The organism is Arsukibacterium ikkense, assembly GCF_000987775.1.
Lineage (GTDB): Bacteria > Pseudomonadota > Gammaproteobacteria > Enterobacterales > Alteromonadaceae > Alishewanella > Alishewanella ikkense.
Window position 1 is genome coordinate 113,422 of the sequence record NZ_LAHO01000004.1, and the last position, 56,590, is coordinate 170,011.

Consider the following 56,590-nt stretch of genomic DNA (forward strand, 5'->3'; position numbering starts at 1 on the left):
TTTGATCAACCTTGGTGCCCGGCTGCTGAGTACCCACCTGTCGCCAGGTGCCACCGCCCAGGCTGTGCGAGACTCTTACAACCAGGCAATGAACGGTTTTTATCAGGATTTAAAACAGTTTATTGTGCTGCACTATTGCCTGACCGACCGCGATGATACGGCGTTCTGGCGCCAGGCCAGAGCAACTGCTGTTCAATGTGCCGGTTTGCCAGAAAAGCTGGCACTGTGGCGACACAAAATCTGTGAGTATCACGATTTAGCCGGTGGCTATGCCACCACCTTTACTGACGAAAATTACCGCTATATTTTGTATGGTATGCAGCATTATCCGCAGTTGCAGCTGGCGACTGGCGAAGCGCTGCAGCAGCCATTTGTTCTGCTGCAACAACGGGTGCAGCAAGCGCTGCAGCGCACTATGTCTCATAGCGAGTACCTGCAACAACTCATGCCCTGTCGCTAAGGGCGGTTTAACGGGGGGGCAGCTGTTGCTGGTATTGCCGGATGTCTTCAGCCAGCAATGTTGCCAGTCCGGCCAGTTGCGGTTGATAATGTTGCCAGAAACCCAGGCTGCTGCTGAATAATGGCTGGCGCACCTGTGTGCTGCTAACGGTATATACAGCGCGTGGGTTCTGATGAAATGTCAGACAGCTTTCTGCCCAGTCTAAGCCAATAAATGCCAGCAAGCGGGCTGTCTCAGCCTGTTGTTGCCGGATCAACCTTTCATAGCGCAGCTGATAAATACGCCCGGGTAGCAGCTGCTGCCATTGTTGCATCAGGGTCTGGTGCGCCTGATAGATTTCTGCCAGTTCGGTCAAATCATAGCTAAAGGCGATACCATCGGCAAACAGCTGTTTGTAGCAGCTGAATAGCGTATCCATCGGATGGCGCTGGCAATGAATAATTTTGGCTTGTGGCAGGGCTTTGGCAATAATGCCAATAGCTTTGTAGTTCAGCGGCATTTTGTCAGTGAAGTAGCCATTGCTGTGTAAATGACGGGTTCGCTCCAGATAACGCTGGCCAAGTTGATGCCACTGCTCATCGCTCATGCTGGCCGCCCACAATGGAAAGGGTTGTTGTTGTTGCGCGTTGCTCAGCACATCCCGGGTGGCCTGAGCTAAGTCAAACAGCTCATCACCGGCTCTTACCGCCGGATGGCTTGATAAAATGTGCTCTGCCAGGGTGCTGCCAGAGCGCGGCAGGCCGCAAATAAAGATGGGGGTAACGTCACTGTTACAGGCTGTCGCAAAGCGTTGCTGACCAAAAGGCGCACTGCTGCGCCGGTGCTCGGCAAGCTCTGCTGCATGATCATAATGTAAGCTGCGGCGCTTGGCTGCGGCGCCAGCAGTTAGCTCAGCAAAGCTGGCAGCATAGTTGTGCTGAAATTCCAACGCCCGGGCCAGGGCATAATGCAATTGCGCCCTGGCGTCGTCGGTAAGCTCTGGTCTGGTAAGCTGCTGCCGCAGCTGGCTTATCTCTGCTGCAGTAGGTTGTTTTAACATGTCAGCTCTTAACCAGTAGGCTTCGTGCAGCGAGGGGGCAAGGGCTATGGCCTGGTTAAATGCAGCCAATGCCGCGCTGAAATCACCGGTTTCTTTATAGAGCAGGCCAAGCTGCAGCTGTAATTCAGCCCAGGCAGGGTATTGTTTAATCGCATCCTGTAGCAGCTTAATCGCTTGCTGATGTTGCTGTAATTGACGTAACGCCATGCAGGCTGCCTGAATGGCAGCTGGAAACTCAGGCAAACGTTGTATGGCTTGCAGGCTGCACTGAGCCAGTAGCTGATAGTTGCCCGTCAGACGATAAAGCTCAAATAACATTCGCCAGGCATTAATGTTGTCCGGTTGCAGCTGCAAAACCTGTTGGCAGAGGGGGATGGCCAGCTGGTGTTCATGGCAGCGCAGCATTCTGGCTGCTTCTGCCAGTTGTTGGTCGGGGCTCAGTGTCATTATGTAACGCCGGGGTAATACGTTTGGCTATCTAAACTCAGCTTGACAGCGTTGTCAATTGCAGCGACTGAGGCAGGCTTGCTGCTTTTTCCGGCAAGTCGTAAACCAATGTCAAATTTGGCAGGCAAATAGCGGTTTTTGTATCAGCCAATTTGCATTCAGCTGTTGATTCGGGGCCTTACTTCCCGCAAGATAAGGCTGGTACGCCAGTAAAGCAGACGGTGGCAGCGCACAATTGGCGCTGAGAATATGAACACCGCAACCCGCTGGTATCTTAAAATCCCATAACAATGAGTTATCTATGGAACAGAATAAAGTAGTCGCGCTTAGTAAAGAGCAACACGCCAAAACCAAAATCAGCAGTATTAATGCATTAAGCCATATTGCCGATCAGCACATGTTACCTGTAGTGGTGCAGGAATTTGTGGTGGCCGGTGCCGAATTCCCGGTGGTATTTGTTAAGGATGGCCAGAATGACAGTTATCAGCCGGTGGTATTGCTGGGCTTAGCGGCAAATCAGAATCTGGTGATTGAAGACGGTAAATGGCAGGCGTTGTATGTGCCACGGGTTGCCCGTAACTACCCATTAGTACTGGTTCAGCCTGAGCCAAACAGCGACCGTTTAGTGGTGGCAGTTGATGAGTCTTCAGAGCGGGTGAACGAAGAAGAGGGTTTGCCATTATTTAAAGAAGATGGCAGCGAAACAGACTATCTGGCCGATCGGAAAAAACAAATGGGTGAGTTTGTTGAATTCAGCCGGATGACCCGTGGCTTTACTGACAAGCTGAAAAGCCTGGATCTGATTAAAGAACAGGTATTAACTATTACCGTCGACGGTGAACCGCGCAACATCAACGGCATTCATATGATCGACGAGAAAAAATTAAATGAGCTGGACAATGAGGTGTTTCTGGAACTGCGCAAATTAGGTTTCCTGACCGCTATTTATGCCCATCTTATGTCATTGCAGCACACCCAAAAGTTGGTGCAAAAGCTGGTTAAGCCTGTTTAAGGCTTCGACAAAGCACGAAAAATGGCACCCTCGGGTGCCATTTTTTGTGCGGCATAGTGAACACTGTACGCTGGTTCAGAGTTTAATCAGCCGGCTGTGCACGGCGCCTTGCCGGGTGCGCAGCCATAAGTCGGCCTGCGACACCGCGAGCGGCTGCTGATACTGCTGCCAGTTTTGCCCCTGATCAAGGCTGTATTCTATAGCTAAACCCGGCCAGGCGGCGTTAGCCTTGACGACACCGTTGTCAAGCAAGGCACCTGGTGGTGGTAAATAATGGCCGCTACCACTTTGTTGCAATCGCAGCAACTCCACCATGCCTAAGCGCTGGCTGAATTGCTGCCAATCAGTGCGGGCAGCTGTGCTGGCCTTATCTGGCTCCCAGCCCGCTTTATGCCAGGCTCGTTCGGCCAGTGCAATGACTCTTGGATATAGCATTTGCTCCAGTTGTGCGGCGGTGCGTATTGTTTCACTCCATACCTGGCCCTGAATACCCAGCATATGCTTAGGCTTCTCCAGCTGTGGTAGCGACCGGCCTAATAAGGCGGCCAGATCGGTTATCGGCGTGCCATCGCGGGTAAACTCGGCATTGTGATACAAATGATCTGGCCGGTAGAAAAACACTTTTTCGGTGTCGGTAAAGCGGGTAGCCCAGTAGTAGCCGCGCTCTGCCGGGTGTGCTTCCTGTGGGTGATCGAAGTACAGGTTAGTGCCAGGGGATTGCACCACGTCATAACCGGCATTGGCAAACAGATAGGCCCGATCGCCGTAGCCCCACTCCCAGATATTATCCCAGGCATTGACCACCACTTGTGGATTTTGAAATTGCTCTCTGGCAAAAGGCTGCTGCGGGCTGGCCATGAGGCCATCTTCCCAGGCGGCCAACGCCAGGCCGCGCTTTGCTGTTAGCTGCGCCACCCGCTTGATAAAATAAGGCTTTAAATCGGCAACACTGTTCACGTTGTTGTCAGGCTGGGCGATTAACTGCTGACAGGCTGGCGAGCCCTGCCAGGAGCCTGCTGCCACTTCATCGCCTCCCATATGAAACAGTCGCAGCTCAGCGCCTGCATCCCGGTACATCTGTTGCAGTTCGCTGATCACTCTATCGATAAACTGATAACTGGAATCGAGGCAGACATTGACTGAGTTATCGTTGTAGTTTTGCACGGTCAGATAGTCCGATGTATCTGCTGCTTCTGACAGTAAATACTGGCTGGCCAGCTGTGGCTGCTCGGCCAGACTCAAGCGCTGATAGCGGGCCTCCATCGCTTTAATGGCCGCTCTGGCGTGGCCTGGCAAATCTATTTCCGGAATGACTTCGATATGATGCGCCCTGGCATGGCGCAACAGCTGAATAAATTGCTCCCGGCTGAAGTAGCCATTACCCGAACCACTGCGCTGCGGCCCGGTGCCCAGCTGGGTTAGCAGGCAGTGCTGTTCGGTTAAATCAAAGCAGCGAAAAGCACCGAGCTCAGTCAGCTCAGGCAGGCCAGGGATTTGCAGGCGCCAGCCTTCATCTTCCGTCAGGTGCAAATGCAGTTTATTTAATTTATAGCGTGCCATGTGCTCAATCAGCCGCAGTGTCACGTCCAGGCCGTGAAAATTGCGCGCCATATCATAGTGCATGCCGCGCCAGCGGTAACGGGGCTGATCGCTGATACTCAGCTGTGGCAGCTCCACCACTGGTGCTGGGCTGACCGGCAACAATGCCAGCAAGGACTGGATGCCGTAAAATACCCCGGCCGCATCGGCGCCGGTGATGGTGATCCGCTGTTCGCTGATGGTTAACTGGTAGCTTTCCGGTTGCAATGCTGCAGCGGTACTGGCCAGCGCTAAGCGCAGTTGTGGCGCTGCGCTATTCAGGCTGTCAGGCTGGCGCAGCGTAAAATAGGGCGCCAGTTGCTGCTGTAAATACTGACCTTCGTGCAATAATGCCGCCGGCGCGCTGAGCTGCCATTGCTGGTGTAATTGGGTCTGGCCACTGTGCTGTTGCAGCTGCTGCGGCATTGGAATAATGCGCTGCTGTAATGCCTGTGGGCTTAGCGCTGGCATGGCTTGCTGCTGTTGGCGATAGCGCCTGGCATCGGTCATACTGGCAAATTTATCACCATCGGCAATATTACGCAGCTGCTGGCGGGGTTCGGTCAGTGGCCGGACAAATTGATTAAAGTCTTCGGTATCGGTATTGGCAAACAGCTCTGGCTCAAGGCCCGCTACTGTAATAAATGCCCGTGGCATAAAGTCACTGTAACTGATGATCCAGGGCGCAGAGCTATAGGTTAGCTGCAGTTGCTGGCCTGCTGTCAGGCCTTTAAAGGCTGCAGTAGCAGTGATTCGGTGCAGGTCGCCCTGGATATGTTCAAGCAGCAGGCCGTGCTGCTCAGTGCGCTCAATCCGGCGGATCAGATGAAAGTAAATCTGCCAGTCGGCGATACCGGCCGGCAGCACCGCAGCCGATTGATTGAGCAAACTGATACTGCCTGTGAAGCGGGACGGCTGATCCAGCAGATTCGATTCCACCCCAAACCACAGTTCAGTGTTCGCAGCAAAATCAGCCAGTTGTTGCTGGCTACTGATGATCTGCTGCTCACGGCTGACAGGGGTATGGCAGGCGGCTAACAGGGCCACTATTAGCATGACGTATAACAGGCGCATTCGGACTCTCCCGGTACCAGTGGAAAAAAAAGGCTGAAATTTAAACAAGCCTCTTGTTATTTGTCAGATTTATTATATGCTGAAAACAAAATGACAACGCTGTCAATTTGGCAAAGAGTTATGTTAAAGTCAAGTATTAGCCGATTAAACTGCCATTAAGGCAAGGCGGCAAACAGTGTAAAGCGTGCCAAAGCAGGCGTGAGGACATGGGATGAAGACAACAGTGGTAGAGCAACAACCCTTGTATTTAGGTATAGATGGCGGTGGCAGCAAGTGTCAGGTGGTGCTGATGTCTGCTGAAAATGAAGTGCTGGCTGAGGGGTTGTCCGGGCCGGCCAATCCGCTGCGTGGCATGCAACTGGCTACTGAGTCAATTGTTGACGCCACGACACAAGCTTTAACGCGTGCCGGTTTGCCGCCAGCTACTATGGCGCAACTGGTGGTGGGCGCCGGTTTGGCCGGCGTCAATCTGCCTGAGTATTACCAGCTATTCTCTGCCTGGCAACATCCGTTTGCCAGCCTGCATCTGACCAGCGATCTGCATATTGCCTGCATCGGTGCCCATCAGGGCCGGGATGGTGCAGTGCTTATTTGTGGTACTGGCTCCTGTGGCCTGGCGGCGGTTAACGGCCAGTTGCTGGAGGTTGGAGGGCACGGTTTTCCTTATGGTGATAACGGCAGTGGCGCCTGGTTTGGTTTGCAACTGTTAAAGCAGGTATTACGCAGTAAAGACCAACTAATTGCCACGACCCTGATGACAGAATTACTGCAGGCTGAGTTGCAGTGCAGTGATACATTACAATTGGTCAGCCATTTTATGCATGTCAGCCCGACCGACTATGCCCGGTTAGCGCCGTTGGTTTTTACGGCCGCAGAGCATGGCGATGGCATCGCGCAACAAATAGTGATGCAGGGTGCTGGCCATATTAATGCCATCGCCGAGCGACTATTGACTATTCAGCCTGCTGCCTTGTGTTTAATTGGCGGTCTGGCATATAAAGTAGAGCCTTATCTTGCGCCGGCGGTTCGGCAGTTAGTGGTACCCGCCGCCGCACCACCAGAGCAGGGCGCTGTATGGTTTGCCAGACAAGCCAGTGCCAACGCTCGCCCAATGGGAACTACAGCATGAATACATCGCTACCAGGCCACCACCCCACCGCCAGCATCGCCGTCGCCCGGCTGTTTGACGGTAAGCACTGGCATAATAATGCAGAGCTTAGCTGGCAAAACGGCGTGATCACCGCCATTAAACCGGCCAGTGGTGCTGTGCAGGCCGGTACGCTGGTACCGGGCTTTATTGATTTACAAGTGAATGGCGGCGGTGGGGTGTTGTTTAATACGCAGCCCACTGTAATGAGCTTAAGCACGATGGCACAGGCACATGCCCGTTTTGGCACCACGGCGTTGCTGCCGACGGTGATCACCGATTCATTAGCCAGTATGCAACAAGCCGCCGACGCCGTGGCAAGCGCCCTGGCAAACAAGCTGCCCGGCATAATCGGCGTGCATTTTGAAGGGCCGCATTTAGCGCTACCTAAAAAAGGCGTGCATCCGGCCGAGCATATTCGTGAGCTTAGTGCAGCTGAATTAGCTATCTACAGCCGACAGGATATCGGCATTAAACTGGTTACGGTGGCACCGGAAAACGTCAGCCCTGCGCAAATACGTCAGTTGGTCGGCCTTAATGTGATTGTCTGCCTGGGGCACTCTAATGCCGACGCAGCGACAGTACAAGCGGCATTGGCTGCCGGTGCCACCGGTTTTACGCACTTGTACAATGCGATGTCGCCGCTGACCTCCCGTGAGCCGGGTATGGTTGGTGTCGCGCTGGCCGACGCCGCTAGCTGGTGTGGGGTGATTTTTGACGGCCATCATATGCATCCGCTGGCGGCTAAAGTGGCCTTGGCTGCCAAGCCCGCCGGGAAATTATTGCTGGTAACTGATGCGATGGCGCCGGTGGGAACCACAGAGACAGAGTTTGCTTTTTTTGGCGGTAAAGTGCTGCGTGACGGTTCTAAACTTACCGACGAGGCAGGCCGGCTGGCCGGTTCCGTGCTGGATATGGCCAGCGCGGTGCGTTATGCCATTGAAGTGCTGGCCGTGGCGCCGGACGAAGCACTGCGGATGGCGGCATGCTATCCGGCGCAAGCCTTAGGTTGTGCAGCGCAACGCGGCAGCCTTATTGGTGGCATGCAGGCTGATATGGTGCTGCTGGACGAGCACTATCAGGTGCGACAGAGCTGGATTGCGGGCAGCAGTGTTTATCGGGCACAACCGGGCTAACTATTGTAATAACGATAAAAAGAGGAGTGAACAAGATGGATACATCCGTGGCGCGGCCGGTAAGCACAAGCAGTGTGTTGCCAATGACCATTATCGGTATTCTGTTTTTTATTTTTGGTTTTGTAACCTGGTTAAATGGATCCCTGATCCCTTTTTTAAAGATTGTTTGCGACCTGAATGAGTTTCAGGCGTTGTTTGTTACAGGTGCTTTCTACATTGCCTATGTGGTGATGGCGCTACCCATGTCATTTGTGCTTAACCGGGTGGGCTATAAAAATGGCATGGTTGTTGGCCTGCTGATTATGGCCATTGGCGCCGTAATGTTTATTCCGGCGGCGCAAACGTCGCATTATGCCCTGTTTCTGATTGCATTATTTGTGCTCGGTACCGGCCTGACGATTCTGCAAACGGCCTCTAACCCTTATATTGTTTGTATTGGGCCGCGGGAAAGCGCAGCCATGCGGATTAGTATTATGGGCCTGGTGAATAAAGGTGCTGGCTTTATTGTGCCGATTGTTTTTACTGCCTGGGTACTAACTGGCATGGACCAGTTTGCGGAAGAGGCATTGGCGGTTTTAACGGAGGCAGAACGTAGTATCCAACTGGCTGAACTGTCGAACCGTCTGGTAACCCCTTATATTTATATGACCGTTGCCTTATTGCTGCTGGCGGCTTTTATAAAGTTTTCGCCACTGCCAGAGCTGAATTTAAATGGCAGTGAGGATACTGGTGCCGCGTCGTCCTCCTGGACGACGATATTCAGCTACCCGCAGTTGGTGCTGGGCGTGGTGGCGTTATTTGTTTATGTTGGCGTAGAGGTGATCGCCGGTGACACTATCGGCTTGTATGGCCAGGGCCTGGGGGTGGCGCACTTTGGCGCGCTTACATCCTATACCATGGCTTTTATGGTGCTGGGTTACCTGGTCGGGGTCTTCTGCATTCCTAAATACTTGTCGCAGGAGCGGGCCTTACAGGGATCTGCGGTGGTGGGCTTGCTGTTTACCCTGGGCGTGATGTTTGGCAGCAACGACAGCAGCCTGATCGCAAACCTGTTATTTGGCTGGAGTGGTATTCCGGTGGTACCTGATACCGTGATGTTTTTAGCCCTGCTGGGTTTTGCCAATGCCCTGGTTTGGCCGGCAGTATGGCCGCTGGCATTACAAGGGCTGGGTAAACTGACCAGCACCGGTTCAGCGTTGCTGATTATGGGCATTGCCGGTGGCGCTATATTGCCGATGGTGTACGGTTATCTGGCACATAGCTCGGGCAACAGTCAGTTTGCTTACTGGATGATGCTGCCCTGTTATGCCTTTATCCTGTTTTATGCCTTTAAAGGGCATGCCCTGCGCCGCTGGCGCTGATTACAGACATAAAACACGAAGGTTAACGGGCGTATGACGTCACGCTTTTATGCTTTGGATGCGCTGCGCGGTTTGGCGATAGCACTGATGGTGCTGGTAAATACGCCGGGCTCCTGGAGCCACGTCTACCCGGCATTATTGCACGCCGACTGGCATGGCTTTACCCCGGCAGATTTGGTATTCCCGCTGTTCTTGTTTGCAGTGGGCGCTGCGATGGCCTTTTCGATGCAAGGGCAGGTGATAAGTCGCAGCAGTATCCTGAAAATAGCCAGAAGAACTCTGTTGCTATTGAGCTGTGGCCTGCTACTGCATTGGTTTGCTGTGCTATCACTCAGTGAGTTGCGTTTGCCTGGTGTATTGCAACGCATTGCGTTGTGTTATGCGCTGGCGGCATTGCTTATTTTAAGTTTAAATCAGCGCGGCTTGTTGTTGGTTACTGCCGGCTTATTATTGTCGTATTGGTTGCTATTGCTGGGTTTTGCCAGCACCGAACCTTATGTGCTTAATGGCAATGCAGTGCAACAATTTGATCTGTGGTTATTGGGTGCTGCGCACCTGTATCAGGGCTATGGTGCCCCCTTTGATCCGGAAGGGCTGCTAAGCACCTTGCCCGCGATAAGTTCGACGCTAATTGGCTATCTGGTAGCCAGACAGTTGCAACGTATGTCCAAACTGCAGGGCGCGCATTGGCTGGCTTATGTCGGTACAGCCTTGTTACTGCTTGGCTTACTATGGCAGTTTTACTGGCCGATAAATAAGGCGTTGTGGACGGGCAGCTACGTGGTGTTTTCCAGCGGCCTTATTTTACTGCTGCTGGCCTTACTGGTGTACATACTGGATGTAAGACAGCAGCGCTGGTTGCAGCCATTGGTGATTTATGGCACTAATCCGTTGTTTATTTACATGTTGTCCTGGCTATGGGCCGTTGCGGCCAGCAAATATCTGTTATGGCAGCATAACGGTATGACCTTGTCGTTATATCAGGCCGGCTATAATGCGCTGGTGGCTTTGCTGCCAGCGCAAATGGCATCGTTACTGTTTGCGCTGCTGCATGTACTGCTGTTCTGGTGGCTGTCGCTGTGGTTGTATCGGCGGCGCATTTTTATTCGCTTATAAATGGTTTTTTCTGCTCAGGCTTTAGCAAATTTAGCCTGTAAAGCCCGTTCAACATGGGCTGGCACAAAACTACTGACATCACCGCCATGACGGCATACTTCTTTTACCAGGGTAGAGGAGATAAAGGTGTTTTTTTCCGATGGCGTCATAAACAGGCTGTCCAGTTCCGGATTGAGTTGCCGGTTCATGCTGGCCAGCTGAAATTCATATTCGTAATCGGCTACTGCCCGCACCCCGCGCAGCAATACCTGGGCATGCTGCTCTTTGGCAAACTGAGCCAGTAAACCGGAAAAACCTATCACTTGCACATTGGCACAATCTGCAAACGCCTGTTCGGCCAGTTTTACCCGCTCGGCCAGGCTAAAGAGCGGTTGTTTGCTGGGGTTAGCTGCCACACCAACCACAACAGCATCAAACAGCCGGGCGGCGCGCAGTACTAAATCACTGTGGCCGTTAGTCAACGGGTCGAAGGTGCCGGGGTAAATGGCTTTTACTTTCATGCTATTACTTTCATCATAATCTGCTTATATTATCATCGCCTGACATAACAGTGGCGCAAGCGACTAGAGTTTTTAGTCAGTTTGACGTTACTATAGCAAACTACCATACCAATAAAGAAGCTTAGCCGTAGCAATGGAAAAAAAGCTCAGAACCAAAGACAAAATTTTGCAGGCCAGTATCGCCCTGTTTAATCAGGTAGGTGAACGTCAGGTGACCACCAACCATATTGCCGCGCATCTGGGGATTAGCCCCGGTAATTTGTATTACCACTTTCGCAATAAAGAAGACATTGTCCGGCAAATTTTTAAAGAGTATGCCAAGTTATTAGAAACCCGGATTAAGCCACCATCAGCACAAACCGAGGCGCTGGATGCATTGGCAGAATACCTGGATGTGGTGTTCGAACTGATGTGGCGCTTTCACTTTTTTTACGCCAATTTACCCGACATTCTGGCCCGCGACAGCGCATTGCAGCAGGATTATGCCAGGGTACAACAAGGTGTGCTGGAACGGGTGACGCTGGTACTGAAAGCGTTAAAAGCCAAAGACGTTATTGCAATAGCCGATGACGACATCACCGACTTTGCCCACAGCGTTAAGCTGTTAGTGACGTTCTGGATTAGCTACCTGAAAACCCAGGCCCCAGATAAGGCCATTAATCAGGCCAGTGTGTATCAGGGGGTATTAAAAGTGTTGTTATTATTTAAACCCTATGCGACCGCCCAGGCGCTTCCTCGCATCGCCAAACTACAACAGCATTATGCCGAATTGGCCAGCGCTGATCAGACCACTGCGTCATAATCCGCAACATTGTAGCTGTTTGTTTACAGCAACCGGGGCAGCTACTGCCATGCTTAAGCAGGAAACACTGCACAGTAGCCGCTTAACCATTACAATGTGCATCTTTTAAAATCGCCCAGACCATCGCCAACCAGGAGGCCGTATGCGCAATAGCGCTTTTCTGCAACACCTACAGCAACAAATCGAAGACGTCACCGCCGAGGGGTTATTCAAAGCTGAACGGATTATTTCATCACAGCAACAGGCAGATGTAACGGTAGGTGGTACTCAGGTGCTGAACTTTTGTGCTAATAACTATCTGGGGCTGGCTAATCACCCTGAGCTGATTGCTGCGGCGAAGCAGGGGCTGGACAGCCATGGTTTTGGTGTGGCGTCGGTACGCTTTATCTGCGGTACCCAGGATATTCACAAAACTCTGGAAGCCAAAATCAGCGAGTTTCTCGGTACTGAAGACACGATCCTTTATTCATCGTGTTTTGATGCCAACGGTGGCTTATTTGAAACCATTTTAGGCCCTGAAGATGCCGTAATTTCTGATGCCTTAAACCATGCGTCTATTATTGACGGTGTCAGGCTATGCAAAGCAAAGCGTTACCGCTATGCCAATAATGATATGGCGGATCTGGAAATGCAGCTGAAACAAGCTGAAACCGACGGTGCCCGCTTTAAGCTGATTGCCACTGATGGGGTATTCTCGATGGATGGTATTATTGCCAACCTGAAAGCCGTGTGCGATTTGGCCGATAAATATAATGCGATGGTGATGGTAGACGACAGCCATGCTGTGGGTTTTGTCGGTAAAAATGGCCGTGGTACCCATGAGTACTGCGATGTGCTGCAAAGGGTAGATATTATTACCGGTACCTTAGGTAAAGCGCTGGGTGGGGCGTCTGGTGGCTATACCTCAGGCAAAAAAGAAGTGATTGCCTGGTTGCGTCAGCGTTCACGGCCGTACTTGTTTTCTAATTCGTTAGCGCCGTCTATCGTAACGGCCTCAATTAAAGTACTGGAAATGCTGGCCTGCGGCGATGCGCTGCGTGCTAAGCTATGGGATAACGCCAATTATTTCCGCGAGCAAATGAGTGCAGCCGGCTTTACGCTTGCGGGTAAAGACCACGCTATCATTCCGGTGATGCTGGGCGATGCTAAAGTAGCGGCCGAGATGGCCAAACGCATGCTGGCAGAAGGGATCTACGTGGTAGGCTTTTCGTTCCCGGTGGTGCCCAAAGGTCAGGCGCGTATTCGCACCCAAATCTCCGCTGCGCATAGTAAAGAGCAACTGGATAAGGCTATTACGGCTTTTATCCGGATAGGTAAAGAAATGGGCGTGATCGCATAAGGGCGGGGCGTAAAATGAAAGCATTAGCAAAGTTAAAAGCAGAACCTGGTATTTGGCAAACTGAGGTCGACAAACCTGACGTGGGCCCGAATGACGTGTTGATTAAAATCAAAAAAACCGCCATTTGTGGCACAGATGTGCATATTTATAAGTGGGATGAATGGGCGCAAAACACTATTCCGCACGGGATGGTAGTAGGGCATGAGTACGTGGGCATTGTAGAAAGCATGGGCTCGGAAGTGCGTGGTTTTAAAGTGGGTGACAGAGTCTCCGGTGAAGGTCATATTACCTGTGGCTATTGCCGCAATTGCCGGGCTGGCCGGGTGCATTTATGTCGCAATACCATAGGCGTAGGGGTAAATCGGCCCGGCTCCTTTGCTGAGTATCTGGTGATCCCTGCCTTTAACGCCTTTAAGTTGCCTGACAATATCCCGGATAATATCGCCGCTATTTTTGATCCGTTCGGTAATGCTGTACATACCGCCTTATCCTTTGATTTAGTGGGCGAAGATGTGTTGATCACCGGAGCTGGCCCTATTGGCATTATGGCTGCGGCCGTTGCCCGCCATGTGGGTGCCCGCCACGTGGTGGTGACTGATGTTAACCCGTACCGCTTAGATTTAGCGCTGAAAATGGGGGCGAGCCGGGCGGTTGATGTTAGTAAACAACACTTAAAAGATGTGATGGCAGAGCTGGGTATGACAGAAGGCTTTGATGTTGGCCTGGAGATGTCTGGCGTCCCGTCAGCGTTTAGCAGCATGCTGGATACTATGAACCATGGCGGCAAAATAGCCATGTTAGGTATTCCGCCGTCCAGTATGGCTATCGACTGGAATAAGGTAATTTTCAAAGGTTTAATTATTAAAGGCATTTATGGCCGGGAGATGTTTGAAACCTGGTACAAAATGGCCAGCTTAATTCAGTCAGGCCTGGATTTAACCCCTATGATCACCCATGAAATGCCGATGGAACGTTTTGCCGAAGGCTTTGACATTATGTGTTCAGGTCAGTCCGGTAAAGTAATTTTAAACTGGTAGATCAGGCTGTTATCGAGATTAATAATAATTGGCGAACTCAGGTTCGCCTTTTTATTGTCTGTTTTTTATGCAGCTCACATGTTTAATTGACCTCATGGCATTCATAATCGATGATTTCTTGTACTAACACCTTGTAAAGCTTAGACCTTTATTACTTGGATTGTTTTATGCAGTACCGCCTGGGTGTACTTTTTGTACACAGCAAACTAATAACAAAAGACAGAGGTGGTTCATGTTTAAATCTGTATTTCTTACCCTGGCACTGTTAGTTGCCAGCGCAGTGGTAATGCCCCAGACAGCGCAGGCTGGCCTGATAATAACCCAGCAATTTCAATTTGAAGACGGCACTGATTTTGGCGTGATATCGATAGATATCGACCAGATTGACGAGTTTGGCAATGTACTCGACTGGCAGTTGTTTGAATTATTTGGTTTCACAATCGGTGAGAGCTTCCTGTTTGTTGCCGATTTTGATCCGCTTAATCTGGCGGCGGGCTTTAGCTTTTTGAGCTTCGACGTCAATGATATCAGTGGTAGCTTTGCTTTTGATGGCTTTTGGGAAAGTGCCTTTGGTGAGGGTTTTATGAGTATCTTCACAACCGCAGGTGACTTTCTTGATGCGGGTATTTTTATAATGGGGCCGGCAACCATTACGTCAGTAGCCGTTGCAGAGCCTGCCGCCTGGTTACTGATGTTATCGGCCGGTTTTGGCTTGTTGATACGCCGCCGGCAGCGCTAATCGAAACGAATACCAGATACAGCATATTACTGCAGATTGTCAGCTTATTTTGCATATAGCAAAGTGCTGGCAAATATGGGCAACAGATTAGTTTAATCTAACCGAGTGAATAGCTTGATTATTTATTCTTGCCAGCGGGGCTGCAGCGATTAATGGCTGTCTGAATTTTATACAGGATATAGGGGTTATCTTATATACCTATAACTAATGTGCGTCAGTGGCGTGCATCGGGCAATCATTTAGTGAACTGCGCTACACCAATGGGTTATTGATGGCGGCTACAGCAATTGGCTGCCAAAGGCTGTTGATCATGTTGGGTTGCGACTGTCATCACCATCGGAGAATTAGAAATGCGTTTTCACAAACTGACATCTAAAACAGCCATAGCTGTTGTCATTGCCCTGGGGGCAACGATATCCGTTGCCAGCCATGCAACCAGCTACGAAATTAATGTTGACCGCAGTATGCTAAGTCAGAGCGCGGATAACAATGAAGTTATGCCCTATATCGTTCAGGTAAAGGGGAAAAGTGGTGTAGAAAAGGCTGAGGAGCTCGGTGAGTTATTACCCTCGGCCCAATACGTCAGTGTCGGTTTAAACCGGTACAATGCCAACTCAGCGCGTCTGCTCAGTTATACCAATAGTTTAAAAGACTTCCATCAACAACTGGCCGCTCAAAGTGGCAGTGATAAAGTTATTTACTCTTATATTCATACTTTTAATGGCTTCTCAGCCAGAATGACGGCAGCGCAGGCTGAAACCCTGCGCAATCACCCGCATGTGGTGGGGGTGTGGCGGGATGAAGCGCAGCAGCTTACAACCTCTAATACACCGGCATTCCTCGGTTTGACCACTGGGCCTGATGGCCTGCATGTGCAAGGGATCAGAGGCGAAGGAGTGGTCATTGGTGTCGTAGATAGCGGCATATGGCCAGAGCACCCGAGCTTTGCGGATGATGGTTCCTATGCACCCATCGCCGGCTGGGCGGGAAGCTGCGATAGCGGTGAAGATGCCAATTTCAGTTGTAACAATAAACTGATAGGCGCCCGCTACTTCAAAGCGTCGTTTGAGAGTGTGTATAACATCCAGCCCGGGGAGTTTATTTCACCAAGGGATGCGGATAACCATGGTACTCATGTTGCGTCAACGGCCGCCGGCAATGCAGGTGTAACAGCGGATCTAAACGGCATTGCTGTGGCAACTGTTTCGGGGATTGCTCCGCGTGCCCGGATTGCAGCCTATAAAGCTTGCTGGAACAGCAGCTATGTGAGTCCTGAAGGTGTAAACGAGCGTGGTTGTTTCGGTGGCGATACTATGGCGGCAATTGACCAGGCTGTAGCCGATGGTGTTGATATTATAAATTATTCTATTAGTGGTAGTCTTACTAATATCACGACACCGCAAGCAGCAGCAAAGCTGCGGGCGGCCCAGGCCGGCGTCTTCGTTTCTGTGTCTGCGGGTAATAGTGGCCCTGCAGCCAGTACAGTTGGTACACCTGCCCCCTGGGTAACGTCAGTTGCCGCATCTACTTATACTGGTACCAGTGTTGCAAATGGTATTGAGGTGTTAGCTGGACCACTGCAGGGTGTATATCGGGCAGTCGAAGGTGCAACATCAACTCCGTTGAGTGAAACCGGCGATATTACAGCTGATCTGGTTGTGGCTTCACCGCTGGAAGCCTGTGCACCATTAGTTAACTCCGCTGAACTGGCGGGCAAACTGGCGCTGATGCAGCGTGGTAGTTGTGCCTTTGATGTGAAACTGGCAAATGCTCAGGCTGCCGGTGCCGCCGGAGTCATTATGTACAATAATTCCTCTGCTGCTCCCATCGCAATGGGCGGCACGGGTAGCTTTACCATACCTGCAGTAATGACGACATTGGCCGCAGGATCAGCTTTTAATGCAGAAGTTACTGCCGGTGGTGTGGTCACTGTGCGAATGAGCCCATCAGTGTTTGTTGATGATGTACCTGAGGTGGGTAACCTGATGGCTGGGTTTTCTTCCCGCGGGCCGAACCAACACACTTTTGATGTGATTAAACCGGATATTACCGCGCCCGGGGTGAAAATTCTGGCCGGTGCGTCTGCACAGACGATGTTTGGCGTTCCTGGTACCCGCTTTACTTACCTGCAAGGTACGTCGATGTCCAGCCCGCACATTGCCGGTATTGCAGCACTGGTTAAGGAAGTGAACCCTGGCTGGTCCGCCGCGATGATTAAGTCGGCTATTATGACAACTGCCAGACAGAACCTGACCAAAGAAAACGGTGTAACTCCTGCCGATCCATTTGATTTTGGAGCAGGGCATGCGGTACCAAACAGTGCGATAAACCCAGGCTTAACTTACCCTATTAGTAACCTGGAATATTTTGCATTTTTATGTGGCACCGGTGCAACGGCGTTTGTCCAGACTGCCAGCGGATTTTCCTGTGATGCATTTGTCGCGGCGGGATATCGGGTAGACCCAAGTCAGTTAAACCTGCCATCGATTGCCATTGCTGAATTAGCAGGGGCAGAAACCCTGCAGCGGCGAGTGACAGATGTGAGTGGCTCGGCATCGGTTTATACCGCAACGATTGAGGCGCCGGCCGGAGTGACCGTGACGATTCAGACTAACGATGGCAATGGCAATACGATGTCAGTACCGGCTAACGGCACTGTGCCTTATGCTATAACCTTTACGCCAACGGCTGCTGCGGTGCTGCAACAATGGCAGTTTGGCGCGATCACCTGGTCAAATGGTGTGCACAGTGTGCGTAGCCCTATTGCCGTTAAAGTGGTGCCGCCACAACTTATTGTGGCCCCTGAGCAGGTAACGGGTAATGTTGCAGCGAGTTCAGGCCGGGTAAGCTTCCCTGTGCAATTTAACTACAGCGGCTTAACCAGCAGCAGCAAGGTAGGTTTGACAGCTCCTTTCGGCTCTGGCGGCGTAGTCTTGCAGGATCCAGACAGTAGCTTTACTTTTAATGAGCCTGGTTTAGGTTTTCATACCTTCCTGGTACCAGCGGGTACCCGCTTGGTTCGTTTTAGTTTGTTTGAAGCGTTGGCAGATGTGCCGGGTGCTGATTTGGACATGTATGTTTATCGCTGTATCGCATTTTCTTGCACCTCATTAGGCTCTTCAGCTAATGATGGTGGTGATGAAGAGGTAACGATACGCAACCCAGTGCCTGCAGCCAATGGTGCGGCGGGTGATTTTTATCTGGTGTTTGTTCATGGCTATAGTTTATTTGGCGCAGCGCAGGCTAATTATACTATGCCAGTTTGGGTGGTAAACGCGGATGCAAGCAACAGCCGGCTCAGCGCCAGTACCCGGGCGATTAGTGGCCGTTCTAATAATGTGACCTTGACGACCAGCGGCCTGACTGTTAGTCCGTTCCCGTATTTGGGGGTTGCATCATTTTATGATGCTGACGGTAATGAGCAAACAACGACTATGTTGGAAATTATCGCCAGATAACGTCCGCAGGGCTTGCTGCTAACAGCAGGCAGTTAACGAAATAGGCCCTTGCTTTTGGCAGGGCCTTTTTTTATTGACGCCGGAGCTGGCCATATTTGCCCTGGTTGTTCAAGCAAGGTGTCAGCTTTGGCTGAGTTCAGCTGTCAGTAACCTCAGAATGTCGTTGCTGTTGCGTAGTAAGCGCAATTGCTGGAATAGCACGGCAGCTTGTGGATACTGCAGTTTCAAGTAACTAAACCATTGTTTAACCCTGTTGGCGTAGTACTTGCTTTTGTCGCCGGCTATTTCAAATTCTGAATACTGCATCAGTAATTCCAGCACCCGGGGCCAGGGCAGAATAGCCTGCTGCTGCTTGATGGTTTGTGCCAGATTGGGCATAGCCAGGGCGCCACGGCCCAGCATAATATCCTGGCAAGCACTTTGTTGCTGACACAACAGGGCGTCGGCAGCTGTCCATATTTCACCATTGGCGATAATGGGGGTGGTGATATGCTGCTTAATCCGGGCAATCCACGGCCAATAGGCAGGTGGCCGATAGCCATCGCTTTTGGTGCGTGCGTGCACGGTAAGGCTACTGGCGCCAGCAGCACAAATCGCTGCAGCATTAGCCAGGGTCAGACTGGTATCATCATAGCCAAGGCGAATTTTAGCACTTACCGGGTATTTTGCCGGTACCGCGTCACGTACGGCTTTGACAATCCGGTACAGCTGCTCCGTTTCTTTTAATAATACTGCGCCGCCGCGGCTTTTATTCACTGCTTTAGCCGGGCAGCCAAAGTTTAAGTCGACCCCGGGAGAACCGAGCTCTACCGCACGCACCGCATTTTCAGCCAGCCAGTTTGGCTCTTGCCCCAGTAGTTGCACCCGCACCGGTGTACCAGCCAGCGTTGTACCACCTTGCAGTAACTCCGGACAGATGCGGTGAAAAACCCGGGCGGGTAAGCGTTGGTCGACGATTCGGATAAATTCGGTAATGCATAAATCGTAACCACCAATCTGGGTTAGCATTTCCCGCATCAGGTGGTCTACTACACCCTCCATAGGCGCTAACACAATTTGCATAACCCGGTCCTACTTATAGCTGCAGCGGAGTTGGCCGCCTATTGAAGGGCGCTATTGTAACTGCAATGGGCTTAGTTGGATATTACTGCTGCTGTAAACGTTGCAGTAATGCCTGATTTTCCCGCTCTATATGCCGGTAGAACTCGATGTCGGCTAACGTGGCGGCTGCTGCTTCATCCAGCACCACAATGGCGTGTTGATGCAGCTGTAAAGCCGAGGCCGGGCAGGCAGCCGTTAGTGGACCTTCAATCATTGCTTTTACCGCATTGGCTTTATTAGCACCGGTTGCCAGCAATAACACTTTACGGGCGTCCAGAATGGTACCAATGCCCATAGTAAGTGATAAATGTGGCTGATATTCACCCGCCTGAAAAAAGCGGGCGTTGTCAGTAATAGTGGCTGGCGTTAAGGTTTTGATCCTGGTACGCGAGCGCAGACCGGATGACGGCTCATTAAAGCCAATATGGCCATTGCGGCCCAGCCCCAGTAATTGCAAATCTATGCCGCCAGCCGCTGTAATCTGCTGTTCGTATTCGAGGCAGGCTGCGACAGGATCGATTGCTGCACCACAGGGTACTGCGGTATTTGCAGGCAGGATATCGATATGATCAAACAGATGTTGTTGCATAAAGTAACGGTAGCTTTGCGGATGGTCGCCCGCTAATCCCAGATACTCGTCAAGATTAAAGGTTTTCGCCCTGGCAAACGTCAGTCGTTGTTGCTGATAAGCGTTGATCAGCCGTTGGTATAGCGCCAGTGGCGTTGAGCCCGTTGCCAACCCCAGCACCGAGTTGGGGTTGTTGGTAAGCTGGCTGATAAATAACTGCGCGCCATAGTCAGCAACATGGTCGGCCGTTGCCAGAATAACAATTTGCATAAGAACAGCCCTTTAACATCCTCGCCCAGCTGATTGCTGTGATACTGCGCTTAATGTAGCAAATTAAAAACCAAATGACAACGCTGTCATTTGGTTTTGCTTTGCAAAGGTATCGGCGTACTAATGGCTGCCGGGGCTTGCGGTTGCTTTCTGGCGACGACAGCGCTCTGAGCAATACAGCACCTTGTCCCAGTTTAGCTGCCATTTCTTTCGCCACAGAAAGGGCTTTTGACAACAGGAACAAATTTTTTCAGGTAACATGGATTTTCGATGGGCCACAGCAAAGCCTTAGCTACTTTAGTTGAGGCTATATACGGTTTGGATGTCCTGGCGGTGCAATAGCTCGGCAAAATCGGGCAGGCTCAGACTGTCGAGTTCCAGCACATCTAAAATGGCACCACCGTAAGTTTGCCATTCAGGATCAACGTTTATCTGGTATAGCAGCCGGCTTTCCCCGCTGAAAAATTCAGCCAGTTTTAACAGCGCAAACAACTGTTGCTCGTAACCGTTGTCTGACTGCAGGATCAGGGCGGGGCTGTGATGATAGGCAATCACATTGCATAGCTCAGGCGTTAAGCCCCATGACTGGGCAATTAAGAAGCCGAGCACTTCATGACAGGTTTGAAAGTGTTGTTCTTCAATTTCACTGTAACCACGACCGGCTTGCAAGCCCAGCTGCATCAGGCTGGCGTATTGCGGTGCCTGCTCACTGATAAGGGCAATGCCGGCATTATGAAATAACCCCAGGCTGTAGCAATCGTCCTGTGCCGCCTGGTCCAGATTAAAGTGTTTGGCCAGTGCCATGGTGATGGTTGCGGTATGCAGCGCACTGCTCCACAATCGTTGACTAAAGGGGTCCCGCCGGCCTTCGGCCAGGGTAAAACGCAGCAAGATACTGCGAACCAGGGCGACAACCCGACTCAAGCCAAGATATTTACATGCATGCTCGATTGAGGTTATTTTTTGGCGTAAGCCGAAAAAGGCTGAGTTGACCACCTTTAGGGTAAAACCGGCAATCCCAACATCAAGATTAATGAGTGCTGCTATCCGGCTGATACTGGGCTCATTTGTTGCCAGTTGCTGCTGAATATGTTGCAGGATTTCAGGCCGGGGTGGGATAGTAAAACCGGTTAGGGCCCGCTCTATTAGCGCCATATCAAGGGCGGTGGTCATTACGGTTACTCCATCTGCTGGCTTATATATTTCCAATAACCGCTATAGTAAAAGATCAGCGTTAAATTGCAATTGGCCAGCTTATATTTCACTCTGACGGGTTATCATTCCACTCATTACCACTGCGCTGAGTATCAAGTTACCGCGGCTCTAGGAATCAAGATAAGGCCGACCAGCCATTAATTGCTGGGCCAGCATCAGTTCACTTTGTTTATCTTTCAGTTGTAAGTCATTAAACTGAACATCAAATTGGATCAGGTCTTCGTCAGGTAAATTTATTGCTATCAGCTTGTCAGGAACCTGGCCTACCTGGCGGTAGGCGTTAATCGCAACCTGAGCAGCTTGTTCCATCAGGGTTAAAAACTGGCCAAGCGGGTAGTGCTGAAATATATCGGCATCTAAATGCGCCCAGCCTAATAAATCGCCGCTGATACTGCCATCGGCATGATCAGTAAATAGCATAGACACTGCCGGGCACGACGGATTTTCGCCAGCACTAAAATGGCTGAGATCAGCTTCGTTGAATAGCAGCACAAAGCCAAAGCCTGGACAGCCTTCCGCATCCATATCGTCGAACGAGGCATCGTACAACAAAAATAAGCGATTATCGGGCAAATTATCGGACACAGTGCCTCCGGATTAAAACATGAACCGGCTATTTTACCTGAGCTAACCGCCAGTCTAAAGCCCTATTGCGGTTTTTTACTGAAAAAGCGCACTTATCTGCCGGTGCTAATTCGCCAAAGGTGCTGGCTGCCAGGGCATTTCCAGCAGTAAAGCCAGCGCCCGCAATAAGGCTTGCTCAGTTTCAGTTTGCTGCTCGTCGGCAGCGACTGCCGCCAGCAGCGCCTGCCAGATGTGTTGCTTCAGCAAGGGGGCAGACCCGAGCAAGTTATTAAGATGGCTGGAGAGCATTGACCAGTCGTGATCTGGCTTTGGCGTATCGTTGCTTAGCCCTAAATTGGTTAAACCGGCCTGCCATGCTTGTTGACACGCGGCAGGGGCGCCGGCTGTGTCGGCGACGGCACTGAGCAATTGCAGCGTTGGCTTTGCTACTTCGGAAAAATCAGTGATGCTTGCGTTACGCACTTGTGACTTGGGGCTAAAATGGCTGGCCACGGTATGATCAATAAAACTTAGCACCACCCACTCCAGTAGAGAAAGTTGCTGATCGGCAGCGGTAAGTGCCAGGATCAGTTGTTCAAACTGTTGAAATTGGGCAGGGGGCAGTTCTTTTAAGGCCGGCACACTGCGCTGCAACAGCTCAACCTGCTTTGGCAGGCTTAACGCCTGCACCGCATCAAGCAGCTGGTCTACTTGTTGCAACAAGTTATCCGGGCCTTGATTTTTAATCAATTGTAATTGAACGGCTTCAAACTCAGGGTGTTGCAACAACATAGCACAAACAATGGCCTGAGCGGGCAACGGTTGGCGGCTGCTTTGTACTAATAGCATTGGCAACACCGCCAATGCTTGCTGCAGCTTTTCTTTCGATGTGGGGCGCGCTGCAGCTGTTTCTGCTGTGGAGTCAGCGGGGGTAGCAACCTGACTTATCGGGCTGGGGAACTTGCCATTCCAGTGGGGTTCCAGCCGTTTAATGCGCTGTGCCAGCGGCGGATGGGTGGCGAAAATACTGGCCCAGCTAGCAATGGCTTCGCCAAAAAATAAATGGCTGTTTTCATCTGCGTTTTCATTGTTAATGCGGGTGCCGGCACTGTGGGCGCCAATTCGTTTCAAGGCGCCGGCAATGCCTCTGGGGTTGCGGCTAAACTGCACGGCAGAGGCATCTGCTAAATATTCCCGCTGCCGGCTGACCGCAGCTTTAATTAAGTTACCAAAAAAAGAACCTAAGTAACCAATTACTATCAGGCCCAGGGCAATGGCAAGAATGCCACCGGCATTATTATTTTTATTACTGCTGCGGCCAATACTGCGGCTGGTCGTGCGGCTGGAACGCAGCATGTAGTAACCGATGTGTCCCAAAAACAAAATGCCATTTAGGATAGCAATCATCCGGATATTCATTCGCATGTCGCCATTTAAAATATGGCTGAATTCATGCGCCACAACACCTTGTAACTCATCGCGGTTAAGCTGCTCAATACAACCGCGGGTAACTCCAATTACCGCATCACCCGGGCTGTAGCCTGCGGCAAAGGCATTAATGCCTCGCTCAGGTAGCAGATATACCGGTGGTACCGGCACATTAGCGGCGATAGCCATTTCTTCAACCACATTTAGTAAACGCCGTTCCAGCGGATCTTTGCTGGCGGCATCAATTCTGCTGCCACCGAGGCTGGTCGCGACAACTTTGCCACCACCTTTGAGCTGTTGCCATTTAACCAGCACGGCAATACTGACCGCTGTTATTACAATAACACTGGTAAAGAATACCATCTGCCACGGCAGGCCTTGCCCGCTGACGGTGCCTGAGCTGGCGCTTTGCACGTCAACCAGACCAAGACCAATTAACACCAGGGCATTGGTCAGCACCAGCAGCAACACGACTGCCAGGCTGAACAGGGTGATCAGGATCCGGGTATTGCGACGGGCTAAATCTTGCTGGCTGAAAAAATTACTTGCCATCGTTTATCAGAAGCTCACTTTTGGTGCAGCCTGAATGAGTTTGCTATCTTCAAACTCTAGCAGTGCAGCGTCTTTGGCATGGCCAAAGCTGGCCGCCACCAGTACCGGCGGGAAGCTTTGTTTATAGGTGTTATATTCAGTGACGCCATCATTAAACGCTTGTCGGGCAAAAGCAACCCGGTTTTCGGTGCTGGTTAGCTCTTCTGATAGTTGCATCATATTCTGGTTGGCTTTTAAATCGGGATAGGCTTCCATAACCATATTCAGCCGGCCCATGGCGCTTTGCAATGCACCCTCAGCGCCCGCTAACTGGCTAATGGCGCCAGCATCACCCGGATTGTTGGCGGCTACTTTTAAGCCTGCCATAGCGGCGTTACGGGCGCTTATTACGGCTTCCAGTGTTTCACGCTCATGTGACATATACGCTTTGGCCGTTTCAACCAGGTTTGGAATAAGATCGTAGCGACGCTTTAGTTGTACTTCAATTTGCGCAAACGCATTTTGAAAGCGGTTTTTCAGTTTTACCAGCTGGTTAAAAATGTTTATCACATAAAAAATGATAACAGCGAGAATAACAAGCACGATAAGTAAGTTCATAAGTAATTCCTGGTAGGGCAATCAGATGCAGATATTGTTAACAATAGTTTAATTGAATGTCCAGTGATTATTGTACAGATAGCGCTAAATCATTGCAGAAGTTGCTGGCTGCTATTTTTGCAAGGCTGCGTTATCATATTTGGGCTTTTTCGCAACGAATCAAACTGAGGGCACCGATGACCGATTTTCACCATATTTCAGTGGCTGACACTGCCGCTATGTTGGCGCAACAGCAAGTGGTAATTGCAGATATTCGGGATGAACAGAGTTTTGCCAGTGGCCATATTGCCGGAGCCATTCATCTTAGCAATGGTAGCCTTAGCCAGTTTATACAGCAGGTTGAGTTTGAAAAGCCCATTATTGTGGTGTGTTATCATGGCAACTCCAGCCAGGGGGCTGCGCAATATCTGGCGCAGCAGGGATTTGCACAGGTATACAGTATGGATGGTGGCTTTAGCGAGTGGCAAAAAATGCAGCCATTCGAGCAAAGCAGCGATGCGTAAGCTGGCAGAGCTGAATCAGCAGGCCGCGGCGTTGTTGTTTGCCGATTATTGTCAGAGCCAGGGGCTACAGGTTAGTGTGGAGCACACAACTAATGGCCCGGTTTGCCTGTACAGCGATGACAGCAGTTTTGAGCGGGCCAGCCTGTTGCTCAGTGAGTTTTTGCAACAACCTAACCATCCCCGTTATCAGGCAGCGGCCTGGCAGCGCAGCCAGACGGTGGCGCTAGACGGCCAGAAAGCCGGATTCAGTATACCCTGGGCGAAAATAGCAAAAAGCCCGATAACGGCATTGGTGCTGCTACTTTGTCTGGCGGTATTTGCCTGGCAGCAGCTTGATTTTAATGCGGCCAGAAGCAGTTTACAGTTAACGGACCCCGGTCAGTTATGGCGCTGGTTTACCCCTGCCTTGCTACATTTTTCCGCCACCCATCTGATATTTAATTTAATCTGGTGGTTGTTGCTGGCAACTGCGCTGGAACGGCAATATGGTAGTATCCGCCTGCTAAATTTCACCGTACTTACGGCTGTGGTGTCTAATGCAGCACAATACTTCCTGGTTGGGCATAACTTTGGTGGTTTATCTGGCGTGGTGTATGCGTTGTTTGGCTTTTGCTGGTTAAATGGCAAACTTTACCCGCAGCAGCGGGTGCTGATTAGCGATCCGCTGGCAATGTTTATGCTGGTTTGGCTGGTACTAGGGTTTGCCGATTTGCTGTGGGTCAGCATGGCTAACTGGGCACATCTGGCGGGCTTGCTGGCTGGCCTGGTGCTGGCGTGGCTAATAAAACCGGCTCGTTGAGCTTACTGATATATGTACTTGGTAAAGAGTAGATCTTTTACAATGGCGTCACCTGTTTCGCGACGCAGTACTTCCTGCAGTTTAGTTAAAATTGCAGTACGGATTTCTTCCCGGCCGGTCAACGATTTGACTTTGTCCTCTGATTGTTTACTCAAAATGCCGATGATAACATCCAGGATCAGCGGTTCATGATGTTCCAGTGTTGATAAAAAGCGCTTGTCCGTCACCATTAGTTCAATGGATACCCTGACATACCCCAGGGTACGCCGGTTGCCCGAGACATAATTGGTCACGATGTCGGGATCAAAACCGTAATAAACAAATTCTGGTGGTTGCTGTCTGGCATTGGCTGGCGCCAGGCTGGTCAGAACAACAACAAAGATCAAGCTGGCGATTTTCATGGCACCGTACCTTCTGCTACCAAACGGGGATATTTGCTAACCTTAGTGTTTTCGTTACCGCTTTACCAGCCCAATTCTGTGGCTAGCGGTGGTTTTCAGCTGAAAAGGTCTGCTTAACTTGTTATCATTCGGCCACTTTACCGTTAACTTGAGCATTTTAGTGGCCCAACCTGCTATTTCGTTAGCTGCCGACTGGCAATTGGCCAGTGATGTCAGCTTACCACCTTTGTTGCAAAGCTGGCTGCTGGAGCCTGCATCACTTACCGCCCGCTTAAAAAGTACTGGCCGGCATTTCCAGTTGCAATTATTACAGCAGCAACAACAGGCATTACCTGCTTTTTTGCAATCGTTGTTACCGGACACTGCCCGCGCAGACTGCCGCGAAGTGCTGATGTCCTGTAACCAGCTGCCCTGTATTTATGCACAAAGCTGGTTGCCATTAGCGACCTTAGCGGCATTGCAGCCACTGGCTGAACTGGGTGAGCAACCGTTGGGGGAGGTAATATTTCAGCAATCGCAGCTGCAACGCAGTGCGGTTGAGGTTGCCCGGGTGCGATTGCAGCATCCGCTGGCAGCAACAGTGGCCTCTGGTGAATATTGGGCCCGGCGTTCGGTTTTCACGCTGGCGGGTCAGCCATTACTGGTGGCTGAAGTGTTTCTAGATGGCATTTTTGCGCTATGAATTGGCAGTTACGCTGGCAGCACTGGCCTGATTACCGGTTGCTGATGCGACTGGATAAACCTATTGGCATTTATTTGCTGTTATGGCCAACCTGGTGGGCATTATGGCTGGCAGCTGAAGGAGTGCCAGACCCTAAGCTGCTGGTTATTTTTACCCTGGGAGTAATTCTGATGCGCTCTGCGGGCTGTGTTATCAACGACTATGCCGACCGGCATGTTGATGGTCTGGTTGAGCGCACGGCACAGCGCCCGCTGGCTCAGGGGCGGGTTAGCGCCAGCGAGGCGTTACAACTATTTACCCTGCTAATTGCACTCAGCGCCAGTTTACTGTTTTGGTTAAACTGGCAAACCGTGTTGCTGTCACTGATTGCGGTGCTGCTGGCGGCAGTCTACCCTTATATGAAACGCTATACTTACTTGCCACAAGTGGTGCTGGGCGCGGCCTTTAGCTGGGGTATGCCGATGGCTTTTATGGCCATTCAGCTGCAACTGCCAGCAGTGGTGTGGTTTTTGTACCTGGCAAATTTGCTGTGGACCGTAGCCTATGACACTTTTTATGCCATGGTTGACCAGCCTGATGACTTGCACGCTGGTATTAAATCAACCGCTATTTTATTTGGCGCTCAGGCGCTGCCGATTATCGGATTGTTGCAGCTGTTAACGCTGATCTTATTAGGCTATGTCGGGCTGCTGGCACAGTTAACGGCAGTATATTTTGCCGCCTTATTTTGCTGCGCATTGCTGTTCATTTATCAGTTGATGATAGCAGCAAGCAGCCGTCAAGGGTGTTTTAAAGCGTTTTTGCACAACCACTATGTCGGTTTACTGGTGTTTAGCGGTATCGCACTGCATTATGTTATTTATTAAGCCAACTCAGGGTCTTAGAATGACAAAGCAAATTTTCGGCTTGTGGCTTACGCTGCTGAGTATTGCTGCTTGTGCGGCACCTGCGCAACTAGACTTTCCACAAGCGCAATTGCAGATTGCCGGCAGCCGGATTGTTGTGCAACTGGCTGATACGCCAGAGCTGCGGGAGCGGGGGCTGATGTTTCAGCAAAGTGCAGACCCCGGCATGTTGTTATTGTACCCAGCGCCGCGGATGATTAGCCTGTGGATGCGAAACACTGATTTAAGCCTGGACGTCGCCTTTATTGACGAGCAATGGCAGATTATGTCGATTAAACCCTTGCAGCCGTTGGATGAAACACCGGTATCAGCGCCGGCAGCAGCAATAGCTGCGCTGGAAATGCCACGTGGCTGGTTTGCTGAACGCCAGATCAAAGCCGGTGACAAACTGCAACTATTGAAGTAGCGACGCTATTGTTTAGCGGCTTGGCTCTGGCAGCCAGGTTCTAGCGACTTGGGTCAATCACACCGTTAATGCTGTTATTGTGCCTGAACCAGCCGGCGATACTGTAACGCGGGTCAATCGCGGTGAGCACTTCATGGGCAAAACGTTCACTTTCAAATAACACCAGACTGCCTGCCTGAGGGCTGACTCGCTGGAGCACAGTATCATCCGGGCCATAGAGTACCAGCTCTCCACCTGCTGCCACATCATTCAGGTAACTGACCGTAGTCAGAACCCGGTTTGAACGACCCTTGAAGGCGTCAACGTGTTTTTGATAGAAGTCGCCTTGCTGATAACAGGCAAAGTGGCATTCAAAATCAAATAACCCGAGAAAGAACTGACGGTTCAGCAGCAGCTGCAGCTGCTGCATAGATTGTAAATACTGTTGTTGAGCTATGCTTTGGCCATCGAACCATTGAGTTTTATCGCGGCGGATCTGGCTATTTAATGTGTGGCCGCGGGCCCGGCCCACCCCTGCGGGGGTTAAGTTAGCCTGATAGCGAGCCTCATCCAGCAGTTGCTGATTCAGGTTGGCGGGCAGGTAGTCGGCGATAACTGTCCAGCCATGCAAATAAAAATGCTCCAGCATTAATACCTCTTACTGAAACAGGCAGGCTGGTGCGTGTTTGCTATATACCGGGCTGACATAGTGATGCCGGGGCTTGCTGAGCTAAAACCCTGTTGCCAACGTAGTGCTAACCAGGGTGTGATTAAATAAGGATGCAACATGCAAAAATCTCTTTGGCAGGCATTAACGATTGTCAGTTTAACGGTTATTACCGGTTGCAGTCAGTCTATTTCTGATTATAAACAATTAACACCGGCACTGGCACTCGATCAGTTTTTTCTCGGCTCGGGCCGTGCCTATGGGGTGATGCATGACTGGCGGGGTAAACAAAGTGTGCGTTTTGTCGCCGATCTCTGTGGCGAGTGGCAGCAAGGTAACGGCGATTTATATGAGGTATTTTATTTTAGCGATGGCCGGGTAGAGCAGCGTCACTGGCAGTTAAGCCAAAATAATGCTGGCGAAGTGCGGGGCAGCGCCGGTGATGTGGTCGGTGAGGCAAAAGGACAACTTGCTGGTAATAGCCTGTACTGGCAGTATGTGCTTCGGATCCCTTACGATGGTGACACACTGGATGTCACCGTTAAAGACTGGTTGCATCTGGTTGATGAACAGAACCTGATCAACCGAACCACTTTACACAAATTTGGTTTTAAAGTTGCTGAACTGACGTTGTCCATTCAGCAACTTGACGCTACAGCAGATTGCAGTGTGTTAAAGCAGCAAGTTGCTGAGATTGCTGCAGCAAACTGATTAACGTTGGGCTGGAAACTTCTCAAAAATAAGCGCCACGGTGCGCGCAGCGGCCTGGCGTGGTTGTTCTAAATCGCGCTGGGTCAGGCTGCCCTCTGCTATGCCTTCCCACACCAACTGCCGTTTAGCCACATCCACCAGATCAATATTAACGGTACCTACTTTGTAATGTACTGTGCTGACCTCGGTGTTATAAATCGGAAAACCGCCATAAACAATACCGCGCCGATAATGGTAATAACCATAATGGTAATGAGTGCTTGGTATACTGCGGGTTTCAGAGCGGTTGGCTACGTTTGAATTAAAATTAACCAATAGCTGTGGCGCAGTTTCATCATAGCGATAGCCTCTGGCGGTAAGTTCAGTACTAATAGCATCTTTAAAATGCTGGGTGATTAAGGTGGTATACCCGGCCCGGTCTGTTGCCAGCTCGGAGACAAATGCAAAGGTCTGATACTGGCTAAAGTTAATATCTGCAGCTTGATCAGAGCGCACTTTCGGCCCACTGCTGCACGCTGCTAATGTTATGACAGCTAAAACAGCGGCCAACCATTTGTGGCGACTCAATACGGTTACTAGCTTAAGATTTTTCATTGGGACTCCCCGGTTACAAACTATCATTCAGACAGGTGAGATAGCATTAAGTTGCGCCTTACCAATAACAGTGTTACCAACAATTTAGTGACTTTGTAATTCAAAATTGCCAATTCTGATATTTATTATGGCATGCTAAGTGTGATAAAACAGTTGCTGACTAAATACATATTAGCGTTAGCTATCAGTCTCAACTCATATTACACTTAATCGCAAAGTGCGACAGGGATCTCGGCACGCCGATGACAGTATGCAGCCGGGGCGGCTGTTTAATTCGAGACCAGAACATGAATGCAGTGAAAAAGAATAATAATAACAGTGAGCAACAGCTTACTGCACAACTGGAACAACAGGCTCAGCAGCAGCTTGCTGCCAGCCTGGCTGACTTTGGTAAGCAGCTGATGAACAACCAACAACAGCTGTTGGAAGGTTACTCTGCCCAAATTCTGGCAAAATCACAAAGCCAGTGGCAACAAAGGTTGATTGAACAAGAGCAGGCATATCAAAAGCTTTTCAAAGACTGGCAACAAACAAAACAACAACTTGACTTAGCCGTGCCAGTCACCAGCACTGACAACCAGGAACTGGCTAATTTACAACAAAAATCCAGTGACACCATTAAACAGATGGCGGCCCTGGCGGCAGAGCTGAAAAAAGCCCAGCAACATAATTCTGCACTGAGTGAGCGCGAAATCAACCTGGAGCAGCAGCTTGCCGAGTTAAAACAAGAGCTGGGGCTGGAGCAGCACAAAACCAGCCACTTCGAACAAGCCTTAAAAGTGGCACAGAATAATGCGGCTAATCCGGAAGAGCTGGCGCAATTGAACGCCGAGCTGGAGCAAGCCCGGGCCCAGACCCATGAAAGTAAGTTGGCACTGCAACAATTAAAAGCCAGCCAGCAGCAGCAGCAAGCTGAACAGCAACAAAGCGAACAACAGTTACTGGAACTTACCGCCAGCTATCAGGCTTTGCAGCAGCAAGCAGAAGAGCAGGTACAGGCTCAGCAAGATAAGTTACAGGCGTTGGCCAGAAGCCAGCAGCAGGTGGCTGATCTTGAGGCAAAGCTGGCTGAACGCGATCAGCAACTCAGTGAACAGCAGCAACAGCATGACGCACTGGAAAACCAGCTGGCTGAATTGCAGGAACACAGTGACACGCTGCAAACACAGATTGACCAATTCGAGCAACAGCAAAGCGAGTTAGCAAATAACAGCGCAGAGCTGGGCTCAGAGCTTACCCGGTTGCAAGCTGAGTTTGTTAATATTAATGAACAACTGAGCCAAAGCCAGAACCGCAGTAAAAAACTGGAAGCGCAGTTAGAGCATGCAGTTAACCGGCAGCAGGCAGCGGAACAAAAGCAGCAGTATGAAGCCGATCAGAGCCGGGAAATGATCCGTCAGCTGCGCTCGCAATTGGCAGAGCAAGATGAAGTGAACCAGCAGCATGTCAGCGAGCTGGAACAGAAAATTATGGAATACAAACTTAAGTTTGAATACGCCCAGAAACAACTGGCCGTATCGGGTTAACGCCAGGCATTAACCCCTGCAGGAGCGGTATGAAACAAAAAGCAAACAACTTTCAGTTGATGCGTGAACTGGGGTTCTACCAACAGGCTGCCATTGCAGCCTGTTTGCTTGAACGGATGTTGCCAAATTATCAATTGTTTAGTGAAGTAAGTGAGTTTGGCGACGGTGCAGCACTGCGCCATATGCTGGATTTAAGCTGGGAATGGTTAACTGTGAAAAAAGCGAAAATTAACTTTCCGCGGCTGGCTGAAGAATTGGAACCGTTGATCCCAGAAGTGAATCATTTTGACATGTTTGGCGTGTACCCGGCGGTAGATTGTGCGACTGCACTGGATGCGATGTTTAATGGCATTAGTCAGCAAGATAGCAGCGAGTTTATTAATGTCGCAAAAATATCGCAGGCCACAGTAGCCCGGTTGATTGAATATCAGGCAGAAAATGACGACATCACCAGTGAGAACGAGCTGAAAAAGTTGGTGCGGGATCATCCGCTAATGGCTTATGAAATGGATTGTCTGGCAGAACTGATTGAGCTGGTAAGTGCTATGCAGCAAATAGAACGTGCGCAAATGCTGCAGTTAAAAGCCTGGGTACAACAGCAAGGCCTGACGAATCTGGGAATGGAATTGGTTTAAGTATAGTTCTATTGCCGTTTAACACTGAAAAGCAAAAGGCCTGCAATAATTGCAGGCCTTTTATTATCAACAATGTTGATAATAGTAAGCTTAGCGTTTCAGTCTGCGACGCACGCCAGCTACTAACAGTAAACCTAAACCGAATAAAGCTAAACTCTGAGCTTCAGGCACGCTGGTTGGCGGTACCACAACGATTGCACCGTTACGGGCATTAAAGATATAGCGACCATCAAAACCGCTATTTAAACGGTTGCTGATTAACGCATTGCTGCCACCGTCTAAAAATGCACCATTAACGGCAGAGCCTGCCAGTTCAAAAAAGCTGCCAGCGGCGCCGGTACCGTTTGAAAAGCCAGCACGGGCTGAATCACCACCTAAACCGTTAGCATCGCTGTTGCTGGCGGTGCCGGCTTCCCATTGAATTTGGCTGTAATTAAAAATAATATCAAAATCACCAGCGTTCACATCAGAGCGATCTACCAGCAACAGCTGAAAGCTATTGCGATTAGTATGAGCTACATTACTAGAGAAATAATCTACATTTAGCCAGTTGACGCCAAAGGCTAACATACCTTCAAATGAACCCACGCCGTAAGTCACCGGATCACCGGCATTGCGGGTATCTACATCGGCAAAGAATGGTGCAATAATTTGCTGGCCGGTCGAGGTCAGGTCAAACGGCGTATAAGTAGATAAAGCCGAGTCAAAAGTGACGTTGCCGTTGTTATTTACAAATAACTGGCTGAATGTCAGGCCAAAAAAGTTAACATTAAAGCCAATATTTACCGCACCTGTTGAGCCGTCATCGTTTGGCGCAAGCGTTGCTGCGTTAAAACCGGGTTCAATGATACTGGCATTGCTGGCAAAGGCGGTGGTCAGCGTTAACAGAGCAGCCAGCGCAACATTCTTTATTTTCATTATAGTTAAGTCCTTTTTTATACAGTAACGTTATTAAGTCATAAGTCTATCAGCAAAAAATGTGCCAATGGCTTATCTTTTGATTTTATTGATTTAAATCTTATTTAGTTACTGTGTGTGTAAAAAAAACTGACGCCTATGCTGGCGCAGACCACAGTCTGTAAGCCAGTTGGCCGGCAATTTTTTCTTTTAACAGGCGCCAGTTGGCGGGGATGTCGGTAATGGCCAGTTCCTTTTCCGTTTCAAGATAAATCAATGCGTTTGGGCTAAGCCAGCCATTAGCTGCCAGTAACTGACAACAGGGAATAGCCAGTTGCTGGCGAAAGGGCGGGTCAACCAGCACTATCTGATACTGCCGGGTTGCCGGCTGCGCCAGAAAGCGCAGACAATCGGCATTAATCACCTCTGCCTGGCTGACGTTTAAACTGCTCAGCAAGGCTTGTAACCTTTTGGCTTGCGCGGCGTCTTTTTCAATCAGGCTGGCGTAGCTGGCATAGCGGGATAACGCCTCAAAAGCTAAAGCTCCAGAGCCACTGAAGCAATCCAGTACGGTGCTGTCGGTGATATCATGCATCAGCCAGTTAAACAGGGTTTCTTTTACCCGGTCCGTGGTGGGGCGCAGGCCAATAATGTCGCTAACGGGGAGTTTTCTGCCACGCCATTGGCCGCTGATGATCCTGACAAAGCCTGGCTGGCCACGCTTATTGCCGGCGGTTTTCGGTTGTTTCATCGTTTCCGTTTTGCCTGTCAGTTAAAGGTGATAGTATTAGCAGCAATTTTATCCTGAATAACGCCTTAGACACAAAAGCTTATGACAAAACAGAAAAATCTTTTCTCCTGGCTTGGCCTGGGTAAAAAAACAACTGAGCCGGCTGAATCTGTATCTGATGCCGCTACACCGCCTGTTACGTCGGAAACTGATGCCGCAACCGGGCAGGCAACTGAAACCGCAACGGCGCCAGCGAGTGGGCAGCCAGAACAACAACCAGCCGCCACCCTGTCAGCCCCAGTTGCAGGTCAGCCTGCTGCGACAGAGGCTGCAGTTAAACCGTTGCCGGAGTCACCAGCTAAAAAAGCAGGATTTTTCAGCAGGTTAAGGTATGGGTTATCAAAAACCAGTCAGAACCTGGGGGATGGCCTGGCCGGTTTATTCAGTGGCAAAAAAATTGATGACGAGTTGTATGAAGAGCTGGAAACCCAGCTGCTGATGGCTGATGTGGGGATGGATACTACCCAGAAGCTGATAACGCAGCTGACGCAGCATGCTAATCGTAAAGCGTTAAAAGATGCCGATTTGTTGTTTAAACAGTTACAGCAGGATATGGCAACTTTACTGGCCAGGGTAGAGCAACCGTTGATTGCCAGCAACCCAGCGGGGCCTTTTGTTATTCTGATGGTTGGGGTTAACGGTGTGGGTAAAACCACGACTATTGGCAAGATGGCCCAGCAATTCAGGCAGCAAGGTAAATCGGTGATGTTAGCTGCGGGTGATACGTTTCGAGCCGCGGCGGTTGAGCAATTGCAGGTTTGGGGTGAGCGCAATGCGATTCCAGTGATAGCTCAGCATACTGGCGCAGACAGTGCGTCGGTCATTTTTGATGCCTATCAGGCAGCAAAAGCCCGCAAAGTGGATATTCTGATTGCCGATACCGCAGGGCGGCTGCAAAACAAAGCGCATTTAATGGAAGAGCTGAAAAAGATTGTCAGGGTGCTACAGAAAATTGATGGCGCAGCGCCGCATGAAGTGATGCTAACCCTGGATGCTGGCACCGGCCAGAACGCGCTAAGTCAGGCTAAGTTATTCAACGAAGCGGTGCCACTGACAGGGATAACCCTGACCAAACTGGATGGTACAGCCAAAGGTGGTGTTATTTTTGCCATCGCCAACCAGTTTACGGTACCTATCCGCTATATTGGCGTCGGCGAGGCGATTGACGATTTACGCCAATTCAACAGCCAGGATTTTATTAAAGCCTTATTTAGTAAGGAACACTAACCATGTTGCAGTTTGATCAGGTCAGTAAAAGCTATCCGGGTGGTTTTGTGGCTCTGGATCGCATTAGTTTCCGGCTGGAAAAGGGCGAGATGGCGTTTCTTACCGGCCATTCCGGTGCGGGTAAAAGCACCCTGCTAAAACTGATTAGCCTGATTGAGCGTCCCAGTGCGGGCCGGGTACTGATTAATGACATTGAGCTCAGTCGGATCCGGCGCAGTCAGATCCCCTATGTTCGGCGCGATGTTGGCATTATCTTTCAGAACCACCGCCTGTTAATGAATCATACGGTGTTTGACAATGTTGCGTTACCGCTGGTGATTGAAGGTTTCACCGGCAAAGAGATGGTGAAGCGAGTACATGCCGCGCTGGATAAAGTGGGCTTACTTGATAAAGTACGTTGCTTACCGGCAACCCTCTCTGGTGGTGAGCAGCAACGGGTGGGTATTGCCCGTGCGGTGGTAAATAAACCGCCGTTATTATTGGCCGATGAGCCTACCGGTAACCTGGACCCTGATTTATCAAAAGATACCATGCGTGTTTTTGAAGCCTTTAATCAGGTTGGAGTGTCGGTACTGGTGGCAACGCACGACCTGGGGCTGGTAGCCAGAATGAAATACCGGACACTGACACTGAAGCAAGGCCGGATGATTAACGATGGTTTGTTGCAATATCAGGAGCCGGTATGAGTATTTTGTTTACCGGGCGGGCGACCGGTGCTGCCGCTAAAAAAATTAGCTTGCTACGCCGCTTTATCATGTTCTGGCTTAACCATGTTCGCCAGGCCATTGCCAGTCTTGGCGAACTGTGGCGCACGCCTTCCGCCTCTTTCTTAACCATAGCGGTACTGGGTGTCAGTTTAACCTTGCCGGCGACCTTACATTTGCTGGTGAAAAACATGCAGCAGATCAGCAGCAGTTTTACCCAGGCAGCCGAAATAAGCTTATATGTCCGGGATAATGTTCCGGCGAATCAGGTACAGAGTCTGGTAACCATTTTGCAGGCTGACCAGGATATCGCTCAGGTTATTTTTGTCAGTAAACAGCAGGCGATGGCTGAGTTCCAGCAAATATCCGGCTTTGGTGCGGCCCTTAATTATCTGGATACGAATCCTTTACCAGATCTGATCCGGGTGCTACCGAAAAACACCGCAGCTCAGGCAGCAGAGTCGCTGCTACAAAGACTGAGTAGCGAGCGGATAGTGGAGTTTGCCAAATTAGATATCGACTGGTTAACCCGGCTTAATGCCATTGTCAGCATGTTACAACAGGCGGTGGCAATTATTGCGTTGCTGCTGTTAAGTGCGGTGTTGTTGATTATTGGCAATACCATACGTTTATCTATCATGAATAAGAAAGACGAAATTGAAGTGATGAAGCTGGTCGGGGCAACCGATGCTTTTATTCAGCGACCTTTTTTGTATACCGGTGTTTGGTTTGGCATCTTTGGCGGCTTGTTAGCCTTTCTGGTAGTCGAGATGATGCTGTGGTGGTTGCAAAGCGCCATCAGCAATGTCACTGCCCTGTACCAAAGCGATTTTAGCTTGCAGGCCATGAGTTTCAGTGAATTTATTGGTCTATTGTTAATTGCGGTATTGCTGGGCCTGACAGGTTCTTACTTGTCAGTACGCCGACATATCAGCGCCATTGAGCCTACCGGCCCTTAATAACTATTAATTATTAAATCCTACTTTTTAGAATAACCGGATCTTAAAAATGATTGATCGACAATTAGCACTCTCTCGTAAAGAGTGCTAATATGGTCTCATTCGATTGAAACAGGATTGGCAAATTATGACAACTAAAGCAGACAAAGCAGAGTTTATGCCGCTTACCGTCGCAGCCAGCGGCAGCCTTGAGGCCTATACTCATGCTGTTAGCACCATCCCGATGTTAACTGCTGAGCAGGAGCGCAGCCTGGCTGAGCGGTTGCAGCAAGATGGCGACCTGACCGCTGCCCGGCAGTTAATTATGTCGCATTTACGCTTTGTAGTGCATATTGCCCGCAGCTACTCTGGCTATGGCCTGCCAATAAGCGATCTGGTGCAGGAAGGTAATATCGGCTTGATGAAAGCGGTTAAGCGCTTTGACCCGACAGTCGGCGTGCGTTTAGTGTCTTTTGCCGTGCATTGGATTAAAGCTGAAATTCACGAGTACGTGCTGAAAAACTGGCGTATTGTGAAAATTGCCACCACTAAAGCGCAACGCAAGTTATTCTTTAATCTACGTAAAGCCAAAAAGCATCTGGGCTGGTTTAACCAGGACGAAGTTAAGCATGTGGCTGAATCTTTAGGTGTGGCCGAGCATGAAGTGCGGGAAATGGAATCCCGGATGAGCAATTATGATATGCCTTTTGATGCCCCGGATGAAGATGACGATGCCGCTTTCACCGCGCCGGTATATTACCTGCAGGACAAGGCGTCTGATCTGGCGATTCAGGTTGAGGATGAACAATGGGATACGGCAGCAGCCGACCGACTGCAAGCTGCTATGCGTACTCTGGATGATCGCAGCCAGGATATCGTGCGTGCGCGCTGGCTGGACAATAACAAGTTAACCTTGCAGGAGTTGGCCGACCGTTATCAGGTATCGGCTGAGAGAGTCAGGCAGCTTGAAAAAAATGCCATGAAGAAACTGCACTCTGCCCTGAGTTAATGTGTTAAGCCGAAATGAAAAAACCTGCTGCGGCAGGTTTTTTTGTGCTCCGGAGTTAGGGATTATTGCGGTGCAGAAATTGCAGGTGCGGTAAAACCTGCGGCAACCACATGATGCTCTTGTGGTAACAAAGCAGAGATACTAACCAGTTCTACTCCATGCCGGGTAAGCAGTGGCAGGTTCTTTTTCAGGAACTCGTATGTTTGCGGATAAGGGTGACCAATGGCGATAGCCACCTGATGCCGTTTGGCAATCTGCAGTAATTGTTGAAACTGGCGCTGCATGGCCGCTTCTGACAAATCATTATCTAAAAATACATGGCGACTTAAACTGGCGACCCCATATTGCCGCGCATATAAACGGGCTTTGCTTTGCGGAGTAGTCAGGCTGTCAACAAAAAACAGCTGGCGTTGGCGCAGGTACTCCATGGTCCAGGCCATCGGTTTATCCAGCTCGGTATACAGGCTGCCCATATGATTATTGACCCCGATAGCATACGGAATATCTGCCAACGCCTGTTGCAAGGCATCCCGCACTTGTTGCCGGTTCATATTGCGGGTTAAGGCGCCAGGTCCCAGGCTTTTACTGTGATTAGCCTCCATCGGCATATGCAGCATCACATCTTTTTGCTGAGAAAACGCCAGCTGCGCAGATTTTTGTCCATAAGGTGTATAGGGTAGTACTGATAGGGTAAGAGAGTACGGCAAGGCAACCATCTGCAAATCAGTTTTCTGATAGCCGATGTCATCAATGATAATGGCAATGCGCGGCTTTGCTGCCAGCGCTTCAGCGCTTAGCAAGGCAGACAGCACCAGCCCAAATAGTGTTATACGCACGCGGTTATTATTCCTGTTTAGCCGTTTTTTCTGCCGCTAATAAGCAAGGCAAATTGTCCTGTTATTCTGGTTATATTGGCGTATGCGAACGGCGGGGGCAAGATATTTTTAGCCGCGGTTTGCGCTAAGCCAGGGCAGCGGGTTAACCGCATCGCCTTTCTCCCGGATCTCAAAATACAAGCCAGCACTTGCCTGGCCACCACTCATACCCACCAGGGCGATGGTCTCTCCGGCAATAATTTGCTCGCCCGGTTGCTTCAAAATGTTCTGATTATGGCCATACAGGCTCATAAAGCCTTCACCATGATCTAATACGATTACCCAGCCATAGCCTTTTAACCAGTCGGCATAGATCACTCTGCCATCGGCAATGGCCTGCACCGGATTACCTTCCCGCCCCTGGATCAAAATGCCGCGGGAACGCATACCACCTTGCCTGCTTTCGCCAAAACCATGCAATAAAGTACCATTTAGCGGCCAGCGCAATTTACCTTTATTTGCCGTCAGTCCCAGCAATTCGCGGCTGCGCTCTGCCAATGCCCGCAATTGGTCTATGGTGTTTTGTAAACTACTTTCGTTCTGGCGTAAGTAGCTTAATTGGTTGCCTTGCTCTTTCAGCAGCCCTTGCAACTGATTCACTGCTTGTTGCTGCTCTGTTTTCACTGCCAGCAGCTGTTGCTGTTGTTGTTGCTGCGCCAGCAGGGTGCTTTGTAATTGCTGCTGCTGCTCTGTCAGCTGCCGTTCAACCTGCTCCAGCTCTAAAACCGTTTTATTAATCTCTGCCAGTTGTTTTACCCTGGCCCGGTTGAAATACTGATAGTAGGTGAGGGCACGTTCCAGTTTGCCAACATCCTGCTGGTTTAGCAGCAACCGGGTATAGTCATGCTGACCCAGACTATAAGCACTTTTTAATTGCGCGGCTAACATGTCTTGCTGGCGCGCAAGCTCAGCATGCAGTTGCTGTTGCCGGACATTTAATGCTTCGCCCCGCTGTTCAATACTGGCCAGTTGTTGTTCGGTTTCACGTAATTGCCCGGATGCCCTGGCCAGTGCACGGTCTGACTGCTGCAGCTGTTGCTCCGCTTTAGTCAGCTGTTGCTGTTGTCGTTTTAACTGCCGTTCGGTGGCTTTTATCTGTTGTTGTACCTGCTCCAGCTCTTGTTGCTGTTTGTTTTGCTGGCGAGCCGTTGCCGGCATGGCACATAACATACAGCACAACAGCAACAACCGTAGAGGAAGTTGATAAGTGGTATTGAGTAAGCAACGTTTCATCAGGGCCCGGTTAATCTTGTTGCAGCTGCATCAGGACTTTACCGGTCATTTCTGGCGGTTTTGGCAGGCCTAGCAGCTGTAGCATAGTGGGCGCGATATCACTTAAAATACCGCCAGCAATCGCGGTGGCGGGCCGGCCAACGTAAATCAGTGGCACCGGGCCACTGGTGTGAGCGGTATGCGCCTGACCTGAACTGACATCCTGCATCATTTCAACGTTACCGTGATCGGCAGTTATCAAGCACTCGCCACCTACCTGCTGCAAAGCAGCAACAACGCGGCCAACACAGTGATCGACTGCTTCTACAGCTTGAACAGCAGCTGCCATAATGCCGGTATGGCCAACCATATCGCCATTGGGATAGTTGCAAATTATCACATCATAGTCACCGCTATGAATGGCAGCGACCAGTTTGTCCGTCAGTTCGGCAGAACTCATTTCCGGTTGTAAATCGTAGGTGGCAACAGCTGGTGAAGGCACTAAAATCCGACTTTCGCCAGCAAACTCGGTTTCACGGCCACCACTAAAGAAGAACGTGACATGGGCATACTTTTCTGTTTCTGAAATGCGCAACTGGGTTTTATTGTGCTTCGCCAGCCATTCACCCAGCACATTATTCAGAGCCTGGGGCGGGTAAGCACAGGGGGCATTAATATCTGCTGCATATTCAGTCAGCATCACAAAACTGCTGAGTTTTGGCTGGTGTTGCCGGCTAAAACCATCAAAATCCGGGTCGACAAAGGCGCGGCTGAATTGGCGGGCCCGGTCGGCCCGAAAGTTCATAAATATTAAGGCGTCGCCATCGTGCATCTGCACCGGCTGGCCGTTACTGCCGACAATTGCAGTGGCCTGCACAAATTCATCATTCTCGTCACGCTGATAAGCATTATGCAATGCCGTTAGCGCATCAGCGGCGTTGTATTTCGCCTTACCCTGAACCAGTAAGTCGTACGCTTGCTGTACTCTGTCCCAGCGTTTGTCACGATCCATGGCAAAGTAGCGGCCTATTACTGAGGCAATCTGGCCGGAGCCGGTCCTGGCAAAGTGTTGCTGAATTTTGGTTAGCGATGTTTCTGCGCTCCGTGGTGGCGTATCGCGGCCATCTAAAAATGCATGCAGATAAATCGGGCTGGCGCCTTGTTGCTCGGCCAGTTTAATCATCGCCAGGATATGGTCTTCATGGCTATGCACGCCGCCATCGGACAATAAGCCCATAATATGTACAGCTTTGCCCAGACTGTTGGCTTTTGCTACGGCGCTGACTAAGGTTGGATTCTGGAAAAAGTCGCCATCGGCAATCGCTTTGGTTATCCGGGTGAAATCCTGATACACCACACGGCCTGACCCGAGGTTAACATGGCCAACTTCGGAGTTCCCCATCTGACCATCAGGCAGGCCAACATCAAGACCTGAACCTGAGATTAAACTGTGTGGGTACTCCTGCCACAGCTTATCCATAACGGGGGTATTGGCCTGAGCTATAGCGTTGTTGTCAGTTTGTTCGCGATATCCCCAGCCATCAAGAATTAATAACACTAGGGGCTTTTTGGGATGACTCATACTGACTCCGGTTTTGATTTAACAGAACATTTAAGCAAGAGGAGTATCTTACCGCTTTTTCTAACTTTCTCCAGTCCGGATTGGCCGTTTTAGGGCTGCTTTCTTAGAACAAAATCGTTATACTCAGGCCACTTTAATTGGTTCAGAGTAAGAATTGATCGCTATGGCGCAGTATATTGAGTTTGTCACAAATCACCCTTTGCTGAGTTTGGCCTGGGTTATTATTGTTTTTCTGATTATCGGCGGATGGTTAAAAGCCCGTTTTTCAGCCATTAAACAGATATCACCAACCGAATTAACCATGCTGGTAAATCGTCAGGACGGTGTGGTGCTGGATATTCGCAGTGAAGACGATTTTAAGAAGGGCCATATTGCCGGTGCTCGTCAATTATCAGCCAGCCAAATTACTGAGCAAAAATTGGCGGGGCTTGAAAAGCAAAAAGATGCTCCCATTATTGTGGTATGCCAGGCGGGAGTCAGCGCACAGAAAAGTGCAGCCGCGTTGACAAAGCAAGGATTTACCAAGGTCGCCGTATTACAGGGTGGAATGGGAGCCTGGACCAGTGCCAGCTTGCCGGTAGTTAAGATAAAGAGGTAAACATGGCAGAAGTAGTCATTTACACCAAGGCCTATTGTCCTTATTGTGTTCGCGCTAAGTCGTTACTGGATCAAGAACAGGTGGCTTATCAGGAAGTGAAAATTGATGAGCAGCCAGAGCGCCGGGCTGAAATGATTGAAAAAGCCAACGGCCGTTCAACCGTACCGCAAATTTTTATCGGTACGACCCACATTGGTGGATGCGATGATATGTTCGCGCTGTATTCAGCCGGCAAACTCGATTCACTGTTAACTGCATAACTTAAATTAGGAATTATTCATGGCCGAACAACAGGCAAACGGTGTTGCAAACGAGCAACAAGCACAGGGCTTACAATTTGCTATTCAGCGCATTTTTGTCAAAGACATTTCTTTTGAAGCGCCAAACGCCCCGGCAATTTTTCGCAAAGAATGGAAGCCGGAAGTTAAACTGGATTTAGATACTCGCAGCGAAAAAGTAGAAGACGGGGTTTATCAGGTCACGTTGTCTCTTACCGTCACTACTATGGTTGGTGAAGAAACCGCATTTTTGTGTGAAGTACAGCAGGCCGGTATTTTCTCAATTGGTGAGCTGGAAGAAACCCAGCTGGCGCACATGTTAGCGGCGTTTTGCCCGAATATTTTGTTCCCGTATGCCCGTGAAGCAGTATCAAGCCTGGTTAACCGTGGTACTTTCCCGCAGCTGAATCTGGCGCCCGTGAATTTCGATGCCTTATTTGCCCAGTACTTGCAAAAACGTCAGGCCGAAGGCCAGGCCGTAAAAGCTGACGCTTAATTCAATGGATAGCGCCGCAATTGCCGTGTTAGGGGCGGGGTCTTATGGCACCGCCCTTGCTATTTGTCTTGCCCGCAATGGCAACGCTATTAATTTATGGGGTCGTAACAACCAAGACATTGAACAGATGCAGCAACAGCGCTGCAATCAAAAGTATCTGCCTGATATCCGCTTACCAGAAAGCCTGAGCGTGAGTGCGGATTTAGCTGCTGTGGTGCAAAGTAGCCGCGATATACTGCTGGTGGTGCCCAGTCATGCATTCGCAGATACCTTAAAACAAATTAAACCTCTGCTAAATTCCAATGCCAGAGTAGCCTGGGCCACCAAAGGCCTGGAGCCGGAAAGCGGTCGCTTATTACAAGACGTCGCCCGCGATATTTTGGGCGAAGACGTTGCGCTGGCGGTGTTGTCGGGCCCCACCTTTGCTAAAGAGATGGCAGCGGGTATGCCTACAGCAATAACCCTGTCGTCGGTAGATCAGGACTTTATTAAGCAACTGTCTGATTTGCTGCACTGTGCGAAAAGTTTTCGGGTTTATACCAACCCCGACTTTATCGGCGTACAGTTGGGCGGCGCCGTAAAAAATGTGATTGCCATTGGCGCCGGCATGGCAGACGGTATTGGCTTTGGTGCCAACGCCAGAACGGCATTGATTACCCGGGGCCTGGCTGAGATGAGCCGGCTAGGTTGTGCGCTCGGTGCCCAGAAAGATACCTTTATGGGCATGGCTGGCTTAGGTGATTTAGTGCTTACCTGCACTGATAATCAGTCCAGAAACCGTCGTTTCGGGTTGTTTTTGGGGCAGGGTAAGTCTGTAGACGAGGCAATGGCAAGCATTGGCCAGGTAGTAGAGGGTTATCGCAACGCCAAAGAAGTATTTAACCTGGCTCAGCGTGTTGGTATTGAAATGCCTATCTGCGAGCAAATATACCAGGTGCTGTACCAGCATAAAGACGTTAAGCTGGCTGCAGTTGATCTACTCGGTCGGGAAAAACGCGATGAAGTTAGTTAGCCGCTTTTTTCAATAATTTACTTTCTCTTGCCAGCAGTGCCGGTATTTCACTGGCTGGCAGCGCCTTGCTGAAAAGATTGCCCTGTAATTTATCACAACCCATTACATGTAACAGGTAAGCCTGCATTTCGCTATCGATACCACTGGCAGTAACTTCCAGCTGTAAGTATCCGGCCAATCGAATCAAGCTGGCGGTGATGTTGCGTTGTTGCTCTTTCTGCTCCATCTGATTAATTAAACTGCGGGCAATTTTTACCGCATCCAATGGTAACTCACGTAACGCTGTTAATGATGAAATGCCATCGCCAAAATTATCCATTAACAGCGCAAAACCAAGCTCACGTAACTTACTAAGCTTAGTGGATAGTTCTGCTGTGCTTTGCTGAAAAATGCGCTGATCCAGTTCCAGGGTAAAATGGCTGGCTTGTTGCTTATGTTGCTCCAGGCAGTTGCTGAGGTAATCGATAAAATCAGCTTGCTGAAAATGTTGCTCTGAAATATTCAATGCTAGCCGGCCGCGCAGTTGGTCGGTTTTTAACCAGTGCTGTACCTGCTGGCAGCACTGGCGAAATACTTTACGATCTAACGCCACTATCATACTGCTTTGTTCTGCCAGCGCCAGAAAGCTGTGTGGCAACATGATTCCCCGTTTTGGATTATGCCAGCGCAGTAGGGCTTCATAACCCACAACCCTGTTACTACTGATGCTCAGCTGGGGTTGGAAATAAACAATAAAGTCATCTTGTTCCAGACTGTTACTCAGTTCAGCTTGGAGTGTTAAGTACTCGGTGGCCTGTTGTTGCGATTTGCTGTCAGCAAAGCAGAAGTTATTCGCGCTCACTTTCGCTGCTGTTTGCACTGCCCGTTCAGCGCTATGCATAATGGTTTGCGGGTCTGCTCCATCCAAAGGAAAATGACTGACGCCAATACTGGCATACACCTGGCCAGAGTCGCCGGAGATATTAAGCTGACTGAGCAGCAGAAAAACCTGATGAGCAAGCTGGTTCAGGCTCAGTGCTGGCGGAGGGTGACACAAATGGGGTGCTACCAAAATAGCAAAGCTGTCTGAGCTGTAGCGTGCAATGGTAAATTGCGGCGCAATTGCCTGACGCAGGGCCCTGGCAGTATCGGCTATTCGCTCGGCACTATTTTGCTGTACAGCAGGCGATCCGTGCTGGAGTAATGAGGTGATTTTAATCAGAAGCAGGGCTGTCGTCGGAAACAGCGGTGTGCAACAGGCAATGTTATTTGCCAGTTGCTCGACCAGCATCACCCGGTTAGGTAAGTTGGTTAAGGGGTCATGAGTAAGGTTATTCAGCTGTTGTTGATCTGCTCTTTTACGTTCGGTAATATCCTGAGCTACCAACAAATAGCGTGCGGCCGGCCAGGCATTATTCTCGCTTTGGGTAATGGTTAAGCTAACGGCCAGTAAGTCTTGTTTGAACTGCCACCACACTTCACCCTGCCAGCTTTGCTGTTGTTGCAACACGCGCTGAATATCCGGCCAGGCCGCTTGCCTGGCTGTGGCATCAAAGTACATATTGTGACAAAGATTATGTTGCTGCGTGAGTTGCAATAGCGGGCTACTGGCCAGTAACAGCTGGCAATCGTCGTCTAACACGGCGACCAGCGCATTGGTATCCGTCAGCAGTTGGCGTAAGGCGGTTTTTTGCTGTCGCTGGTTATTCATTTGCTGCTGTAAGCGCCACCAGCCAATAACACCTGCAATAATAACACCCGTAGAAAATGCCACTAGCAGTGCAGAAAAAGGATTAGCAGACAGCCCATTAGTGACAGCTGCCTGAGCCGTAAAGGCCAGCAATAGGGCGAAAAAACACAGCCAACCTATAAGTGGCATACCAGAAACGTCCTTGTAATATACATAATACCGCCTAAATATAGCTGGCCTTGCCACCTTTAAGCAAATTAAATGCTGATAATTTCACCAGCGCAGGGTAATTAACATCTTTCGCTCGGCGGGTACAAGGTGTAAATTAAGCCCTTTTGCTGAGCTGGCGTGTCCCTTATGTTTCATATTGCATTATTTGAACCGAAAATAGCGCCTAATACCGGCAATATTATTCGTCTTGCGGCAAATACTGGCTGCAAGCTACATATTATTGAACCGATGGGGTTTGATTTTGAAGAAAAGAAGCTGCGCCGTGCCGGGCTGGATTATCACGATTTAGCCAATGTAAGCCGATACCCTGACTATGCTGCTTTTAGCGCCGCGATGGCAGGTAAGCGCATCCTTGCCCTAACCACTAAAGGCAGTAAACCGTATCAACAGCAGCGGTTTCAAGCAGATGATATCTTATTGTTCGGTTCAGAAACTGCTGGTTTACCCGAGACAGTTCGCGACAGTCTTGCACCTGAGTTGCGGTTGCGGCTGCCGATGCAACCCGGGGCGCGCAGCCTGAACCTGGCAAACACTGTGGCAATTGTGTGTTACGAAGCCTGGCGGCAACATGATTTTGCCGGTGGCGTTTAACCTGGATAAAGCAATACAGGTTATGAAGTAAGGCCTGCCAAAAACGTATTGACCGCCGTTACAGCCTGCTGGCGGATGGCATCCTGCTCCAGCCAGATTTCATGGTGTGCGCCAGCCACAGTGGTCTGCTGTTTATATAAGGTAGCAGGCAGGTGGCTAAACCAGCTGTTTTGCGCGCTGTTGCTGACAATCAGATCATCTGCGGCCTGCAGCAGTAATACCGGTATATTAAATGCAGCTGCTTGTTGTTGGATCAATGCCATTGTTATGATGGCCTGAGTTAACCAGCCCCAGCTGACGCCACCAAGCTGAGCTGCAGGGTAGCGCTGGTACAGCTGCCCAATCCACTGATAGCGTGCATGGCTATGGGTGATTCTATTGTCAGCAAAGGGCTTTTCCAGATAGTGGCTTTGTCCGGGGAAATACTGCTTGGCGCTTCGTTTCAGCTTGGTTCTGAGCCAACCATAGCCAGCTACCAGTTGGCTGGTAAAACGTGAAGGTATTTTGCCAGTGCGGATGCCAAACATGGGTGAGCAAAATATTGCCGCTGCAAAAGGATGCGGATACTGCTGTAAATAGCGACAGCTTATAGCAGCGCCCATTGAGTGCGCCAGTAGCAGGTGTTGCTGATGGCCAAAAGGCTCGACTATCTGAGTAACAAATTGTTTGAAATCCGTGACGTAATCCTGAAAGTCTGCGACATAACCCAGATGTGGATCAGTGTGTAAGCGTGCTGACAACCCCTGGCCGCGATGGTCGAGAATAAAAACGCTGTAGCCAGCAGCGATAAACTCCTGCATCAACTCAATGTACTTTACCGCCATCTCCATGCGGCCCGTGCTGATAACGACCGCCTGCGCCTTGTTGCCGGTCAGGTAATAACTATAGCTGAGACGGGTTTGGTCGCTGCTATACAAATGACCATGTTCAAAGCTTAGCCATAACGGCAGCAGCTGCTGTTGCCAGCGGGCATTAAGAGACGCTTCGGCCATATTGGCCACTAAGGGGGGCATCATGTTGGTTGGTGCTCCTCTGGCGAAGCGGTTATGGGTAGCCATACTTGCACACATAAACCAGGTTCAGCATTTATTGCCTGCACGCGGCCGTTATGCTGGCGCACTATCTGTGCAACGATAGCCAGTCCCAGACCTGTGCCGCCGGTTTGTTGCGTCCGGCTATCACTGACCCGGTAGAATGGCTGAAATACTGCCGCGAGCTCAGCCTCCGGCAGGCCAGGTCCCTGATCACAAACCTGCAACAGTACAGCTTGCGGTTGCTGCTGAATGCTCAGTTGAATGGTACTGTGCAAGGGGCTGTATTTTATGGCATTACGCAGGATATTTTCGATAGCCCGACTGAGCAGCCGGCCATCAGCATCCAGCCATACTTCGCCGGGAGCCGCCAGTAGCAGCTGTTGTTGTTTGGCATCAGATTCAACCCGGTTCAGTTCCAGCAACTCGTTGATCATGGTACTCAGTTCACAGGATTCGATATCCAGTTGATATTGCCCGGCATCCAGTCGGCTAAACGTCAGTAACTCGTCCAGCATTACATCTATCCGCTCCAGTTCTTGTTTTAACCTGGGGAGTTGTTGCAGATTCTGCTGTTGTTCAGTCAACCCCAGCGCTAACTGAGCGCGGGTCAGCGGCGAGCGTAATTCATGCGAAATATCGCGCAGTAAGCGTTGCTGATTTTGCAATAAGTTACTGATCCGTTCAGCCATGGTGTTGAAGCTACGACCCAGCTGACCCAACTCATCGCGCCGCCTTGCCAATTTGCTCACCCGGCTTTCCAGTTTGCCAGAAGCAAAAGCCAGATTTTGTTGCAACAATTCGCGCAGTGGTTTTGAGATAGAGATAGCCAGAATAAAGCTGGCGGTAGCCGAAATGGCCAATAACAGTAATATTAACACTGGCTCTGACAGCGCCCGCAGGCTCCACCATTGCTGCGGTGGCCGTTGCCGTTGCTGATAAAGAGCCAGCTGCTGGCCTGCAATATCAATCACAAAAGGCCCCGCCAGATAAACATTACGATGGCGCAGCAACCGAGGCCGGTTCAGTTGCGCCAATTCAGTTAACCAGTTTGGATCGAAACGGGCAGGCAGGATTTCCGGATTAAGCAATTGCTGATCGCTATTATTGACAACCAGCCAGCGGCTGCGTTTATCTTGCGCCAGTTGCGCTAACAAACTGGCGCTATCCTGGCTCTCTGCCAGCGCAGCTAACTGGCTGTGCAATTGTTTAGTGATAGAGGTGGGTAGACGGCGGATTTCGGTTGGTTCGCTCAGGCTGCGGGAAATCAACAGGGTTAACATGACCGTTAAAATCAGCACCAGCCAGAACCAGACGAAAATCCTGCCGGCCAGTGAATTAAAAGGGTTTAACCAGCGCAGCATTAATGAGTTCCTGTCAGAAATAGATAGCCACTACCGCGCAGTGTTTGAATTTTTTCATCTGCAGTGAACGGGTGCAATTTTTTGCGGATATTACTGATATGCATATCCAGGCTTCGATCATACAACTGCAAACGCCGACCCAGCACTTGCTGGCTGAGGGTTTCTTTACTGACTATTTGTCCGGCATGGCGCATTAGTATCTCCAGCAACTGAAACTCGGTTGCGGTCAGGCTAACTGGCTGTTGCTGACAGCGCACCTGGCGGTTTTGTGGGTTTAATTCCACCTGATTCAGTATTAACGGCGACATTGGCTGATTAGTGTCGTGTTGTGCCAGCTCTACCCGGCGCAAGATAGCCTTAACCCGGGCTTGTAATTCACGCGGGTTAAACGGTTTGGCTAAATAGTCATCGGCACCCAGCTCCAGCCCGACTATCCGGTCGATATCTTCACCTCGGGCGGTCAGCATCAACACCGGGCAATTGTTATCGTGGCGTAATGCCTTTAACAAGCTAAGCCCGTCCATGCCGGGCAGCATCACATCCAGCAGGATCAGCTGATACTGCCCACTTTTTGCCTGGGCCAGCCCACTGACTCCATCATGTACCATATCGAACTGATAGCCATCCATTGCCAGATAATCAGCAACCAGCTGACACAATTCAATATCGTCATCAATCATTAAGATTGCAGCCATAAGCTCTCCTTTTTGTGCAGTGTATCCAGAGTCAGCATGGCTGGCACCGTCTTTACTGAACCTTTACCTGCGCTTTGCGTTGCTTTGCATTTCAGGCGTTATGCTGTACAGGTCATAACCACGGAGTATAAATGATGAAAGCAACGATAGTAATGTTAACGGCCGCCTGCCTGATGCTGCTAAGCAGTAATGCCATCGCCGGGCATCATAGCAAGCCTGAAAGGGCAGGCAAGTCTTATCAGATGCAAGGTGCTGGTTATATATCACAGAAAATGCTTGCAGGTATTGAACTTAGCAGCGAACAGCAACGGCAGCTACAACAACTGATTGCCGAGCACCGGGCTGAACAACCGAAACGCCAGCGTGCCAACGCCGAGCGCGGGGCGCTGCGCCAGATGTTGCAAGCTGATTATTTTGATGAGACTGCTGTCACCGAACTGGTGCAACGTCAACAGCAGCAACAGCTGGCTCAGCGAGTTGCTCAGTTAAAATTACGCCACCAGGTTTACCAGCTACTGACTTCAGAGCAGCGCGAGCAAATGGTAAACCAGCAGCAACATCATAAACAAAAATGGCAGCTAAAACGGCAAGCCACGCCAAGCTGATACGGTTATTCGATATCCAGCTCTTTGAGTTTACGTGTCAAGGTATTGCGGCCCCAGCCTAGACAGCGGGCCGCTTCCTGTTTGTGGCCGCGGGTAAAGTGCAGTGCCTGCTGCAACACAATGCGCTCGAAAGCCGGGCTGGCTTCTGCCAGAATATTCTGCTCTCCGGCAGCCAGCTTGTCTTCCACCCAACTGGCCAGCTGGCTTTGCCAGTCACCGTTTACCTCGGCGCTATTTTTCAGGTTGCTTTTTGCCGGCTGTGAGAGTTCTGGCGGCATGTCGGCTACCACAATATGTTTGCCACTGGCCATCACGGTGAGCCAACGACAGCTGTTTTCCAGTTGCCGAACATTGCCGGGCCAGTCCAGCAGGCTTAAAAACTGCTCGGCTTCTTTGCTCAGGGTTTTTGCTTCTACATTTAACTCTTTGGCGGCTTGCTGCAAAAAGTGCTGAGCCAGTTTAGCAATATCCTGCTTGCGGTCTTTCAAGGGGGGCAAATGCACCCGGATCACATTCAACCGATGGAATAAATCTTCCCGGAACTTGCCATCCTGCGCCAGTTGCTCCAGGTTTTGGTGCGTGGCGGCGATGATCCTGACATCGACAGTCACCGCCTGATGGCCGCCGACCCGGTAAAACTGACCATCCGCCAGCACCCGCAGTAAACGGGTTTGCACATCCAGCGGCATATCACCAATTTCATCTAAAAATAAGGTACCGCCATCGGCTTGTTCAAAGCGGCCTTTGCGCAAATTATTGGCGCCGGTAAAAGCGCCTTTTTCATGGCCAAACAGCTCTGATTCAATCAGATCTTTTGGAATGGCCGCCATGTTCAGCGCAATAAAAGGCTGCTCTGAACGCGGGCTATGTTTGTGCAGTGCCCGGGCGACCAGTTCTTTGCCGGTACCGGACTGGCCATTAATTAATACACTGATACTGGAGCGGGCCAGCCGGCCAATGGCCCGGAACACCTCCTGCATCGCCGGGGCTTCACCAATAATTTCCGGCGTAATGCTGACAACCTGCGGCTTTTGTTTGGCCTGCTGGCTGTGGCTATGCTGTAAGGCGCGGCTGATCAAGGCTACGGCATCATTCACGTCAAAGGGTTTTGGCAGATATTCGAAGGCACCACGTTTAAAAGCATTAACCGCACTATCCAGATCCGAGTGCGCTGTCATAATAATAACCGGCAGTTCCGGCGCCAATGTTTGCAGTTTGGCCAGAAGGGCCATGCCATCAGTGCCAGGCATTCTGATATCGGATACCACTACCGCAGGTTGTTCATATTCCAGTCGTTGTAGCATTAAGTCTGCCGAGGCAAAGCTTTCGCACTGAATGTCTGCTCGGGCCAGCGCCTTTTCTAACACCCAGCGTATTGAGTTGTCGTCGTCGATAATCCAGACGGTATCACTCATCGCGTTAATCCTCCGTGTCTGAGATAGGCAAATATAATGTAAATTCAGTTTGGCCAGGCCAGCTGTCACAGTCTATCCAACCACCATGTTGATGAATAAGGGTTTGGGCAATGGACAGGCCAAGGCCAGTGCCACCGGCTTTGCCGCTGACCATTGGGTAAAATAAGGTATCTTTAATGTCGGGCGGAATGCCGGGGCCGTTGTCGATCACCTTAATAAAAGCCACCAGTTTGTAGCGTTTACCATTAAGGGTATGTTGATGCAAAATCCGACTTTGCAGGCAAATCGCACCTTCGTCGGCCAGCACTTGCTGGGCATTGCGCACGATGTTGAGCAACGCTTGCTCCAGTAGTTCAGGGTCAAAGCTGAAGTCAGGAATGCTGGGGTCATAGTCGCGACTAAAACGGGCCTTACCCGGATTGTCCATTTGTGCCAGTTGTAACACCTGTTCTACTACCTGGTGCAGGTTAGCGCTGACTTTCTGCGGCGGCCGGTAGGGCCCCAGTAAGCGGTCGACCAGATTACGCAAGCGGTCGGCCTGGGCGATAATTAACTGAGTATATTCTTTTTGCTCATCATCCAGCGATTCTTCCAGTAGTTGTGCCGCTCCGCGCAGGCCACCTAACGGGTTTTTGATTTCATGAGCCAGGCCGCGAATAAGCTCGCGGGCAGCCAGATGCTGGTGTTGCTGCAGACTTTCCATGCTGATCTTCCGCTGTTGATCAACCTGGCGCAGTTCAAGCAACAGATGATCAGCGGGTTGTTCACTCACGGTCAGGGCAATATCCAGTAGCATGTGTCTGCCATCAAGCAGCACCGCCTGCACATCACTGACACTAAAGCCCTGTTTACTGGCAAGGGCTGCTGTTAAATGACTGGCTTTAATGTCCAGATGTTGAAACAACCCCGGAAAATATTGTGCTGTTAAACGTTTCTCACCTAAACCCAACACTGCACAACAGGCAGTATTGAAATAGCGCAGCATCAAATCGCTGTCAAGCAGCAGCACTGCTGTGGTGAGCTGCCCGGCAAGGGCAATAAAATCAGGTCGTTTGCTTTGGGTTGTCACACTGCCACCTCTGTTGCACCACATTAGTGCAGGTGACTGGCAGTGTAATCGGTTTTTAGCCGAAATACAGCCGTAGCTGCCCTAATTGGGGTTAATTACCGACGCTCTGTGAAGATAGAAGGTTGTGACAGGACTGGTTGCAATAAGCTTGCCGCTTTGATCAAATAATTCCATTTGTAATTTATGCTCGCCGCGATGAATATCCCGCAGAATAAAAGTGGCTTTATTTTGCGGCTCGCTTAGTGGCGTGCCATCAACCACTAGCCGCACCTGCAGGCCACGTTGAAACATGGGGGTGATCCGGCCGGAAACATAAACTGAGCCAGTGTTATCGCGCACTGTACCATTGTTCTCAGGCTGGGTTATTTCGATCTTAAAGGGTTCAACAGCTGCCGGTGCCCTGCTGGGCATGTTGGTGCTGGTCGATTCCATAATATTGGGGCGGCTGGTCAGGTTGATTTCTTCAGCGCCGGCTTGCGGACTGTCTGAGAATACCAGCACACCATTGGCATCTTTAGTGACAAAAATACGCTTTTCCTGCGCCTGCAATGGCAGCATGATTAAAATGAAAGTTAATAAAAACAGTAACTTATTCATGTGCTTGTCAAATCCATTTATGTTAATTTTAATTATTATCACCACACTTTAGCGTGCTTTAATAAAGAATTCTACAAAAAAAAGGCCCACCAAGGTGGGCCTTTCAGGCAAGCGTGGTTTACACGCTGTAATACAGTTCAAACTCGAGCGGATGCACAGCGACTGACACGCGACGTGATTCAGCACGTTTAATGGCAATATAGGCATCAATCATAGCGTCAGACATAACGCCGCCTTTAGTGAAGATAGCGCGGTTTTTATCCAGTTCGTCCATCGCCTGATCTAATGATGTACACACCTGTGGAATGTTCGCCGCTTCTTCTGCTGGTAAATCGTATAAATCTTTATCCATGGCATCGCCAGGATGAATTTTATTTTGAATACCATCTAAACCGGCCATTAACTGGGCGGTGAACGCCAGGTAAGGGTTAGCTGCCGGATCCGGGAAGCGGCATTCAATCCGGCGCGCCTTGGCACTGGGTACCAATGGAATACGGATAGAGGCTGAGCGGTTGCGGGCAGAATAGGCCAGCATCACCGGCGCTTCATAGTGCGGAACTAAGCGCTTATAAGAGTTGGTTGACGGGTTGGTAAAGGCGTTCAGCGCCTTAGCATGCTTGATAATGCCACCGATATAATACAGCGCCAGTTCTGATAAGCCGGCGTATTTATCACCGGCAAACAGGTTAACGCCGTCTTTAGCCAGTGACTGGTGACAGTGCATACCTGAACCATTGTCGCCAACCAGAGGTTTAGGCATAAAGGTCGCCGTTTTGCCGTACAGGTGGGCAACGTTATGAATAACGTACTTTAACTGTTGTACTTCATCCGCTTTTTTGGTCAGGGTATTAAAGCGGGTGGCGATTTCGTTCTGGCCAGCGGTAGCCACTTCGTGGTGGTGCGCTTCCACGACCTGGCCCATTTCTTCCAGTACCATACACATGGCACTACGAATATCATGGCCTGAGTCTACTGGCGGTAAAGGAAAGTAGCCGCCTTTCACGCCTGGGCGGTGGCCTTTGTTACCATCTTCATATGCAGTGCCTGAGTTCCAGGCCCCTTCAGTTGAGTTAATTTTAAAGAACGAGCTGGCCATAGTGGTTTCAAAGCGGATGTCGTCGAACATAAAAAATTCTGGCTCAGGGCCAAATAACACTGTGTCGGCAATCCCCGTTGATTTTAAATATTCTTCAGCGCGTTTGGCGATAGAGCGTGGGTCGCGGTCATAGCCCTGCATGGTGCTCGGTTCAATCACGTCACAGGTAATATTTAATGTCGTTTCTTCAAAAAATGGGTCAAGTACTGCCGTGCTCGGATCTGGCAGCAGGATCATGTCTGAATCATTAATACCTTTCCAGCCAGTAATAGACGAGCCATCAAACATTTTGCCGTCTTCAAACATGTCCTCAGTGACCTGGCTTACCGGAATACTGACATGCTGCTCTTTACCTTTAGTATCAGTAAAACGCAGATCGACAAATTTAACGTCATTTTCTTTAATTAGTTTTAATACTTCCAATGCAGACATGCATTCCTCCAATTGACCCGATTTGAACACTGAATTAGTGATTGCCCTGTTAAATGCCAGATATATGCCAACATAAAACAGCTTTGATTTTATTAGCTTAATTAATAATCTGTGGTGAGTCGACTACCGCCTAGCACCAAATTGGTGCCAGGTTGCTCTTTTTTGGTGCGCCACATTCGTAGCCAAGTGTAGCTGAGTTTTCAGTCTTGATTGAAAAAAAACCGTTAATCCACGCAACGCCTTTTTCTTTCTGTGAAAAAAAAGAGTAGAATATGCGCCCTTTACATTTTAAAAGCGTTTGCCTGGTGGTCATTACGGTCATCTAGTGCCACAGAGGATATTGATACATGAGCGTCACCGCCACCACTTTAGATAAGCTGCGTAATATTGCCATCATCGCCCACGTCGACCATGGTAAAACTACCCTGGTAGACAAACTGCTGCAACAGTCTGGTACCTTTGATGCCCGCGCCAAACTGCAAGAGCGGATGATGGACTCCAATGCCCAGGAGTCTGAACGCGGTATAACTATCCTGGCAAAAAATACCTCGGTACGCTGGAATGGCTACCATATCAATATTTTGGATACCCCTGGCCACGCCGACTTCGGTGGTGAAGTAGAGCGGGTATTGTCAATGGCTGACTCGGTTCTGCTGTTAGTCGATGCAGTTGATGGCCCCATGCCGCAAACCCGTTTTGTGACTCAAAAAGCGTTCTCGCACGGTTTAAAGCCAATCGTTGTTGTCAATAAAATTGACCGCCCGGGTGCGCGGCCAGATTGGGTTATCGACCAGGTATTTGACCTGTTCGACAATTTAGGCGCTACCGATGAGCAGCTCGATTTTCCTATCGTATACGCTTCAGCCATCAACGGTTGGGCGACGCTGGATCACACAGTCGTTAAGCCAGACATTACGGATTTATTTGAAGCCATTGTTAAGCATGTGGCACCGCCGGCAGTCGAGCTGAACGGCGAAACCCAGTTACAGGTATCGCAACTGGATTACTCCAGCTATTTAGGCATTATTGGTATTGGCCGGATTAAGCGCGGTACGCTAAAGTCAAACCAGCAAGTGACTATCGTGGGTGCCGATGGCACTAAGCGCAATGGTAAAGTAGGCCAGGTATTTGGTTACTTAGGCCTGGAGCGGGTAGAAACCCCGGAAGCACAAGCGGGCGATATTGTTGCCTTTACCGGCCTTGGCGAGCTGAAAATTTCAGATACCATTTGTAGCACGACTAAAGTGGAATCGTTACCGCCACTGCAGGTTGATGAGCCTACTGTTACCATGACGTTCCAGGTCAACACCTCGCCGTTCGCTGGTAAAGAAGGTAAGTTTGTTACCTCTCGCCAGATTTTAGAGCGGTTAAGCCACGAGCTGAAACACAACGTGGCGCTGCGGGTTGAAGAAACCGAAGACGGCGACAAATTTAAAGTGTCTGGGCGCGGTGAATTGCACTTAGGCGTGTTAATTGAAAATATGCGCCGCGAAGGCTTCGAATTAGCGGTATCGCGTCCTGAAGTTATTATGAAGCTGGTAGATGGCGTGAAAATGGAACCGATGGAAAACGTCACCATCGACTGTGAAGAGCAAAACCAGGGCGCCATTATGGAGCGGATGGGCGAGCGTAAAGCGGATTTAACCAATATGCAGCCAGACGGTAAAGGCCGGATCCGAATGGATTTCAATATGCCAAGCCGGGGTTTAATTGGTTTCCGTACTGAGTTTATGACCATTACCTCTGGTACTGGCCTGATGTACCATAGCTTTGACCATTACGGCCCGCACAAAGGCGGTAACATTGGTCAGCGTATGAACGGCGTAATG

The 56,590-nt window shown here is 50.2% G+C and carries 56 protein-coding genes (2 of these 56 running past the window's edge); 30 read left to right on the plus strand and 26 right to left on the minus strand.

Annotated features, from left to right (window positions below; translation table 11 throughout):
- On the plus strand, positions 1-460 hold the 3' portion of the coding sequence (locus tag WG68_RS05955; RefSeq protein WP_046556754.1) for a tryptophan halogenase family protein. It extends 1,058 nt beyond the left edge of the window; only the last 460 of its 1,518 coding nucleotides appear in the window; the start codon falls outside the window, past its left edge; its stop codon occupies positions 458-460.
- A 7-nt stretch (positions 461-467) separates the two neighbouring features.
- On the opposite strand, the gene WG68_RS05960 is transcribed toward WG68_RS05955, so the two are convergent.
- A complete protein-coding gene (locus tag WG68_RS05960) occupies positions 468-1,946 on the minus strand; it encodes a tetratricopeptide repeat-containing sulfotransferase family protein (protein ID WP_052748984.1) in 1,479 nt (492 codons plus the stop codon).
- 301 nt (positions 1,947-2,247) lie between these two features.
- Here WG68_RS05960 and WG68_RS05965 point away from each other — a divergent pair, with 301 nt between their 5' ends.
- Positions 2,248-2,958 carry a SapC family protein gene (locus tag WG68_RS05965; RefSeq protein WP_046556755.1) on the plus strand — a complete coding sequence of 237 codons (711 nt, stop codon included), beginning with the start codon at positions 2,248-2,250 and terminating at the stop codon, positions 2,956-2,958.
- A 75-nt stretch (positions 2,959-3,033) separates the two neighbouring features.
- Here WG68_RS05965 and WG68_RS05970 read toward each other — a convergent pair whose 3' ends face one another.
- The gene (locus WG68_RS05970; RefSeq protein WP_052748985.1) at positions 3,034-5,610 is read right to left on the minus strand and encodes a family 20 glycosylhydrolase; all 2,577 of its coding nucleotides are present in this window, start codon (positions 5,608-5,610) and stop codon (positions 3,034-3,036) included.
- 211 nt (positions 5,611-5,821) lie between these two features.
- Here WG68_RS05970 and nagK point away from each other — a divergent pair, with 211 nt between their 5' ends.
- Genes nagK through WG68_RS05990 form a run of 4 tightly spaced genes read left to right on the plus strand, consistent with a single transcriptional unit; the run spans position 5,822 to position 10,370 of the window.
- A complete protein-coding gene (gene nagK / locus WG68_RS05975; protein ID WP_046556756.1) occupies positions 5,822-6,739 on the plus strand; it encodes an N-acetylglucosamine kinase in 918 nt (305 codons plus the stop codon).
- Positions 6,736-7,893, plus strand: coding sequence for an N-acetylglucosamine-6-phosphate deacetylase (gene nagA / locus WG68_RS05980; RefSeq protein WP_046556757.1), 1,158 nt, complete (start codon positions 6,736-6,738; stop codon positions 7,891-7,893). The genes nagK and nagA overlap by 4 nt, the downstream gene beginning before the upstream one ends.
- A gap of 35 nt (positions 7,894-7,928) precedes the next feature.
- A complete protein-coding gene (locus WG68_RS05985) occupies positions 7,929-9,254 on the plus strand; it encodes a sugar MFS transporter (RefSeq protein WP_046556758.1) in 1,326 nt (441 codons plus the stop codon).
- Positions 9,255-9,287: 33 nt separating this feature from the next.
- A complete protein-coding gene (locus WG68_RS05990) occupies positions 9,288-10,370 on the plus strand; it encodes an acyltransferase family protein (protein WP_046556759.1) in 1,083 nt (360 codons plus the stop codon).
- A 14-nt stretch (positions 10,371-10,384) separates the two neighbouring features.
- On the opposite strand, the gene coaD is transcribed toward WG68_RS05990, so the two are convergent.
- The gene (gene coaD / locus WG68_RS05995) at positions 10,385-10,870 is read right to left on the minus strand and encodes a pantetheine-phosphate adenylyltransferase (RefSeq protein WP_046556760.1); all 486 of its coding nucleotides are present in this window, start codon (positions 10,868-10,870) and stop codon (positions 10,385-10,387) included.
- Positions 10,871-11,003: 133 nt separating this feature from the next.
- Between coaD and WG68_RS06000 the strand changes: the two genes are divergently transcribed.
- From WG68_RS06000 to WG68_RS19965, 5 genes are all read left to right on the plus strand, one after another.
- The gene (locus WG68_RS06000; RefSeq protein WP_046556761.1) at positions 11,004-11,672 is read left to right on the plus strand and encodes a TetR/AcrR family transcriptional regulator; all 669 of its coding nucleotides are present in this window, start codon (positions 11,004-11,006) and stop codon (positions 11,670-11,672) included.
- Positions 11,673-11,814: 142 nt separating this feature from the next.
- Positions 11,815-13,011, plus strand: a complete 1,197-nt coding sequence (locus WG68_RS06005; RefSeq protein ID WP_046556762.1) for a glycine C-acetyltransferase — start codon at positions 11,815-11,817, stop codon at positions 13,009-13,011.
- Positions 13,012-13,025: 14 nt separating this feature from the next.
- Positions 13,026-14,048 carry an L-threonine 3-dehydrogenase gene (tdh, locus tag WG68_RS06010; protein WP_046556763.1) on the plus strand — a complete coding sequence of 341 codons (1,023 nt, stop codon included), beginning with the start codon at positions 13,026-13,028 and terminating at the stop codon, positions 14,046-14,048.
- A 232-nt stretch (positions 14,049-14,280) separates the two neighbouring features.
- Positions 14,281-14,787, plus strand: a complete 507-nt coding sequence (locus tag WG68_RS06015; protein WP_046556764.1) for a hypothetical protein — start codon at positions 14,281-14,283, stop codon at positions 14,785-14,787.
- A gap of 350 nt (positions 14,788-15,137) precedes the next feature.
- Positions 15,138-18,245, plus strand: coding sequence for a S8 family serine peptidase (locus WG68_RS19965; protein ID WP_046556765.1), 3,108 nt, complete (start codon positions 15,138-15,140; stop codon positions 18,243-18,245).
- Positions 18,246-18,365: 120 nt separating this feature from the next.
- Here WG68_RS19965 and WG68_RS06025 read toward each other — a convergent pair whose 3' ends face one another.
- The 7 genes from WG68_RS06025 to WG68_RS06050 all read right to left on the minus strand — a co-directional run bounded on the left by WG68_RS06025 (position 18,366) and on the right by WG68_RS06050 (position 24,540).
- Entirely contained in the window at positions 18,366-19,307 is a 942-nt protein-coding gene (locus WG68_RS06025; protein WP_046556766.1) for a tRNA-dihydrouridine synthase, read from the minus strand.
- An 82-nt stretch (positions 19,308-19,389) separates the two neighbouring features.
- The gene (nagB, locus tag WG68_RS06030) at positions 19,390-20,184 is read right to left on the minus strand and encodes a glucosamine-6-phosphate deaminase (protein ID WP_046556767.1); all 795 of its coding nucleotides are present in this window, start codon (positions 20,182-20,184) and stop codon (positions 19,390-19,392) included.
- Between the two features lie 120 nt (positions 20,185-20,304).
- The gene (locus WG68_RS19335) at positions 20,305-20,445 is read right to left on the minus strand and encodes a DUF2256 domain-containing protein (RefSeq protein WP_200897549.1); all 141 of its coding nucleotides are present in this window, start codon (positions 20,443-20,445) and stop codon (positions 20,305-20,307) included.
- Between the two features lie 36 nt (positions 20,446-20,481).
- Positions 20,482-21,357: an HDOD domain-containing protein gene (locus tag WG68_RS06035; protein WP_046556768.1), complete on the minus strand. Its 876-nt coding sequence runs from the start codon at positions 21,355-21,357 to the stop codon at positions 20,482-20,484.
- A gap of 150 nt (positions 21,358-21,507) precedes the next feature.
- On the minus strand, positions 21,508-21,984 hold the full coding sequence (locus WG68_RS06040) for a hypothetical protein (RefSeq protein ID WP_235357683.1): 477 nt from the start codon (positions 21,982-21,984) through the stop codon (positions 21,508-21,510).
- A 105-nt stretch (positions 21,985-22,089) separates the two neighbouring features.
- Entirely contained in the window at positions 22,090-23,943 is a 1,854-nt protein-coding gene (locus WG68_RS06045) for a M48 family metallopeptidase (protein ID WP_046556769.1), read from the minus strand.
- 6 nt (positions 23,944-23,949) lie between these two features.
- Positions 23,950-24,540 carry a LemA family protein gene (locus tag WG68_RS06050; RefSeq protein WP_046556770.1) on the minus strand — a complete coding sequence of 197 codons (591 nt, stop codon included), beginning with the start codon at positions 24,538-24,540 and terminating at the stop codon, positions 23,950-23,952.
- 176 nt (positions 24,541-24,716) lie between these two features.
- Between WG68_RS06050 and glpE the strand changes: the two genes are divergently transcribed.
- Positions 24,717-25,043: a thiosulfate sulfurtransferase GlpE gene (glpE, locus tag WG68_RS06055; protein ID WP_046556873.1), complete on the plus strand. Its 327-nt coding sequence runs from the start codon at positions 24,717-24,719 to the stop codon at positions 25,041-25,043.
- Positions 25,036-25,842 carry a rhomboid family intramembrane serine protease GlpG gene (glpG, locus tag WG68_RS06060; RefSeq protein ID WP_046556771.1) on the plus strand — a complete coding sequence of 269 codons (807 nt, stop codon included), beginning with the start codon at positions 25,036-25,038 and terminating at the stop codon, positions 25,840-25,842. The genes glpE and glpG overlap by 8 nt, the downstream gene beginning before the upstream one ends.
- Before the next feature lie 2 nt (positions 25,843-25,844).
- Here the strand turns inward: glpG and WG68_RS06065 are convergent, their stop codons facing one another.
- Positions 25,845-26,243, minus strand: coding sequence for a flagellar basal body-associated protein FliL (locus WG68_RS06065; RefSeq protein WP_046556772.1), 399 nt, complete (start codon positions 26,241-26,243; stop codon positions 25,845-25,847).
- Between the two features lie 160 nt (positions 26,244-26,403).
- Here WG68_RS06065 and WG68_RS06070 point away from each other — a divergent pair, with 160 nt between their 5' ends.
- Genes WG68_RS06070 through WG68_RS06080 form a run of 3 tightly spaced genes read left to right on the plus strand, consistent with a single transcriptional unit; the run spans position 26,404 to position 28,236 of the window.
- On the plus strand, positions 26,404-26,925 hold the full coding sequence (locus tag WG68_RS06070) for a chorismate--pyruvate lyase family protein (protein WP_052748989.1): 522 nt from the start codon (positions 26,404-26,406) through the stop codon (positions 26,923-26,925).
- Positions 26,922-27,791, plus strand: a complete 870-nt coding sequence (gene ubiA, locus WG68_RS06075; RefSeq protein WP_046556773.1) for a 4-hydroxybenzoate octaprenyltransferase — start codon at positions 26,922-26,924, stop codon at positions 27,789-27,791. Before WG68_RS06070 ends, ubiA begins: the two co-directional genes overlap by 4 nt.
- 19 nt (positions 27,792-27,810) lie before the next feature.
- The gene (locus tag WG68_RS06080; RefSeq protein WP_046556774.1) at positions 27,811-28,236 is read left to right on the plus strand and encodes a DUF192 domain-containing protein; all 426 of its coding nucleotides are present in this window, start codon (positions 27,811-27,813) and stop codon (positions 28,234-28,236) included.
- Between the two features lie 40 nt (positions 28,237-28,276).
- On the opposite strand, the gene WG68_RS06085 is transcribed toward WG68_RS06080, so the two are convergent.
- A complete protein-coding gene (locus tag WG68_RS06085) occupies positions 28,277-28,864 on the minus strand; it encodes a 2OG-Fe(II) oxygenase (RefSeq protein WP_046556775.1) in 588 nt (195 codons plus the stop codon).
- A gap of 138 nt (positions 28,865-29,002) precedes the next feature.
- Here WG68_RS06085 and WG68_RS06090 point away from each other — a divergent pair, with 138 nt between their 5' ends.
- Positions 29,003-29,593, plus strand: a complete 591-nt coding sequence (locus WG68_RS06090) for a DUF3833 family protein (protein ID WP_046556776.1) — start codon at positions 29,003-29,005, stop codon at positions 29,591-29,593.
- Here the strand turns inward: WG68_RS06090 and WG68_RS06095 are convergent, their stop codons facing one another.
- Entirely contained in the window at positions 29,594-30,088 is a 495-nt protein-coding gene (locus tag WG68_RS06095) for a DUF4136 domain-containing protein (RefSeq protein ID WP_235357684.1), read from the minus strand.
- A 386-nt stretch (positions 30,089-30,474) separates the two neighbouring features.
- Between WG68_RS06095 and WG68_RS06100 the strand changes: the two genes are divergently transcribed.
- Both WG68_RS06100 and WG68_RS06105 read left to right on the plus strand, forming a co-directional pair.
- Complete coding sequence (locus tag WG68_RS06100; RefSeq protein WP_046556778.1) at positions 30,475-31,713, plus strand: coiled-coil domain-containing protein; 1,239 nt, start codon at positions 30,475-30,477, stop codon at positions 31,711-31,713.
- Between the two features lie 29 nt (positions 31,714-31,742).
- Entirely contained in the window at positions 31,743-32,348 is a 606-nt protein-coding gene (locus WG68_RS06105) for a YjaG family protein (protein ID WP_046556779.1), read from the plus strand.
- Positions 32,349-32,438: 90 nt separating this feature from the next.
- On the opposite strand, the gene WG68_RS06110 is transcribed toward WG68_RS06105, so the two are convergent.
- Together WG68_RS06110 and rsmD are read right to left on the minus strand one after the other, a co-directional pair.
- Entirely contained in the window at positions 32,439-33,266 is an 828-nt protein-coding gene (locus tag WG68_RS06110) for a nidogen-like domain-containing protein (RefSeq protein ID WP_046556780.1), read from the minus strand.
- A 136-nt stretch (positions 33,267-33,402) separates the two neighbouring features.
- The gene (gene rsmD / locus WG68_RS06115; RefSeq protein WP_046556781.1) at positions 33,403-33,996 is read right to left on the minus strand and encodes a 16S rRNA (guanine(966)-N(2))-methyltransferase RsmD; all 594 of its coding nucleotides are present in this window, start codon (positions 33,994-33,996) and stop codon (positions 33,403-33,405) included.
- 81 nt (positions 33,997-34,077) lie between these two features.
- Between rsmD and ftsY the strand changes: the two genes are divergently transcribed.
- The 4 genes from ftsY to rpoH all read left to right on the plus strand — a co-directional run bounded on the left by ftsY (position 34,078) and on the right by rpoH (position 37,913).
- Positions 34,078-35,262 carry a signal recognition particle-docking protein FtsY gene (gene ftsY, locus WG68_RS06120; protein WP_046556782.1) on the plus strand — a complete coding sequence of 395 codons (1,185 nt, stop codon included), beginning with the start codon at positions 34,078-34,080 and terminating at the stop codon, positions 35,260-35,262.
- A 2-nt stretch (positions 35,263-35,264) separates the two neighbouring features.
- Positions 35,265-35,948 carry a cell division ATP-binding protein FtsE gene (gene ftsE, locus WG68_RS06125; protein WP_046556783.1) on the plus strand — a complete coding sequence of 228 codons (684 nt, stop codon included), beginning with the start codon at positions 35,265-35,267 and terminating at the stop codon, positions 35,946-35,948.
- Complete coding sequence (gene ftsX, locus WG68_RS06130; RefSeq protein ID WP_046556784.1) at positions 35,945-36,925, plus strand: permease-like cell division protein FtsX; 981 nt, start codon at positions 35,945-35,947, stop codon at positions 36,923-36,925. The genes ftsE and ftsX overlap by 4 nt, the downstream gene beginning before the upstream one ends.
- Positions 36,926-37,052: 127 nt before the next feature.
- Positions 37,053-37,913, plus strand: coding sequence for an RNA polymerase sigma factor RpoH (rpoH, locus tag WG68_RS06135; RefSeq protein WP_046556785.1), 861 nt, complete (start codon positions 37,053-37,055; stop codon positions 37,911-37,913).
- Between the two features lie 62 nt (positions 37,914-37,975).
- On the opposite strand, the gene WG68_RS06140 is transcribed toward rpoH, so the two are convergent.
- From WG68_RS06140 to gpmM, 3 genes are all read right to left on the minus strand, one after another.
- Positions 37,976-38,749 (minus strand): divergent polysaccharide deacetylase family protein, encoded by a 774-nt coding sequence (locus WG68_RS06140; protein ID WP_046556786.1) that lies wholly within the window; start codon positions 38,747-38,749, stop codon positions 37,976-37,978.
- 108 nt (positions 38,750-38,857) lie between these two features.
- Positions 38,858-40,021, minus strand: coding sequence for a murein hydrolase activator EnvC family protein (locus WG68_RS06145; protein ID WP_046556787.1), 1,164 nt, complete (start codon positions 40,019-40,021; stop codon positions 38,858-38,860).
- 10 nt (positions 40,022-40,031) lie between these two features.
- The gene (gpmM, locus tag WG68_RS06150) at positions 40,032-41,582 is read right to left on the minus strand and encodes a 2,3-bisphosphoglycerate-independent phosphoglycerate mutase (RefSeq protein ID WP_046556788.1); all 1,551 of its coding nucleotides are present in this window, start codon (positions 41,580-41,582) and stop codon (positions 40,032-40,034) included.
- Between the two features lie 163 nt (positions 41,583-41,745).
- On the opposite strand from gpmM, the gene WG68_RS06155 reads away from it, so the two are divergent.
- Genes WG68_RS06155 through gpsA form a run of 4 tightly spaced genes read left to right on the plus strand, consistent with a single transcriptional unit; the run spans position 41,746 to position 43,966 of the window.
- Complete coding sequence (locus WG68_RS06155; RefSeq protein ID WP_046556789.1) at positions 41,746-42,180, plus strand: rhodanese-like domain-containing protein; 435 nt, start codon at positions 41,746-41,748, stop codon at positions 42,178-42,180.
- 2 nt (positions 42,181-42,182) lie between these two features.
- Positions 42,183-42,440 (plus strand): glutaredoxin 3, encoded by a 258-nt coding sequence (gene grxC / locus WG68_RS06160; RefSeq protein WP_046556790.1) that lies wholly within the window; start codon positions 42,183-42,185, stop codon positions 42,438-42,440.
- A gap of 19 nt (positions 42,441-42,459) precedes the next feature.
- The gene (secB, locus tag WG68_RS06165) at positions 42,460-42,954 is read left to right on the plus strand and encodes a protein-export chaperone SecB (RefSeq protein ID WP_046556791.1); all 495 of its coding nucleotides are present in this window, start codon (positions 42,460-42,462) and stop codon (positions 42,952-42,954) included.
- A gap of 4 nt (positions 42,955-42,958) precedes the next feature.
- Positions 42,959-43,966, plus strand: a complete 1,008-nt coding sequence (gpsA, locus tag WG68_RS06170; RefSeq protein WP_046556792.1) for an NAD(P)H-dependent glycerol-3-phosphate dehydrogenase — start codon at positions 42,959-42,961, stop codon at positions 43,964-43,966.
- Here gpsA and WG68_RS06175 read toward each other — a convergent pair.
- A complete protein-coding gene (locus tag WG68_RS06175) occupies positions 43,959-45,824 on the minus strand; it encodes a putative bifunctional diguanylate cyclase/phosphodiesterase (RefSeq protein ID WP_046556793.1) in 1,866 nt (621 codons plus the stop codon). The two genes, gpsA and WG68_RS06175, sit on opposite strands and share 8 nt — an antisense overlap.
- Before the next feature lie 168 nt (positions 45,825-45,992).
- Here WG68_RS06175 and WG68_RS06180 point away from each other — a divergent pair, with 168 nt between their 5' ends.
- The gene (locus WG68_RS06180; RefSeq protein WP_046556794.1) at positions 45,993-46,457 is read left to right on the plus strand and encodes a tRNA (cytidine(34)-2'-O)-methyltransferase; all 465 of its coding nucleotides are present in this window, start codon (positions 45,993-45,995) and stop codon (positions 46,455-46,457) included.
- 20 nt (positions 46,458-46,477) lie between these two features.
- On the opposite strand, the gene WG68_RS06185 is transcribed toward WG68_RS06180, so the two are convergent.
- From WG68_RS06185 to WG68_RS06195, 3 genes are read right to left on the minus strand one after another with little or no spacing between them, the layout of a single operon-like run.
- Positions 46,478-47,473: an alpha/beta fold hydrolase gene (locus WG68_RS06185; protein WP_052748986.1), complete on the minus strand. Its 996-nt coding sequence runs from the start codon at positions 47,471-47,473 to the stop codon at positions 46,478-46,480.
- Entirely contained in the window at positions 47,470-48,852 is a 1,383-nt protein-coding gene (locus WG68_RS06190) for an ATP-binding protein (protein ID WP_152663042.1), read from the minus strand. Before WG68_RS06190 ends, WG68_RS06185 begins: the two co-directional genes overlap by 4 nt.
- On the minus strand, positions 48,852-49,547 hold the full coding sequence (locus tag WG68_RS06195; RefSeq protein ID WP_046556795.1) for a response regulator transcription factor: 696 nt from the start codon (positions 49,545-49,547) through the stop codon (positions 48,852-48,854). Before WG68_RS06195 ends, WG68_RS06190 begins: the two co-directional genes overlap by 1 nt.
- Positions 49,548-49,678: 131 nt before the next feature.
- On the opposite strand from WG68_RS06195, the gene WG68_RS06200 reads away from it, so the two are divergent.
- Positions 49,679-50,152 carry a Spy/CpxP family protein refolding chaperone gene (locus WG68_RS06200; RefSeq protein WP_083981809.1) on the plus strand — a complete coding sequence of 158 codons (474 nt, stop codon included), beginning with the start codon at positions 49,679-49,681 and terminating at the stop codon, positions 50,150-50,152.
- Between the two features lie 5 nt (positions 50,153-50,157).
- On the opposite strand, the gene glnG is transcribed toward WG68_RS06200, so the two are convergent.
- From glnG to glnA, 4 genes are all read right to left on the minus strand, one after another.
- Complete coding sequence (gene glnG, locus WG68_RS06205; RefSeq protein ID WP_046556797.1) at positions 50,158-51,567, minus strand: nitrogen regulation protein NR(I); 1,410 nt, start codon at positions 51,565-51,567, stop codon at positions 50,158-50,160.
- 4 nt (positions 51,568-51,571) lie between these two features.
- Positions 51,572-52,636, minus strand: a complete 1,065-nt coding sequence (gene glnL / locus WG68_RS06210; protein ID WP_083981813.1) for a nitrogen regulation protein NR(II) — start codon at positions 52,634-52,636, stop codon at positions 51,572-51,574.
- A gap of 81 nt (positions 52,637-52,717) precedes the next feature.
- Positions 52,718-53,233, minus strand: coding sequence for a DUF4124 domain-containing protein (locus WG68_RS06215; protein ID WP_046556798.1), 516 nt, complete (start codon positions 53,231-53,233; stop codon positions 52,718-52,720).
- Between the two features lie 118 nt (positions 53,234-53,351).
- On the minus strand, positions 53,352-54,761 hold the full coding sequence (glnA, locus tag WG68_RS06220) for a glutamate--ammonia ligase (RefSeq protein ID WP_046556799.1): 1,410 nt from the start codon (positions 54,759-54,761) through the stop codon (positions 53,352-53,354).
- 347 nt (positions 54,762-55,108) lie between these two features.
- Here glnA and typA point away from each other — a divergent pair, with 347 nt between their 5' ends.
- Positions 55,109-56,590: the 5' portion of a translational GTPase TypA gene (gene typA / locus WG68_RS06225; RefSeq protein ID WP_046556800.1), read on the plus strand. 357 nt of this gene lie beyond the right edge of the window; only the first 1,482 of its 1,839 coding nucleotides appear in the window; the start codon lies at positions 55,109-55,111; its stop codon lies off the right edge, out of view.

Excerpts from the sequence above, each read along its gene's own strand:
- WG68_RS05960 (WP_052748984.1), bottom strand. The coding sequence starts at position 1,946 with ATGACACTGAGCCCCGACCAACAACTGGCAGAAGCAGCCAGAATGCTG.
- WG68_RS05965 (WP_046556755.1), top strand. The coding sequence starts at position 2,248 with ATGGAACAGAATAAAGTAGTCGCGCTTAGTAAAGAGCAACACGCCAAA.
- WG68_RS05970 (WP_052748985.1), bottom strand. The coding sequence starts at position 5,610 with ATGCGCCTGTTATACGTCATGCTAATAGTGGCCCTGTTAGCCGCCTGC.
- nagK (WP_046556756.1), top strand. The coding sequence starts at position 5,822 with ATGAAGACAACAGTGGTAGAGCAACAACCCTTGTATTTAGGTATAGAT.
- nagA (WP_046556757.1), top strand. The coding sequence starts at position 6,736 with ATGAATACATCGCTACCAGGCCACCACCCCACCGCCAGCATCGCCGTC.
- WG68_RS05985 (WP_046556758.1), top strand. The coding sequence starts at position 7,929 with ATGGATACATCCGTGGCGCGGCCGGTAAGCACAAGCAGTGTGTTGCCA.
- WG68_RS05990 (WP_046556759.1), top strand. The coding sequence starts at position 9,288 with ATGACGTCACGCTTTTATGCTTTGGATGCGCTGCGCGGTTTGGCGATA.
- coaD (WP_046556760.1), bottom strand. The coding sequence starts at position 10,870 with ATGAAAGTAAAAGCCATTTACCCCGGCACCTTCGACCCGTTGACTAAC.
- WG68_RS06000 (WP_046556761.1), top strand. The coding sequence starts at position 11,004 with ATGGAAAAAAAGCTCAGAACCAAAGACAAAATTTTGCAGGCCAGTATC.
- WG68_RS06005 (WP_046556762.1), top strand. The coding sequence starts at position 11,815 with ATGCGCAATAGCGCTTTTCTGCAACACCTACAGCAACAAATCGAAGAC.
- tdh (WP_046556763.1), top strand. The coding sequence starts at position 13,026 with ATGAAAGCATTAGCAAAGTTAAAAGCAGAACCTGGTATTTGGCAAACT.
- WG68_RS06015 (WP_046556764.1), top strand. The coding sequence starts at position 14,281 with ATGTTTAAATCTGTATTTCTTACCCTGGCACTGTTAGTTGCCAGCGCA.
- WG68_RS19965 (WP_046556765.1), top strand. The coding sequence starts at position 15,138 with ATGCGTTTTCACAAACTGACATCTAAAACAGCCATAGCTGTTGTCATT.
- WG68_RS06025 (WP_046556766.1), bottom strand. The coding sequence starts at position 19,307 with ATGCAAATTGTGTTAGCGCCTATGGAGGGTGTAGTAGACCACCTGATG.
- nagB (WP_046556767.1), bottom strand. The coding sequence starts at position 20,184 with ATGCAAATTGTTATTCTGGCAACGGCCGACCATGTTGCTGACTATGGC.
- WG68_RS19335 (WP_200897549.1), bottom strand. The coding sequence starts at position 20,445 with ATGTTACCTGAAAAAATTTGTTCCTGTTGTCAAAAGCCCTTTCTGTGG.
- WG68_RS06035 (WP_046556768.1), bottom strand. The coding sequence starts at position 21,357 with ATGACCACCGCCCTTGATATGGCGCTAATAGAGCGGGCCCTAACCGGT.
- WG68_RS06045 (WP_046556769.1), bottom strand. The coding sequence starts at position 23,943 with ATGGCAAGTAATTTTTTCAGCCAGCAAGATTTAGCCCGTCGCAATACC.
- WG68_RS06050 (WP_046556770.1), bottom strand. The coding sequence starts at position 24,540 with ATGAACTTACTTATCGTGCTTGTTATTCTCGCTGTTATCATTTTTTAT.
- glpE (WP_046556873.1), top strand. The coding sequence starts at position 24,717 with ATGACCGATTTTCACCATATTTCAGTGGCTGACACTGCCGCTATGTTG.
- glpG (WP_046556771.1), top strand. The coding sequence starts at position 25,036 with ATGCGTAAGCTGGCAGAGCTGAATCAGCAGGCCGCGGCGTTGTTGTTT.
- WG68_RS06065 (WP_046556772.1), bottom strand. The coding sequence starts at position 26,243 with ATGAAAATCGCCAGCTTGATCTTTGTTGTTGTTCTGACCAGCCTGGCG.
- ubiA (WP_046556773.1), top strand. The coding sequence starts at position 26,922 with ATGAATTGGCAGTTACGCTGGCAGCACTGGCCTGATTACCGGTTGCTG.
- WG68_RS06080 (WP_046556774.1), top strand. The coding sequence starts at position 27,811 with ATGACAAAGCAAATTTTCGGCTTGTGGCTTACGCTGCTGAGTATTGCT.
- WG68_RS06085 (WP_046556775.1), bottom strand. The coding sequence starts at position 28,864 with ATGCTGGAGCATTTTTATTTGCATGGCTGGACAGTTATCGCCGACTAC.
- WG68_RS06090 (WP_046556776.1), top strand. The coding sequence starts at position 29,003 with ATGCAAAAATCTCTTTGGCAGGCATTAACGATTGTCAGTTTAACGGTT.
- WG68_RS06100 (WP_046556778.1), top strand. The coding sequence starts at position 30,475 with ATGAATGCAGTGAAAAAGAATAATAATAACAGTGAGCAACAGCTTACT.
- WG68_RS06105 (WP_046556779.1), top strand. The coding sequence starts at position 31,743 with ATGAAACAAAAAGCAAACAACTTTCAGTTGATGCGTGAACTGGGGTTC.
- WG68_RS06110 (WP_046556780.1), bottom strand. The coding sequence starts at position 33,266 with ATGAAAATAAAGAATGTTGCGCTGGCTGCTCTGTTAACGCTGACCACC.
- rsmD (WP_046556781.1), bottom strand. The coding sequence starts at position 33,996 with ATGAAACAACCGAAAACCGCCGGCAATAAGCGTGGCCAGCCAGGCTTT.
- ftsY (WP_046556782.1), top strand. The coding sequence starts at position 34,078 with ATGACAAAACAGAAAAATCTTTTCTCCTGGCTTGGCCTGGGTAAAAAA.
- ftsE (WP_046556783.1), top strand. The coding sequence starts at position 35,265 with ATGTTGCAGTTTGATCAGGTCAGTAAAAGCTATCCGGGTGGTTTTGTG.
- ftsX (WP_046556784.1), top strand. The coding sequence starts at position 35,945 with ATGAGTATTTTGTTTACCGGGCGGGCGACCGGTGCTGCCGCTAAAAAA.
- rpoH (WP_046556785.1), top strand. The coding sequence starts at position 37,053 with ATGACAACTAAAGCAGACAAAGCAGAGTTTATGCCGCTTACCGTCGCA.
- WG68_RS06145 (WP_046556787.1), bottom strand. The coding sequence starts at position 40,021 with ATGAAACGTTGCTTACTCAATACCACTTATCAACTTCCTCTACGGTTG.
- gpmM (WP_046556788.1), bottom strand. The coding sequence starts at position 41,582 with ATGAGTCATCCCAAAAAGCCCCTAGTGTTATTAATTCTTGATGGCTGG.
- WG68_RS06155 (WP_046556789.1), top strand. The coding sequence starts at position 41,746 with ATGGCGCAGTATATTGAGTTTGTCACAAATCACCCTTTGCTGAGTTTG.
- grxC (WP_046556790.1), top strand. The coding sequence starts at position 42,183 with ATGGCAGAAGTAGTCATTTACACCAAGGCCTATTGTCCTTATTGTGTT.
- secB (WP_046556791.1), top strand. The coding sequence starts at position 42,460 with ATGGCCGAACAACAGGCAAACGGTGTTGCAAACGAGCAACAAGCACAG.
- gpsA (WP_046556792.1), top strand. The coding sequence starts at position 42,959 with ATGGATAGCGCCGCAATTGCCGTGTTAGGGGCGGGGTCTTATGGCACC.
- WG68_RS06175 (WP_046556793.1), bottom strand. The coding sequence starts at position 45,824 with ATGCCACTTATAGGTTGGCTGTGTTTTTTCGCCCTATTGCTGGCCTTT.
- WG68_RS06180 (WP_046556794.1), top strand. The coding sequence starts at position 45,993 with ATGTTTCATATTGCATTATTTGAACCGAAAATAGCGCCTAATACCGGC.
- WG68_RS06185 (WP_052748986.1), bottom strand. The coding sequence starts at position 47,473 with ATGATGCCCCCCTTAGTGGCCAATATGGCCGAAGCGTCTCTTAATGCC.
- WG68_RS06190 (WP_152663042.1), bottom strand. The coding sequence starts at position 48,852 with ATGCTGCGCTGGTTAAACCCTTTTAATTCACTGGCCGGCAGGATTTTC.
- WG68_RS06195 (WP_046556795.1), bottom strand. The coding sequence starts at position 49,547 with ATGGCTGCAATCTTAATGATTGATGACGATATTGAATTGTGTCAGCTG.
- WG68_RS06200 (WP_083981809.1), top strand. The coding sequence starts at position 49,679 with ATGATGAAAGCAACGATAGTAATGTTAACGGCCGCCTGCCTGATGCTG.
- glnG (WP_046556797.1), bottom strand. The coding sequence starts at position 51,567 with ATGAGTGATACCGTCTGGATTATCGACGACGACAACTCAATACGCTGG.
- WG68_RS06215 (WP_046556798.1), bottom strand. The coding sequence starts at position 53,233 with ATGAATAAGTTACTGTTTTTATTAACTTTCATTTTAATCATGCTGCCA.
- glnA (WP_046556799.1), bottom strand. The coding sequence starts at position 54,761 with ATGTCTGCATTGGAAGTATTAAAACTAATTAAAGAAAATGACGTTAAA.